Origin of the sequence: Pseudoalteromonas sp. NBT06-2 (assembly GCF_002276045.1) — a bacterium.
GTDB lineage: Bacteria > Pseudomonadota > Gammaproteobacteria > Enterobacterales > Alteromonadaceae > Pseudoalteromonas.
The window spans coordinates 1-43,227 of sequence record NZ_NQMR01000023.1; the positions used below are offsets into that span (position 1 = coordinate 1).

The following is a 43,227-nucleotide window of genomic DNA, read 5'->3' on the forward strand; positions in this document are numbered from 1 at the left end:
GCGCAAGTGTTTTTTTGAGAAAATCATCTTTTTTTGACTGTTCGCTCACTATATAAACAAAACATCCTAGAATAGGACGTTTCTATTGAGTAAAGCCTGTAAAAAAGGCTTTCTAGTATATTTAGGTTAGGACCTATTTAACGAAGATCTCCATTTCTTCTCCAATTTGCTTACGCATGTCCATTAAACGTATTGCAGTATCATGCTGCTTAATATCAGCTTCAGATTCTGGCACCCATTTTGGAATTTCAATTTTTTGACCTGTTTCATCAACAGCAACCATAATCACAATACAATGTGTTGTGATACGTCTATTTAATGATTTTGGATCACAAGCAGTTACTTCTAATGCAATATGCATTGAAGATGTACCGGTATAAATAACTTTGGCTTCCACTTCAACTAAACTACCTACATGTATAGGTGCAACAAATCGAATACCACCGGCATAAGCTGTAACACAATAGCGCCCACTCCAACCTGCAGAGCATGCATAAGCAGCTAGATCAATCCATTTCATTACTGCGCCACCATGCACTTTGCCCCCAAAATTAACATCTTGCGGCTCTGCTAAAAATCTTAATGTAATATCGCGTTGCGGTTTTTTCATGATGTACTCTCTATAATGCCTAATGAAATAAGTTATTTTTCAACTATATAAAGTATTATTTAATAATAGAACAAAGTTAGTCAAAGCATAAAGCTATAAATCTGATATTATATAAGGTCAAAACGGCCTAAAAGTACAGCTTTGTACTCAAGGTCTATTATATACAGGTCATAACAGATCAATTATAGGAAAAACACCTTGAGTCAAACCACCTTTACATCCGTTAAGTTACAACCAGCCCTTATAGAGAATCTAACTTCTCTGGGTTATAACAATATGACGCAAATTCAAGCCGAAAGTCTACCCCATGTTCTTGCGGGTAAAGATGTGATTGCACAAGGAAAAACTGGTTCTGGAAAAACTGCAGCTTTCGGTTTAGGCATATTAGAGAAATTACAAGTTAAACAATTTCGAATTCAATCATTGGTACTTTGTCCTACACGAGAATTAGCAGATCAAGTTGCCAAAGAAATTAGAAAACTAGCCCGTAGCATCCATAACATTAAAGTATTAACCATTTGTGGTGGTATGCCATTTGGTCCGCAAGTAGGTTCTTTAGAGCACGGTGCACATATTATTGTTGGAACTCCAGGCAGAATAGAAGATCACTTATATCGCGGTACGTTAAAGTTAGATAATGTGACCACTTTAGTTCTTGATGAAGCTGATCGTATGTTAGAGATGGGCTTTCAATCAGCTATTGATGCTATTACTGATGCTACCCCTGATAATAAACAAACATTATTATTCAGTGCGACTTTCCCTGATTCAATCAAAACCGTAGCAGAACATATCATGGTTGATCCTATAATGGTTAAAGTGGCGTCTTCTGATAACAATACAAACATTCGTCAATATTTTTATAAAGTTGAAAATAATAAGCAGCGTTTAGTTGCCCTTCGTTTATTACTTTTAAAACACCGTCCTGAAAGTTGTGTTGTATTTTGTAATACGAAACTTGAAACACAAAGAATATCTGATGAATTAAATAACTTTGGCTTAAGTGCACTAGCATTAAACGGTGACTTAGAGCAAAGAGACAGAGATCAAACCTTAGTTCGCTTTACTAATAAAAGTGTCTGTATTTTAGTTGCAACTGATGTTGCAGCTCGAGGTTTAGATGTTGACTCGCTTGATATGGTGATCAACTTTGAAGTTGTTCGTGATCCTGAAGTACATGTACATCGTATTGGACGTACAGGTCGAGCCGGTAAAAAAGGTGTTGCTCACTCTATTTTCATCGAAACAGAAACACATCGTTTCGAAAAAGTTTCTGAGTATATGAATCAAGAATTCGATATTTCTGTATTACCACCATTTAGCATATTAGAAAAACCTGGTTACAAACCTGAATGGGCCACATTACAAATTGATGGTGGTAAAAAGCAAAAAGTGCGTCCTGGAGATATCTTAGGTGCATTAACAGGTAAAAATGGTATTGCTGGTAAACAAGTTGGCAAAATCAATATGTTTGATAACTGGGCATATGTAGCAGTACATAAAGATGCTTCAAAGCCAGCCCTTGCAAAATTATCGGAAGGTAAATTAAAAGGTCGCTCATTTAGAGTAAGACGTATTAGATAACGACACTTATCGCCTTAAAAATTAGATATATATTAAATACACAGAATTTAGGAAATAAAAACATGGTACAAGAAAAGAAATTTGATTACACCGTAATTCAAGACGGTGAAAAATGGCATGCTGAGATCACTCGTCGTGTTTCTGCTAGAAAAACAAGCGTTTCTAAGCGTAAGAAAGGGTTTGAATCTCAAGAAGCTGCAGAGCAATGGAGTAAAGAACAGTTAGAATTATTCTTACAAAATCTACAAGAACGTAATAAGCGTAAAGCTGAAAAACGTGTAGTTAGAAATGAGGTTGAAGCAAAAGCTATTGAAAAAGAAGAAGAATATAAATCTAAACGTTTAGCTGCTCGTCTTGCTGCTGAAGAAGAAAGAGAAGAAGACGAATAAACTCGCTACACGATTTTATAAAGTCCATTTGGTGGACTTTATAAAATAAAAAAGCTTAATTTATCAGCTCAGAAATTACTTCCAATTACTTAATACATCATGCACTGATTTTTTAGGTGTTTTAACTAGTTTTTTCACTAATGAAAATTCAATATCAGTTAAACCATAATCATTTTTTATATCATCTAACATAGTAATCCAAAGCTTCGCTGTCATTTGGGAATCAAATAAAGCTCTGTGAAAACCACCATCTGCAGAAATATTTTTATATTTAATTAAATCCCCCAACTTATGCGTTGGTGCACTTTGATAAATTCGACGCGCTAATAACATAGAACAGCTAAATTCACCCGAGTAACTTCGTGAAATTTGATTTAGTTCGGCATCTAAAAATCGTTTATCAAAAGAAGCGTTGTGCGCGACTAAGTTTGAACCTTCAATAAAGTCTGCAAACTCATTCATTACTTGAGCACAAGTAGGCATACCATTTAACATCTGATTACTGATCCCAGTGTAATCTTCAATAAAACCACTGATACGAAAGCCGGGATCCATTAATTGACTAAAAGATTCTGTTACTTCTGAATTTTCAATGCGCACAGCACCTATTTCAATTGCACGATCACCCATATTTGGCGATAAGCCTGTTGTTTCAAAATCGAGAATTACTAAGGAGCTTGCTGAGTTGTTAAATGCCATGCTGAATTTCTGCTATAAAATTTTGCATATTTTACGCTTATTATATATTTCGAGCCATTATATTTCATTAATATTTTCTTACGTTTACCCTTTGTTAAGCACTTATAAAGCATGTAACTTAATATTGTAAAAATATAGACCCAAATTAATAAAGGAAGCTACAAATGAAATTTACCAATATATCTTTAGTACTTGCGCTCGTAATTTCAGGAAGCAGTACAGCCTATGCAGCGGATAAACACAAAAAAGATAATAAGAATAAAAAAAATAAAACACTCACCGAATTATTAAAAAATAAAGTAGTAGCTAAAGGTCTATTAACTTTTTACCAAGATAAAAAAACCGGTGAAAACTTAATGCTATTAAATAATAACCAATTAAATACTCCTATTTTATATTTTGCCCATACCGTTGACGGTGTAACAGATGCAGGTCATTTTAGAGGCGCTTACAGAGAAACAAAAATAATAGAATTTAGGCGTTACTTTAACCGCATTGACATTATAAGCAAAACAGCTAGACATAAATTTGATCCTAAAAATCCGATCAGTAAAACACAAAATGCCAATATCTCAGAAGCTGTGCTAGCAAGTATAAAAATCGAAAAAGAAGAAAAAGGCCAAATAGCCCTTAAAGTAAATAAGCTCTTTTTAAGCGAAGCATTACATAAAGTGTCACCTTGGGCGCGACTCAATGATAAAAACGCTAAAAAACGTTTTAATTTAGGAAAACTAAACGGTAAGAAATCACGCATAATTAGCAAGCGTAGCTACGATAATAACGTAGATGTTGTAGTTGATTATGTATTTAATAACAGCAACCCTAAAGTATACGGCTCAAAAGCAGTTACCGATCCCCGTTCAGTCTCAATTAAAATCCAACATTCGTTTGTCGAATTACCTAAAAATGACTTTAAGCCGCGCTTAGATGATGCACGTATAGGTTATTTCACTCAGCAATATGATCAAATGACATCAAGTGAGTGGGCACCATATCAAGATGTCATTAATCGCTGGGATTTAACTAAAAAAGACCCTTCTGCAGCATTATCTGAACCAATCAAACCGATTGTTTGGTGGATAGAAAATACAACACCCCATGAATGGCGCAAAACAATTGAGGAAGCCGTTTTAGATTGGAATATTTCATTTGAAAAAGCAGGCTTTAAAAAAGCGATTCAAGTAAAAGTCCAACCAGATGATGCTAAATGGGACGCAGGTGATATTAATTACAATGTATTACGCTGGACGTCTTCACCACGCCCATCATTTGGTGGTTACGGCCCATCATTAGCAAATCCATTTACTGGTGAAATATTGGGTGCCGACATAATGTTGGAATTCGTATTTATGAAAAACCGTTGGGTATACGACAAGTTATATAGCCAAGGCGCAGCAAGCTTAACTGATATAACAGCGCAAATTGAGGGTTTAAAATGTAGTGCAGGTCACGATTTACAACAGGGCATGATGTTAGGAAAAGTTTTAGCAAATGGTTCATCAATCCATGAAAAAGCATTATTAGATGAAGGCCTTCGCAATCTTATTCTACATGAAGTAGGTCATACATTAGGGCTTAGCCATAATATGAAAGCTTCTATCCTTTGGAATGAAAAAGAAGTCTATGATAAATCGTTAACTAAAGGTATTTTAACTGGATCAGTAATGGATTATACACCAGCAAATGTAGCACCTATTGGTGTAGCACAAGGTGATTACTTTCAAGTAAAACCTGGCTCATATGATAACTGGGCAATTGAATACGGTTATTCTACAGCATTAGATGATGAGATTGCTGAGAAACAAAGATTAAACAAAATTTTATCTCGCTCTGCTGAAAAAGGTTTAGCTTTTGGTAATGATGCTGACGATATGCGCCGACCAGGTCAACATATAGACCCACGTATCATGATAGGTGATATGTCTTCAGATCCAGTAGCCTATGCCACTGACCGTATGGCATTAATAAATCATACTTTTGGTAAACTAAAAAAACGCTCATTAACTGAAGGAGATTCATATCAACAACTACTGATCTCTGCTAATGTTTTATACGGACAATACAAAAAGCAAGCTGAGGTAATTTCGCGCCAAATTGGTGGTGTTTATGTTGAGCGTAATTTTGTTGATAGTAAAACTGCCTCACAACCTTATACACCAGTACCAAAGGCAACACAAAAAGCGGCGATGACTGCGCTGAGTAAATACGTGTTTGCATCAAATACATTAGTAGCGATACAACCGCTTTATACGCATTTACAACACCAACGCCGTGGCTTTAGTCACTACGCTAAAAATGAAGACCCTAAAGGTCATAAAATGGTGTTAAATATACAAAAATCCGTATTAAATCAGTTATTACATGCAAATGTTTTACAACGTATTTCTGATACTAGCTTATATGGTAATGAATATGACTTAACAAGCTTTATGGAAGATTTAACATCTTCAATATTTGTGGATGAAAAATCAGTTAACTCGATGAGCAAAAACCTACAAATTGAATATGTACAAAGATTAATTAAAATCGCTGGCATAAGTAAAAAATCAGCATACGATAATTTAGCTAAAGCATCAGCGCTGTATCAATTACAAACTATTTCTGGGCAAGATGCTCCTTGGGGTGCAGATGACTCAACAAAAGCACACAAAGCATATTTAGATTTGATCATCAAAAGAGCTCTAGAAGCTTAAACTTTTAAATCACGATAAAAATCAAATGCACTTAATAGCAAATATTAAGTGCATTTTTATTTTTCACTATTTGGTATATTCGGATATAAAAATTGAATCGCTTTATTAATTTTAGCTAACGATTCAGGGTTTTTATCTAAATATCCCTTTGATAAATAGATGCCAAAAGGCCTTACTTTTTGTACTACGCTTTTATATTTCAGATTTGAATGACCTAATTTTCCTATTGCTTCTAAAAAAACAGCTTCAGATAAAAATAGTGCATCTAAACGGCCTTTACTGAGCATTTTCAAAAGTGTTTGTGGTTCAAGAACTCCTGATACAGATCTAAATTCATTTTTATTAAGCCATTTATGGGTTCGGAATGGCCTATTTTAATTTCATATATGGCACGATCATAGTCTGTGGTTAATTTTAAGTTATATGTTATACCTGCTTGGTCCAATATTTGGGTTACGCGAGTAATGCCTATTCCTGTTAATTCACCATCTTTTTGATAAGTATAAGGAGGAAAGTTGGGCAAAATAAATCTAACTGACTCTACTGCAAAGAGCCAAGGACTAAAAAATAAAAAAATAACACTTCTTAAATTCATTAGCCCTATTTAATCAATTTATTTATAGCTAGTAAGTATAGCTAATATATTAACTATTCCTTAAAATTTCACCAAAATTATAAATTTATTGCTTTATAATCTGGAATTTCCAAAAATAACATAGTATCGGTTTTTTAATTTGTGTAATCACATTACCTAGTACAACACATAATAAACCTAAAGTCGAAAACACAGTCCATTGATAGTTTTCAAATATACTTGAAATAATTAAAGCAACTATTGGCGTGATCACTAATAAATATGAGGCATTATTGGCCCCGATTCTATCTACTAATAATAAATATACCGTAAAACCAATAACCGATGCTGGAATAGCTAAATAAGCAAGACTTGCTAAATAACGTGTACTTAAAGTGATTTCAAAACTTAACCCTTTAAATAAAATAATAAGTAATAAAGTAATACAGCCATATATCATGGCATAGCTAGTCGCTGTAAAAGGCTGAACTTTATTTTTGTTATTACGAATACTTATCATATTGCCAATAGAAAAACACCAAGTTCCTGCTAGTGCATAAAACAAACCAAGCAAAACCTCTTTAGATAAATTGGTTTGCATTAAATCTCCTGCAAATAATAAACTAATACCCGTTAAACCAATTACCGCACCGAACCAAAAGTTATTACTGGCTTTTATACCATAAAAAATTCGACCGTGAACTGCATTAAAAATAGGCGCGGTAGCCATAATAACAGCGGTTAAACCACTCGCAATATAAGTGGTAGAACTGTAAAAGAATAAAAAATTACAACAAAATAAACAAGCCCCCTGAACAGCGAAGTATTTTTGATCTGTTATTTTCACCGATTGCAGTTTATTAAATGCTTTTCCGATAATAAACATCACTATCGCAGCAAATAAAAAACGATATAAAATAGATACTTCCATAGGTGTGCTTCCTTGCTGCCATTTAATTGCAATCCAAGAAAATCCCCATACAAAAATCATTAATGCATATAAAAAAGCAGTCATGTTCATTCCCCAACACATAATAAAAAAAAGATTATGAATCCATATGCCAAGCTTTTCTGTCACTATATTTTGTAAACTAACACAATATTGCGGTTATTATTTCCTGAAACCTTGAGCCCTTAATAGTTAACCGTTAAAGTTAATGTATGAACGCTATTATTGAAAAAAGCATCAACAAAAAGCCTATCAGTTTTGAGCTATCAAAAAAAACCTGTGTAAGACAAAAGTCTTTAACGCATGGCTTAACGTGGGCACATTATCGTAATAAGGATGAGCACTTATCCTATGAAAATAAGAACCAACATACATTAAGTATGTACTTAACTGGTGGCTATAATACCTTTAGAACCGATATTAAAGCGAACAAAGGTGCGCCAGGTAAGTTTTGTTTAATGCCTAAAGGTGCTGATAGCCAATGGCAGGTGGGTGATACCCAAGAATTTATGCATCTATATTTTGATGATACTTATATTAAGAAACTGGCATTAAGCGTATTTGATATTGATCCGCGAAGCGTGCAATTACCTGAACTTACTTTTACACAAGACTTAGGCTTAGAAGCTTTATTTCGCCACAATATGGCAACTGCTAATTGGCATACAAATGATATGCACTTGGCTATGGAACAAGTCACAGACACCATCTTAATTTCCATGTTACAAAATATGGGAAATACAAAATTAAAAACACCATTAAAAGGCGGGTTATCTCCTAGAGTATACATTCTTGTATGTGATTACATTCATGCCAATTATCAAAGGCAAATCTACTTATCTGAATTAGCTAAATTAGCGCAATTAAGTGAATATCATTTTTGTAGAATGTTTAAAGAAAGTTTAGCGCAAACACCACAAGAATATTTAGTGAAGGTGAGAATCGAGCATGTTAAAAATGCACTATTACACTCAACACAAAACTTAGCTGACATAGCATTAAAAGTTGGCTTTTCAAATCAAAGTCATATGGGCCGATACTTTAAAAAGCTTATAGGCATTTCCCCTAGAGAGTTTAGAAAGCTAGCTTAACCAACTGATATTTAAAACTAAAATTGTTTACAAAAATATAAAGTTTCACGCCTTAAGATAGTATTAATTTTAATTCTCATCTGACACCATTAGTTGATCGACCCTGAAATAGGGCCTTAATTGAAAACATAATGTAAGGAAGCATTAAATTAAATGAATCATTTTATAAAGCTAACTTATTACTTTTACCAATTATTATTACAGACTGCGGTGATAACCCTTCTACCAAATATCCAGAGCAAACAATATTCCAACATATATACCCAAACCACTTCAAAATGCAGGGTTCAGTTGGAATTAGAAATGCTTTAGGCAAGGCATTGATTGAAGAACATGGTTATTCCCTTTTCAAAATCAATAACGCTGCATAAAGCATTTATAAACCAACCTTACAGGGACTTCTGAGCAAATCATGCTCGTTGTTCCATCTTTTTTTAAGGGAGTAACCATTAATGCAAAGATGCGCCTAGATCATGAATTGCTCAGCAGTCCTGAACCTCACATCTTGAAGTGGCTTGGGTATATATATCATAGCAACACAAGATAGTGTAAAGCTAAAAGTGAATATTATTCTAATGATGTGATTTATTTTTCCTCTGTGAATGAAAAGCAGTTTTTAACAATAAATAGCGATAATAAATTTTAATTAAATGTACAAAGGTCAACTTTAGTAAGTGGTGATCAATTTATAGTTATATTTGAGCGTTCAAACGGTAATATTTTAGAATCAATAGCTTCATTACCCGATTTTATTCAATTTATCTCTCCACTTGAAACACAATAAATTGACTATAGCTCTGAAGATTTGATCATTGAATGAGACTTAGCTTTTACCAAAGAAAATGCATTATACCTACAGGGAGAATGTTTAGTAGAAACTTATCTATCCGATTTTAAGGATATATCAGGCTCTAGCTTTGACATTGCACCAGGCCAAACAAGTTTAATAATTGATTCAAATAGCTTACAAATAAAAGCTTGGTATGAACAGGATACTTGTGCAATAACTGCGCACTTTTATAATAAAAATTCAGGCTTAACTGATAAAGACTTTGCTGGCGGTACTTATAAAATTAGCAGCCATTCAACTCGTACATTCATATTAAATAATTTAAAGGCAGGTAATTAATCATATTACCTTTATTATTTACTTCACTTTAAGCTTAGTCTAAGAGGAAAAAGCAAATTGGTATGCTGGTATTACTGCAGGTTTTAACCACTCAGATGGCGATAATATAGGTGATCCAGATACAAAATATGGTATAAGGTGGATATCTTTTAAATCAGTGGCTAGCCGTTGAATCAGAGTTAGTTTTACATGGAAATGAATCAAATTGATTCTATGATTCAGTTGAATTCTCTAATGAGTGCGAGACTTTAAAACAAGAATATAATTATGGTTTTATTGGACTGCGGGTCACTAAACCTGTTGGTAATGTATTTGCGTTTACTGCTCGTTTAAGTGGGGCTTTGGCCAATTATGACTCTAATTTAACCGGTAGCGAAAGTAAGTTTAATGTGAGTGGTTCACTAGGTATATTATGGAATATTGGCCAAACTAGCCAACTCACTTTAGAGCTACAGCAAGTAGATTATGCACTTGTTAATAAAGCCCATGAAAATATCATTAGCTCTAACCTTGCTTTCACTATGAAATTCTAATCAACTATTGTTATTAACTTGTCTAAGTCATATTGTTTATATTGAGAAGTCTCTTTTATTAAAGAGACTTTTTTATTTTTATACGCCTCTATACCCAAGCCACTTCAAGATGTGAGGTTCAGGACTGCTGAGCAATTCATGATCTAGGCGCATCTTTGCATTAATGGTTACTCCCTTAAAAAAAGATGGAACAACGAGCATGATTTGCTCAGAAGTCCCTGTAAGGTTGGTTTATAAATGCTTTATGCAGCGTTATTGATTTTGAAAAGGGAATACCATGTTCTTCAATCAATGCCTTGCCTAAAGCATTTCTAATTCCAACTGAATCCTGCATCTTGAAGTGGTTTGGGTATATATAATATTGCGTAGGCCAATTATGTGGCTGTATATTCTTATTTTTAACCCCTCAGATCTGTCACATCAAAAGTCGCTGTATGAGGTAAATTAACATTACTCCCCAGCACACTATCCCGGATATCAATATAACTATCACTAAAATCTGCACAAATACCAAATTTATTTATACCGTAATCCCAAAGTACACCAGTATAAACAGATACGGGATCTAAATAAGTTGTTTGAATTTGAATAGCTGAATTTTTCTCTTTCACTGCTTCACATAAACCTAACGCCACAAAAGCATCACAGCTATGACCTATAGCATGTATCGATGTAATTTTGCTTTATTCAATCAGCTTTAATCCTATTTGATAGCCAATTTTTTTGCTGAAACAGAGCAGATTAATATATTGTCAGAAAACTCAGACCAATCTAGACTAATATTTTGTTGAGCTACATCTGTATTATTTTTCTTAATTAACATTTGTAATACATCACTCCAACTATCAGAGTTATCTTTTACACCATGTGCTGAAATAGAGATAAACTCAGCTTGTGAATTTAAAGGAATATTGATGACCGATGATAAATCTCTGGGCCAAAAAGCATAAGCGATAAAGCCAAGAGAGCCCAATATAAATGGAATGCCAGGAATAATCACTAATAGCCAAACAGCCCATCGGACTAACTGTTTTTTTGAAATTTAATTTATATTTAAAGGCTTAATTTATATTCTAAAAGATATTATAATTAAAATATAAGATAACAAATTACATATTGGGCAGCTACCTAACAGCCTAATATTTCACGTCTTGTTGCACTAAGAATTTCTCGGTATTTTTACCTTGTATTAAGGCCAGCGTTGCTAGAATCTCCGCTGAAAACATTGTGGTGTAACATCAATAGGCCAGCCTGTTTTAACACCTTAAATATAGCTATAACGCTTATCATCTTTTAATAAAAACGTTTTGCAGATCCACTTGTTGCGAGTGCTCCTTGTGATAGGGAAATCAACATAATTTGATTGTTATTAAGATTAGGTTTTTATCCTACTTTAAATAATGAAAGGTTTAATGGCACAGAATCACCTAACCAATAAGCAAAATCCGTATGATCTTTCATATCATCACCGGTTTGTGCATGCACAAGTACACTAAGATTATTACGATTCTTATCAAGCCATGGGATAAACTCATTAAAATCTTTATCAGTAAAACTTATTTGGCAACTATGTTTTGGATGAGGCCCCACTGGTTTTAAATGAACTCTACCGACCTTTAAATCAAAATTCTTACCAGCTCTAGCACATAAGTCACTCGCAAACTTCAATGTATCAGTATCGAAATATACATGTGCGTGATAAAAATGATGACTGTTTACCGGATTTTTAAAATCAATCATTTATATTTCCCTTATTTATTTAGATTGTAATTATAATTGTGCTGTAGAAAACATAATTACCTCTTTAAGTTCTGAAAAACTTGCCCCATTTCGCGCCATCACAGCCAAACCAAATTGCAACGATATAACAAAACAAGCCATAACTGATGGTGAGCGTCCACTATTAACACTGCTTTTCATAGCTTCATTGCTAAAAGCCTCTATCAAAAATGATTTTGTGGCTGCGTTTATTTTCAATATGGCCTGTACGGCGTCTTTTGGAATACAAGTACCACCAATCTCACTTGTACTAATACAAACGAAACACCCACTAGGCAATTTAGGATCTGTCACCATTTCAGCAATAGATATTAAGTAATCTTGCACTCTATCAGTCAAAAGTTTATCTGCTGAAAAAAGGTACTTTCCATGAATCACACCATGTTTTTCCACATACTTTTCTAACGCACTTTTATACAGGTTTTCTTTATTACCAAATGCCGAATATAAGCTAGGTTTATTAATCCCCATAGCAGTAGTCAAATCCGATAAAGAAGTACCTGGATAACCATTTCTCCAAAAGACTTCCATTGCTTGCTCTAGAGCTATGTCTTTATCAAAAGAGCGGTGACGACCAGCTTTCATTTTTTTCTCTTTAAGTTTATTAAATATCTGCTTGTAATTATGTACCGATAAGTATAGATCTGTCAATAATCTACCGATTGGCACAGAATTAATTCACCTTCAAAATAAGACAAATAGGAATAAGAACATGTAAAATATATCAGGTGAAACAGCGGTATAGGCTATGCAACTGCGAAGAAATTTAAAGCACTAGGGGCTAATGTCATAATTACAGGAAAATCTGAAAAAAGAGTACAAGTTGCCGCAAATGAGTTAGGTGCTAAAGGAATTGTTGCTGATGTAATGAATTTATCGGCATTAGGTGATCTTGTAGGTCAAGTTAAGAATGAATTTGGTCAACTTGATATTTTATTTGTTAATGCGGGGGTATTTATGCCCGGACCAGTTGGCCAAATTACCGAGAAAGTATTCGATACTCAAATGGCCATCAATTTTAAAGGTGCTGTATTTACTATTGAAAAATTTCTATCCATATTAAGTAATGGTGCATCTATCATTAATTTATCTTCTATCAATGCTTATACTGACATGCCTAATACAGCTATATACGCTGCTTCAAAAGCAGCTTTAAATGCATACACTAGAACAGCCGCTACTGAGTTAACGCCTAGAGAAATTAGAATCAATTCAGTAAACCCAGGAGCAATTTCAACCCCTATTTTTGGTAAAATAGGCATGCAAGAAGAACAGATAAACGACTTTGCCAACGCTATACAAAATAGAATTCCTCTAAAACGCTTTGGGCAATCTGAAGATATAGCAAACCTTGTGACTTTTTTAGCATCTGATGATGCTTCATTTATCACAGGTAGTGAATACAATATTGATGGTGGTATGAATATAAACCTTCTTTTATCTTAAAACTTAACCTTATAAACCTGACTGCATAATAAATGCAGTCAAAAAATCGACTGAATAAAGAGAAGGTCATATGACTAAGCACATATTAAGAGTTGATAGCAGTATGCGAAAGTATGGCTCCTACAGTCGTAAGTTCGTTGATACTTTAGTTATGCAACTCAATAAAAAAGAACAGCACATAATAAAATCACGAGATCTCTGTGAAGGGATACCATTTATTGATGAACAGTGGATCGCTGCAAATGTCACCCCAATTAATGAACACACACCTGAAAAAAGTAAAGCATTATTGCAATCCGACTCTCTAATTAAAGAGTTACAATAATCTGATATTATCGTTATTGGGCTAGCTATTTATAACTTTTCAGTACCTGCAGCATTTAAAGCTTGGATTGACCAAGTGGTAAGATCCAACACAACTTTTCGTTATACTAAAAGTGGAGCTGAGGGTTTACTTAAAAATAAGAAAGCATATGTGATCATTACCTCTGGCGTTACTAAAAAGGATAGTGATATTGATTTTTTCTCTGAATATATACGCCATATTTTAGGCTTTATTGGTATTAAAGATCTCACTTTTATTGATAGTAGTGGAATTGGACATAACGAAACTAAGGTTTTATCCCTAGCCAATAAGGCTATTATGGCAATTTTGAATAGAACAAACCAAATAAAAAGCAACGAGTATAAGGGTTACTTGTTGCTTTGAGGGGAATTAATTCATATGTTTAACTGAGCAATTAAAATTAGTGGCTAAAAATATGCTCATTTAACTCAGCTAAAGCATCTAACCATTTACTAACAGTTTTTTCGTCATGGGGTGCAGGTGATACTCCTTTGACCAAGTCACCAGCAATTAAAGACTCAATCGCTATCGCAACAGTTAAAGAGACTAAACGCGCCATCGCTGAACCATTTTCATTGCCGGCTTCATCTACACCATAGCTACCATTAAATACTGTTTTATTTCCTTGAGGATCTTTAACTTCAAGCTCAACAGATAATACAACACGGTCTGATTCGCCTTCATCATATTGGTGATTAGTCCAAAGCCCATCACTGATAGCTTGCAAACGTTTCATGCCTGCATCGCCAGTTAAAGTATCAACTTCAGTGAACAAGCTATTCCATGCTTGTGCCCAGCCATTTAAACGTAAAGTTCCGCGAACAAACTCTTGCACATTCCAATCATTATCAAAACCATATTGCGTTTGAAATGGGATTGAGTCACGGTTTGGATAAGCCTGAAAAGTCTCTTTCGAACCATCAGCTAAAGTCACATCAAAATCTGATAATGCTAACCAAGGTTTTTCTATTTGTTTTACTTGGCCTTCACCTATCCATTGTGCTGGAGATTTAAGCGCTTTTAATACACCTAATGGTGACCAAGAGAATTTATATTTAAAGTCATTAGCTACTTTAGGAAAACCACCACAATATGAACGGAAGTAATGCTGGTTATTTTTATCAAAGTACTGTGATGCCTCATATTTAGCGACTAAAGTATGTGCGAATAAATGGTCTAAACCAGGATCTAAACCCACTTCATTTACAAAGCTTAATCCTGCTGACTTTGCTTTTTCATCTAACGCCTGCATTTCGGGTGATATATAACTACTTGAAACAAAATGTACTTTATTACCTAAACAAATCTCAGCCACTTGTACGTGCATAGTTGCGGGTAACATAGATATAACAACATCGCCCGCTTCTATTTCTTGCTCCAATGATGACCATTCTAGTTGTTTAACTGGAATATCAATCTTTAAGCTTGTTACTGCTTGCTGCGCTTTTTCTAAAGTACGATTCCATAACACTAATTTTTGTCCAGATAATGCAACTTTACGTATACCTGGTAGTGATGATAACCCTGCGCCTAACCAATGAACTGTGCTCATGTTATTCTCTTATATTTGATTAATTTTTTGATTAAATACGTGATTAGCTCTTTGCCAAACACCTTGTTCTAAATTATCTAGCTGTAACAAATGTGGTAGTAATTGCTGACAAAAATCTTCGCTACTTTCCACAGGAAGTAATGAAGGGAGGTGATCAATTGCAATTAAATCTAATGGGTTGTCGCCTTCAACTAAACGTAATGTAGGATCAGAAAATGTTGTGCATTTATCATAAATAGGCAGCGGATTATAATCGCCATAAGGATCACAACTTACATCACAAATAATTGATAACCTACGATCTGCTTGATGAAGCATTTCAGTTGTTAAAAATGGTGGCAATGCGGATTGAATATATACACAGTTAACCACAACATCACATTCTAAAAGTTGTGGAAAAGGCCCGCCAACTTTAGTTTCTTCAATGTCCCATTCTATTACTTGAGCGCCAACACTTTTAGCCATTTCAACAGCACCGCGACCGCTTCGGCCTTTTGCACCTATCACCAAAACTTTAGCTGATTTATCACTAAGCGCTAATAAAGATTTAATTTCATTCACTAATGCATCTTGATTTGGTGATGAAGCTAACTTTGGTAAAACCGGAATCAATTGCTGTGAGCGTCTTGCAAATGCCTTTAAGGCAACAGCTGCGCCAGCAAAACCAGCCCAATAACCAAATGCTGCTATTCGACGATTATTTTCATCAACCAAGTACTCAAGATCAAATAACTGACCTTGCCCTTGAGTAAAACGTTGTAATACTTCTTTCCAACCTTGCTGGTTTTTATATACGTGAGCAAAGTGAATATGTTTATGGTCTAATGGCCATTTTTCTTTCGTTAGTTCTTTTAAACCAAGGATAATAGTATCAAGTGGCGCTTCACGCCAACTATGTGCAGTCTGTATATCACACCCTATATCACGGTATAACTCACTTGAAATTGCACTTTGCTCAGACTCTTCAACTGTTATTTTAAAGCCCGCATCTAAAAGCTGTTTCGCTACATTTGGGGTAAGCGCGATGCGCTCTTCTAGTGGTTTTGTTTCAGCACGCAACCAAATATGTACTTTACTCATATGTAATGACCTCAGACGACTGCTTTTCAATATTTTTGATTGAATAAGTAAAATGAACTTGAATTATTAGTGCTATTTATAGTACAAATAGAATACATTATCAACGATATAAATTATACGATATAGTGAATTCTAAAATTTAATCGTCAAAATAGAGGGTATTTTGTGGAGAATTTAGCGTTATTTGATGCCAATTGTTCTGAGTCAACAATTCAGAATTTAGTAGCTAAGTATTACAATTTATTAGTAAAAGTTAAAAAGTTACCTGGGTATATAGATCTAAATTATCGATTAACTGCACAAAATGGCAAAAAATATATTTTAAAAATAGCCAATAGCGCAGAACTTTTCACTGAACTCGATATGCAAAATAAAGTGATGCAATTTATCGAGCAAAACCCCATTGAGCAGTATCAATTCCCTCAAGTGATTACTGATATTAAAAATCAAGATATTACTATTTTAATTGATACTAAAAATCAGCCTAGATATATGCGATTACTCAGTTTTGTTGAAGGTATTTTTTATTCAGAACATAAAAATATTAACTCTCTTCACCATCAACAACTCGGTAGCATGCTAGGGAAATTCAATAATCAGTTAGCTAATTTTGATCATGAAGCCAGTGAGCGTTATTTAGATTGGGATTTAAAAAATGCACAGCAGGTAATTGAAAGTAAAATACATGGGCTAAGTTGTGAGATACAAAAACAACAAGTTAAACGCATTCTATCTACTTTTATCCATCAATTTTCGCCTTTTACTGAAAAATTACCACTAGCTGTGATCCATAACGATATTAACGATTACAACTTATTATTATCAAATAATGATGATAATGCACATATACAGGGTGTGATTGACTTTGGCGATATGGTCAAAAGTTATCAAATAAATGAATTAGCCATTGCATGTGCTTATGCACTTTTAGATACAAAAAAACCATTATCGGTCATCAAAACTGTCACCTTAGCTTATCATCAACAAAGAGCACTTAACCCAAGCGAAGCTTGGGTTTTATTTCCACTGATTTGTGCACGTTTAGCCACCAGCGTATGTAATTCGGCTCAAGCAATTAAAGCTGAACCTGACAATGAATACTTACTTATTTCAGCTAAACCAGCATGGCGAGCAATAGAAAAGTTATTAAAATTGGATGCTAAAACCATAGGTTTTGAACTACAAAGGTTATGTCTGTTTGAATCTAAAAATAATCAACAACATCAAGAAATCTTAAAAAAAAGACACGATAGCCTATTTAAAACACTCAGTATTTCTTATAAAGATCCACTTATCATTGGGTGTGGACAAGGGCAATACTTATTAGATGAAAATAATGTCGCCTATTTAGATATGGTTAATAACGTTTGCCATGTTGGTCATTGCCACCCAAAAGTCGTTGAAGCAGGTCAAAAACAAATGGCAATGCTTAATACCAATACCCGCTATTTAAATAAAAACATTATTGAATATAGCGAAGCACTATTAAATAAAATGCCAGATGAACTATCTGTTGTAATGTTTGTAAATTCAGGCAGTGAAGCCAATGAATTAGCCATGCGTTTAATGCAATGTTACAACAAATCAAATGAACTCATTGTTGTTGATGGCGCATATCATGGTAATACCAACAAAGCGATCGAGATCAGCCCTTATAAATTTAATGGACCAGGCGGTGATGGCCCTGCAGACAACATTCATATTGTGCCTACGCCAGACCCTTATCGTGGTAAGTTTAAAGGTATGAGCGAAAAAACAGGCCAAGCTTATGCTGAGTCGGTTAGTGAAATCATTAGTCAGCTCACACTTCAAGGTAAACAAATTGGCGGATTTATTTGTGAATCTTTACAAGGTGTTGGTGGAAATTTAATTATGCCTGATGGCTATTTAAAATCTGTATATCGTTCAATTCGCGCTGCTGGTGGATTATGTATAGCAGATGAGGTTCAAGTTGGATTTGGTAGAGTAGGTACACATTGGTGGGCCTTTGAAACGCAAAATGTGGTACCAGATATTGTTACCCTAGGTAAGCCAATTGGCAATGGTCATCCATTAGCAGCAGTAGTCACTACCAAAAAAGTAGCTGATGCTTTTGTGACTGGTATGGAGTATTTCAATACATTTGGCGGAAACCCAGTGTCATGTGCTATAGGCAAAGCGGTGATCTGTACCATAGATGAAGAAAAGCTAAGAAAAAATGCGCTCATGACTGGTAACTATATGATGACACAACTTCGACAATTGCAAAATCAATTTCCTATCATAGGCGATGTGCGAGGTTTAGGTTTATTTATAGGTGCGGAGTTAATACGAGATAAAAATCTAACACCAGCAACAGAAGAAGCAAAAAAATTAATTGAGCAACTCAAAGCTCGTAACATTTTACTCAGCTTAGATGGCCCATTTAACAACGTATTAAAAATCAAACCACCTATCGTTTTTAATCAAAGCAATGTTGATTATTTCATAGCTCAACTAAAGGATTGTTTAGCATATTTGTAACACTACTTCCCAAACCACCGCTAAATTAAAAGCTAGTTTGGGAATAAAAATCCGCATATATAAGTACGGATTTCAAAGATAGTATTTACCAATAAAAACATAATAAGGAAATACCTATGCCTCAAACTAAAGTTCCTAGCTTGCTGGATTCTCTCACCCCTATCGTTGCACTTTTACTGATGCTTGCAACTTCTGTTTATTTATTTTCATCTGATAGCTCTTCTGGTGCCAATCAAATTGCATTGATTATGTCTGCTTGTATCGCTGTATTAGTCGCCGTAAAAAATGGCTATAAATGGAAACAGCTAGAAGCAGGTATCGTAAAAAGCGTCGCTTCAGTTACTGGTGCTTTACTTATTTTATTTGCCGTGGGTGCGCTTATTGGTACTTGGATATTAGCAGGTACAGTACCAACAATGATTTATTACGGTATTCAACTATTAAGCCCTGATTATTTTTATGCTGCAAGTTGCTTAATTTGTGCCGTAATAGCGATTTGTATTGGCAGCTCTTGGACAGTTTCGGGCACCTTAGGTATCGCCTTGATTGGTATCGCTGCGGCATTAGGGTTAAACATAGAAATCACTGCTGGTGCAATTATTAGCGGCGCATATTTTGGTGATAAAATGTCACCATTATCAGATACAACAAATTTAGCTCCTGCTGTAGTGGGTACAGATATATTTAAACACATTAAACATATGAGTTGGACAACTGTACCCAGTATATTAATCGCTTTAACGGGTTTTTTAATACTAGGATTCAATAGCAATGTTGCAAATTCTAATACGCAGTTAAATGGTATATTAATGGTATTAGATTCTGATTTTGATATCGGCTTACACCTATTATTGCCTTTAGTTGTTGTTTTGTTTTTAGCTTATAAAAAAAAACCTGCATTTCCCACTGTCATTCTAGGCTCTTTAGCAGGTGCTTTGTGTGCACTGGTTTTTCAATTTGAAGGCATCGTAAAGTTTGCTAACGATGATAATTTATTACCTCTTATTGCTGCATTAAAAAGTATTTGGATCACAATGTTTTCAGGATATAAAGCTAATACCAGTGATACCGTAGTCAATGCACTATTAAGCCGAGGTGGTATGAGTAGCATGCTCAATACCATTTGGCTTATTTTATGCGCGATGGCTTTTGGCGGAGTGATGGAAGTCAGCGGTATGCTAAAACGCATCGTGCAATCGCTATTAACATTAGTAAAAGGCAGTGCTAGTTTAATTATTACAACATTAATCACCTGTATCGGTGCAAATATTATTACTGCAGATCAGTACATCGCCATAGTATTACCCGGTCGTATGCTTAAGGTTGAATATGCAAAACATGGACTAGATCCCGTGAACTTAAGCCGTACCATAGAAGATTCAGCAACAATAACAAGCCCATTAGTACCTTGGAATACATGTGGTGCATATATGGCTGTTACTTTAGGCGTAGCAACTGTCGCTTATTTACCATATGCCTTTTTTAATCTGATTTGTCCTATTTTAAGTGCTATTTACGCGTATTTTAATATAAAAATAGAACGACTTGAGGAAGATTTAGTCGCAGCTTAAAGAGAGCAGCTCTAAACAACCCCAAAAAAGTTCAGGACATGACAAGCCCTATAAAAATAATTCCTATAAAAATAATTCCTATAAAAGGTAATTATTTTTATTATTTTGGCAATAAAGTGTTGACTCTGACCACAATACAATTGATAATCATTATCATTAATTGCAAAATCCTGGCTCTTGTAATCAATGCACTCTGTACAACTACTACTTGCTACATAAAATTATATCGGTGACGGTCGATAAATTGCTCCAAAAGCCCTAACGGGCTTTTTTATTGCCTAAAATAAAATTATTAAAGTTAATGCGCATCATTTTTTTCATAACAAAATAAAGTACAATATCTAAAAAATCACACAGGTTAAGCAATGAAAACACATTCAACTAAAGGAGAATTAAAAATAATACCTTTAGTATTAATCGCTATTGCTTTAGTGATAGCAGGCCATTTTTTAATGAAGCCTATTTTTTATAATACGCTTTGGGTTGAATATTCATTAGCGCTCTTACCTTTTCTTTTAATTTTATTAGTCGTCTGGGCCTTTAAAATCGCAATTAAAAATGAAAACAACAATGATGATCGGATTAACTAGTCATCTCTATGTCAGCAGAAGTAGGATAATAAAACAGTCGATAAAGCTTTTTTCATGTTAATTTAATCCACTTTAAGAACAATTAAAATGCACAGTGATATCTGGTATTCTCGGGCACAAGGGATATGCTTTGGTGGAGTATAGGAAGAATAAACGCCATTTCTCCTGAAACCTAAAGTATGCTATCAGTCTTTTGTTTTCATATTCTGCCGTTATTCCTCTTTTATGACTATGAGCTATCCCAATTTAGGGTGTTTGTGCGACTCATTCGACTGGCTTCTGGCAGTTTAAGGTAAAAAGACAAAAGTTCCCATGCTGTTATACAAACCAGCTGTTTTGATTTATTCACTTTTGATCATTCAAATAAGTTGAACTGAGGCGGTGCGCGACTTTCTGGCAAGTCTTTACTATCAGTTTTTGCTGGCATTATTGTCCAAATGGCTGAGTATTTTTTTCAATCACCACCGGATCGTCTATACACGCAATGACCTTAACCACGCCGCCACATTGATCACACATTTCAATATCTATCCCAAAAACACGCTTTAATCTTTGCGCCCAGGTCATTGAGTTACGCTTATTTTTATCGATTTTCTCTTCGACATTATTGTCCAGCATCGACTGCGGCACTGATTTGCTTTGTTTATTATTAGGTGTCACCTCCGCTCTTTGCTTACTGTTTGGTGCAAAAACACCATGAAACCTTGTTAGGTTCACCCTTGGTTTTGGTACCAAGGCCACTAAACGGGCGATAAAATCCAATGGCTCAAAGAGCACGCGAGTGAACCGTCAGGGTCAGGTCTTGCATTATGCAATGTTCGGGAAGGTTAACTATAGCTAGTTAACTTTTTTTACTTTTGGGCTTATTTATGAGCCGACCATTTACGACTTCAGTTTACAGGTGCTTTGTATCATGCCACATCGCGTGGGAATGAACGTAATCCCATTTATCGGGATGATGACGATTTTGCATTGTTTATGACGGTGTTAACATCGGTTTGCGAGCGATTTAATTGGGTTATTCATTCGTATTGTTTAATGACCAACCATTATCATTTATTAGTTGAAACACCAGATGCGAATCTTGCCAAAGGGATGCGGCAGCTTAATGGTGTTTATACTCAGCAGTTTAATCGCAAACACCAACGTGTTGGTCATTTATTTCAAGGCCGTTATAAAAGTATCTTGGTTGATAAAGACAGCTATTTGTTAGAGTTATGCCGTTATATTGTGCTTAATCCGGTGTGCGCAAAAGGCATGGTTGATTCGCCTGTAAAGTGGCCTTGGAGCAGTTATCAGGAAGCCATTGGTGTAAGAGCTTCACCCGAATGGTTGGCAACCGATGCGCTACTTTTATTATTTGCAAAGTCTAGAAAGGTTGCCATAAAGCGTTATATCGAATTTGTTGCGCAAGGATTAGACGTTGATATTTGGCAGAATTTAAAGAATCAGGTGTTTTTAGGTGGCAGCGAGTTTGTGCAACACCATCTAAAAACAGCTGATGAAGATGCTGACTTAATACTCAGCGAAGTGCCTAAAAAGCAAAAGCGCGCGAACACTTTACCACTCAGCCACTTTAAACAAACCTATCAAAAAGACCCAAAACAGTGCATGGCAAAAACTTACTTAGTGGGGCAGCACTCAATGAATAAAATAGCGCAAGAGTTTGGTGTACATTATTCAACTGTGAGTCGAGCTGTTGCACAATGCAAGACCTGACCCCGTTGGTGTTGGTGGTCGTTCGCCTTTTAGTGATTTTATATCCTGTTAAAAAACCTACAGTGGTTGATAATATTTACAAAGACATATTTTAAAATTAAGATTCTGGTCAACATGTCGATATATTGGGTATAACTATAATTGATATGAACAAAAAGATATAAAGGGATTTTTATGAATATTATCGGTAAAAACAACTTTCTAAATAATATGTCTCCTACAGTTAGGACTCAAGACACATCTATAAAACAAGAGTTTGATAAAAATCAAAACACTTCTAACATCAAGAGTAGCTCTCTAGGAACTTATCGTATAGATAGATTACTGGATAAAGTAACATTACATAGTCTTAAGACAGCAAGCGTTAAAAATTTATTTGTGGATGATATAGGAAATAATAATATTAGTAAGACAAACAGCACTCCAACAGGTGCATTAATGTCCATAATGAATAACCCAACGAGTGCCACTAGTAAAAGCAATAATATAATTCAAAATATATTTTCTGAAATCGGTAATTTGAATACCAATCAAAAGCGTTTATTTCTTTCAAATGCACAAAATACTAAAAATGAATTATTTCAACAAGTTTCAGATAATATAGATAAAAAAAAACCGAATAATAAATACATTTCAAATATACCAGACCTACAATTAAGTTTTTCTATTACCACTCAAGATGGAGATAAAATTTCCGTAGACATTAATAAAAATATGTATAAGTCACCTGAAGATGACAAAAACCTATTTGCATTTACCTATCAAGTTGAAGGGGAACTATCTATCAAAGAGCAAAAAGCATTAGATAATTTATATAAAGATATTGGTAAAGTGAGCGATAACTTGTTTACTTCAGTTGAAAATAGAAATATCTCGCAAACAATAAACCTGAAGGAATCTTTTGATAGCTCTATCCTCAGTGGCTTTAATATAAACTTCAGTGGCAAAAATGAAGAGCACAATCCATCTTCGTATAATAAACGTGATGAATTTACTTACAGTTATAAGATAAACCAAGAAACAAATATGCAAACATTGGAAGTTGGAATTGAATTTAAAAAGCAAAATTTGCATTTTGATTTAAATACTTCTCTTACTGGAAGCTATGATGAAGGGCGCCTCAATGCATATATTGACGAAGTAAAGCGAGATACTATTGAGTTTAAAAAAGAGACTATAAAAGACTCCGGAGATTTTATCCAAGAAAACTTAAATATCAATGATAAATTTATGTATGACAGTTTCAAGTCAATGTTTCAAACACAAACCCAGACTAATACTGAACTTGTAAAAGACGCAGACACCTTAAATGCTTTTTATAACAACAGTGTTAATACAGGCTATCACGGTTTACAAAGTAAAAGCGCGGATAGGAAGCAGAAAATATCAACGTTAGCGGATTTTAATTTTAACATTATTGCAAACCATACCAGCCAATTTTTCTTGGAGCAAAAAACTCAAATAACAGAAACTGACAATGGGAAAAACCTAAGCCAAAGCCGCTCATTTGAAGCAATTACTGGTGGACCAATTAGTGATGTTATAGGATTGTTTTATGCAACAAAAGAGTCGAGACATGAGCTATCAGTCAATATTAATAAACAAGGTGCAGTTACCAACCTTGAGCAAACTTCACTAAAAGAGAATGATAGTGTTTATTTGAGTTTTAAAAACACACCAAATAAGGGAAGTACTTATACGACTGCAAATACAAATGAACAGACAAGTAAAGTTAGTATCACAGATAATAAATTTAGAGAAAGTTATCAAAATAGTACAGGTGAAAGGTTTTATGTTGGTCAATGGAAAGAAGATGATAAAATGGGTATTAGAAATTTATTTAGTGTGTCTGTAAATTTTGGCGCGCAATTAAAACTTGACATTATTAGACAACTTTCAACTGAAAAAGACAGTAAGTTTTCAAATTCACATCAAGATATAAGTTTTTCTGCAAAAAAATATATAAACCTTGTTGCTGCAATAAATTAATTAACCGCAGATCTACATAAGAAACTATTTATCTAGCCGAGTTATTCTAATACTCGTGATGAGTTAATTAAATATGGAATTGAAATGGACAGCCTTTCTTATGGTGGCAACAATTTTCACAAGTTAATAAACAATGGTCTATGTAACATCCTGTTGTATTTAAACCATTAGCGATAAGGTAATATCTTCTTATTTATTAACTATTTAGTTAATATGCATAATCAATAAAAGAAAGGCACTTTAGGTGCCTTTTTTATGTCTTGTGAATTAGTGTAATAACCAAAGATACACTTTGTTACAGATGATGGATCTTGTTACGTCAAATTATCAGCTAATAAATATAATGACATGGCGTTTAAAAATTAAAGGAAATAAATACCATGAACATCAATTTAAATAAATTCTCTTTCGCAGCGCTAGCATTATTAGTCACAAGCTTTACAAGTAACTTGTTAGCAGCTGATATTTCTCACACTCTGAGAAAAACACAACAAGATAATACCACTGAAAACTATTTTGAACTGGGTTTAGGGTTAGCCACAGGTGCAGGCCCTACAGTTGAAGAAGATAAAGATAATGAATGGGCAGGCGGCTATCTAATTATAAATGGAAGTTATAATTGGCGCGGATTTTTTATAGAAAAGTTTGGTGAAAGTACAGACCCATTATTATTAGGTTATAACGCTTATACAAGTGATAACTGGTCGTTTGATGTTGTTTTAGCGCCAAAGGGTCGTGGTATTCAAGGTGGTGAGGATGATAGATTTAACGGTTTAGATGATCGCGATTCAGCTACAATGTTTGGTGGCCGTTTAACCGGATATATTCATGATAATATTATACAATTTTCAGTTAAACACAATATAGGTAGTAATCATAATGGCACAACGGCATCAGCTTTAATTGGTCGGAATTGGCAAGTTAGAAATTGGAATTTTCATTCAATGGCTGGTGTACAATTTTTTGATGCTAAATTAAATGATTATTACTTAGGTATCTCTGCTGAAGAAGCTGCAAGAACAGATTTTAACGAGTATACAGCTGGTTCAAACTTCAATCTAACAGCAGAGGTTGGCGTGACTTACCCTATAACAGAAGATTGGGTATTTCGCTCTACCGCACGTTTTGCACAATTTTTAGGAGACAAAACTGATAGTCCTATTTTTGTAGATAAACAAGATAATGCGATGTCACTTTCAACTAACATTAGCTACGTTTTTTAAGAGTACTTGATTATGAAAAAGGACATTTTTATCACTCAAAGAACCTTATAACTGCTATTTAATATCTGCGATAACTTGTTTGCTAATGCCATTCACATCAAGTGCATCGGAGCCTAATGCGAGTCTAGTTGTGACACCTAAAAACTGTGTTGCTTTGCAAGAATAGTTTAATCAAATAGTTTAATCAAATAGTTTAATCAGACATCCACTCTAATTAGCATAATTTTAAAACAGAATCATTCCTACCTATTAAAGGAAAATTAGGATTCATTCAATATCTGAATTCTAAAAATGAGGCATGTTTTACTCAGTGTCTGTATCAAATATCAGCTACTTTTAATTTTTACTGTGTTTTAGGCAAGTGTTTTTCTTTGCAGGTCGCATATTATGTGTTTGGTAGAAGTAAATTGGGTTTTAAGCCAGTAATCGCTCGCAATTACTCACACTTATTCTGCGTTTTATAGCTAAGTGTTCACAATAGCCAGTGAGTGAATTCGGTCGCCCTACTGCGCCTTTGAATACTTTGCTAAATTGCGTGGTGAGTGTGAGCCAGTTTTCGGGGGTAATGTTGAGTCGCTCTAAAATAGGAAGATGATGGTGTTCTATGAGCCCGCGTTTGTCCTCACGCATGCAGCGGCCTGTGAGTTCAACCAGTTCTAAGTAGCTTGTTAGCTCGAATGGTAAGCCTTTAGGCATGTGTTTTCTAGGGCTACCTGCAAAGCGTATTAGCGCTTTGGGTTGTTTGCCCTCTTTAGCTAAGTGGATGCGCTTTTGTATACTGGTATGGTTCGATTCTTCGGGAGTTGTTGCCATTTTTGCCCGTATGGGGTTTAAATCTACGTAGGCCATGCAAGCACCAAGTGCCGCTTCATCAAGTAAGGCCTGGGATTTAAAGCGCCCCTCCCAAAAACGCCCTGTGCATTTATCTTCTCTGTTGGCTTTACGGGCAATGTCTTCATTGAGTATGCGCATAAACCAGCTAATGTCAGCTAACCGTATTCGGTATTGTTCAGTGGTTTGGTTTAAAAATAGTTGCTGGGCTTTATCAAGCTTGTCACCTTGTAGGTATTTTTGTGTCAATAAGGTGCCTTTAAACAGTTTATGCCAGCGAATTATCACCGCTTTATCACTCAAACGTTGGGCTTTTTTATCATCCACAAATAGTACCACATGGGTGTGATTGCTCATCACTGCATAAGCACACACATCAATGCAAAATACTTTGCCAAGAGCAAGTAATTTATCTTCTACCCATTGCCTGCGGTGTTCATAGCTTTTACCAGTAAAAGTGTCTTCACCGCACAAATACGCACGACGAACACAACGAGAAATACAATGGTAGTATTTGGTATCCGTTAAACTCACTTGCCTTTTACGTGCAATTGCCATGGGTGTTTGCCTATCTTTTAAGCTGATTATTAAAACATAGGCCAAAGGATTGGATTGGTCAAATTAGAGTGGGTGTCTTTTTTATTTGTTATAAGCCGCACCCACACTGGTTAGAAATGTTGGGTTACCAACGGTTCCAACAAGCAGCTTAAAAACTCTGCTATTACGAAGCTATATTATGCCCATCGATGGGTAGGTTTTCGTATGCCTAATGTTCAGTAAAACATGCCTTTTTTGAACCATGCCAACCTTACCATGTTTTTTTAAACCCAAAGCAATAAATGCAGCCGAAGTTGTTTTGCCAACTCCTTTAGCACCCATAATCGAAATCACAGGTACACCTTGCGCTAGCAGCATATCACTTTTATGAGTGGACTCACTTTTTCTACTTTAGTTTCTATCCCCATATGCTTTAACCATATTTCATATTTTCATTAGTATAGTTAAAGATGGGAAAGCTATTGGTTATCGTCTCATATCTTTAAATAATGATAGCTCCCATGGACGCATAGCTAATAATAAACCTATATGTTCACGCTTTTCTAATGGTAAAGTAGCATCATCCTGATTTAATATTGCAGCCTCTTTAGTTAATTGATTTAATTTACGTTGAATAATATCGATAGACGACTGAGAGTAAGTTCCCCTTAGATAAAAGCGAAAACTATTAGGTGCCTCAAAAGTTGATGCTATAAACTTTGAAATAACATCTTTTTCCATAAATCGTTCTAATGGACCATTCTTAATCCATCTAAAATCTTGAGCTATTAGTAATTTATAATGATTATCAGGTAATAATTGAATCATCTTTAATTTATCTAACTTAGCCATTAAACGAATGCATTGCAGGGTTTCAATTTTGTAATGTTCGACTATTTCACTGAATGTCCATGCATCACGTACACATACCGCAACTAGAAATAGCTGTGCATCAGCTACTAACTCTTGTTCTTGCTCTATTGTTAATTGTGTGAGTTGTTGGTTTTGTTTTTGTGCAATTAAAAATAAGTCCGATAGGTTCATATTTATTAAGCCGCATATTTGCTCTAAGCGTTCTAATGTAAAACTATTAGACGAAAAAATACGTTTTATATTTGCTTCACTCATATCTAACTGATTAGCGATATCTTTATAGGTTATTTGTTGCTGTCTTAACAGTTGCTTTAAGGTATTGCTGATCTGAATAATTTGACTCATAAACTTTTAAACTTAAAAAGTATCGTAATAATATACTTAAAGTAACTCTATGTTATACATTTAACAAGTAAGTTTACATTACCCTCACCCTGTTCTATTGTTCATCTTGTCAACAACAAAACACACAATAAATACAAGGTGAACAAAAATGAAAAATCTAACAACTTTAAAAACAAGCGCTCTATTAATTTTATCACTAGCAAGCTCAAATGTTATGGCTGACAACTCAGCGCAACATACCAGTAAAGCGGTGAAACATTCCGCTTTAGCTGTCACTCATGGCGTAGCTTCAACAGCAACTGTCGCCAGTGCTGTTGTTGCAGTGCCTTTAATTGTTGCAGGTAGCGCCAGTTTAGCTGCAGGAACTAGCATCGCAGCAAGTAGTGCGAATAGCGGTCCATTAGTTATCACAGAAAAAACAATTACTGTAGACCCTGCTCCGAAAATGGTAATGAAAAAAGATAATAAAAAATAAATAGGATCTCACAAATGAAATCAACTAACGCATTTATTAAAATTATCAGTGCCATATTTTTTATATTAAACCCGATAGCTAGCTGGGCAGGAAGCAATAGTAATCAACAAGCTGTTTTGGACCCTATTGAAATCAAAAATTTTGCTAAAGATGTTGAAAAATATGCAGCATCACAAGGTGCCCGCGCTTTTATTATCGCTCGTGCGGGCAGGCCCGAAAAAGACCTACCTAAAGGCATAAAATTCACTCATATAGCTATTGCGATTTATTCATCTATTACCTTAACTGATGGTGAGCAAGTGAAAGGTTATGCAATTCATAACTTATATCAAAAAGAGGGAGAGTTAAACAAAAGTAGCTTAGTTGTAGATTATCCTGTTGATTTTTTTTGGGGAGTACAATCTTTAAAAGCTGGGCTCATAATTCCGACACCTCAGTTACAACAAAGATTAATAGAAGTTATTGCAACTGGCAAAAATAAGCAAATACACAATGAAGATTATTCAGTAATTGCTAATCCATTTAATGATCAATTTCAGAACTGCACTGAACATACATTAGATGTCATTAACGCTGCCATTTATCAAACAACAGACATAGATAGATTAAAAAACAATGCAAAAGCTTACTTTAAACCACAAAGAGTAAAGATCAGTCCATTTAAGTTAATGCTCGGCAAAATGTTTATGGATGATGTAACAACAAAAGATCATTCTAAAAAAATATATACAGCTACTTTTTCAACAATTGCACAGTATTTAAAAAATAACGAATTATTAGATACTGCGGTTGTTTTTAAGCAGAACAAAATAACACCTTTAATTTAAAGTACTTTAAATAATACATTAATGAGTGAAAGGAAATTACTATGACGACACAAACATAACAGTAGGATCAACAAAACCTTACATGCTCGCTTCAATCATAGCTTTAATAATTGGCATAAGTGCATTTTTTGTAGGATTATTTAATTCACAAATGGCACTTAATGAAAAAGGTTATTATTTAATAATTTTACTCTATGGTTTGTGTTCTATGGTTTCTTTACAAAAAAATTCGCGATACAACACAAAATAAAAGTGATGATAAAAACACATTAAGAGCTTGCTTAAAGGAATATGCTCCTTAGCTTTTTTAATTACTTAGGCAAAATTCAATTTTTACTTTGCAATATGCTAATGTAATTAAACAACAATTAAGAAATCATAGAGATATGACTAATATAAGCTCAAATATTTAGGGGGATCCCCCCCCCTTTTCAACATCTACCTTTGAAGACTAAACCTGTGCCACAAAATCTCTTAATTGCGATAAAGAAACCGCGCCGATTTTAATGTCTACTACCTTGCCTTGCTTCATTAATAGTAATGTGGGAATACCACGAATACCAAAACGAGCCATTAATTTTTGAGATTTATCAGCATCCACCTTAATTACCTTTAAGTCATTTCGTTCCTGCGAAATCGTATCAACAATAGGAGCAATCATTTTACAAGGTCCACACCAAGGCGCATAAAAATCAACTAATACAGCACCTTCGAACGACTCTACTTCATTTTCAAAATCACTTGCCTGTATTTCATTCACATTCAACATATATACCCAAGCCACTTCAAGATGTGAGGTTCAGGACTACTGAGCAATTCATGATCTAGGCGCATCTTTGCATTAATGGTTACTCCCTTAAAAAAAGATGGACCGGCAATATGCTCCTGCATTGCTCTAGTACCTACATCCATGCAGGCAACAACGAGCATGATTTGCTCAGAAGTCCCTGTAAGGTTGGTTTATAAATGCTTTATGCAGCGTTATTGATTTTGAAAAGGGAATAACCATGTTCTTCAATCAATGCCTTGCCTAAAGCATTTCTAATTCCACCTGAATCCTGCATCTTGAAGTGGTTTGGGTATATGCCTCCTTTTATTGATTTAACGACAGTCTAAATAAATTAAATCCATTTGATTAGAGGTTAAACATTAAAAACATTGTTCTATATTTAGAACAATGTTTAAATTTACACTCATAAATTAATTAAAGAGATACTCAATGAAAGCTAACTTAGATGATTTATATATGTTTGTTGTTTTGGTTGAATCTGGTTCATTTACCCTAGCAGCTAAAAAATTAAACATGCCAAAATCTAAATTAAGCCGCCATTTAGTTCAATTAGAAAAAAAACTCGCAACTCAGCTTCTGATCCGAACAACAAGAAGCCAAGAATTAACGCAAAGTGGTCAATTACTTTATCAAAAAAGTAAGCCGCATATTGAAGCATTATATAAAGTTGAAGAAGAAGTAGCGTCTTTTATCAGCGAACCCAAAGGTCAGCTTAATATTTTATTACCTCTTGAATTTTTCAATCGTATTATCAGTGAATTAATAACAGATTTTGCAAAGCAATACCCAAAAATAAGCTTAACTTGCTCTCATTATTCTGGTGACACGCCTGAAATCAATCACACCACAGATCTAACATTTGTATTGCACGAACTCCCTCTACCGACATCAAATTTGATAGGAAAAAATTTATTAAGCTTTCCACAATCATTATTTGCTTCAATAGATTACGATATTACAAAATTATCAAAACCAGAACACTTAGCAAATGAATCGTGTATTTTAGCTAATCCTCTTGAGCAATGGCTTTTTCGTGATAAAGATAAATTACAAACTGTTCCTATCGATGGACGAGTTGTACTTCCTAGCCCTGAAATGCGCTTAGAAGCAATGCACAGAGGTCTAGGTATCGTTAAATTACCAGACTATACTTGCCAAGGTAGCACTACAGTCAAAAAAATAAAACTAACCATAAATCCGGTAGCGCAGCAGCTAAGTGTTTTATATCAAAGCAGAAGTATTCCATTAAAAACACGTGCTTTTTTAGATTTTTTTCAAAACAATATAGGTAGGTTGTCCTAAACTAATGATCATTTATTTGCTCATAATTTCAAAGTATTGTTAACATAGGGCAAGCAACTTCTTATAAAGTCGGTATGATGAAAATATTCTCTTTAAGAAAAAAAGCCAAAAAAGCTTTAGGTAAAAAATTTACATTAAGAGATTTTCATGATGTCGTGCTAAAAAATGGTGCGGTGCCTTTAAATATTTTAGAAACGCTTGTTGAACAATAAAAGCCCAAAACTAAAAGCGGGGGGATAAATATCCTTATAGCACTTAAGAAAAGCGCATTGCTTATATCGATTTAAGTTACTTTTTAAAGCCCTGATTGAGATAAAAACATTGTGAGCGCTTTTAGTCCTTTACCTTTATTACCTATTTTCCATGCTAAGAAACAATCGGCGATATTCCTATCACCTAAATTTATTTCTATCAATTCTCCAGTTTTTAAATATTGCTCAACTCTATAGCGAGGTAAGTAACCTATACCAATACCAGCTAGTTGCGCTGATATTTTTTGCTCTATATTTTGCACATATAATGTTTGCTGACTCTCAATCAAACCCACTGTTCGGGTCACATTTATTTTAGCTGTATCGTGAGTAACAATACGTCTTATATTTTTAAGTTCAGCTTTAAATGCAGTCGTATTTTTCGCTAAATGCGCTTTAGGATGGGTACTTGCAATTACAGGGATCATATCAATTGACTGTAAAGGCACAGCTCTAAATCCTTTTTGCAATGGTACTGGACTAGGTACACCAACAGCTAAATTAACTTCATCATGCTCTAACGCATCCCAACCACCATTTAAAACACTTTCTCTGATATCAATTTCAATTGATGGATGCACTAATAAAAACTTTGACAAAACATTAAAAAAAAGTGCTTTATCTATCACTGATTCAATTGCAATATTAATTTTTGTTTCCCAGCCCGTTGCAACTTGTTTGGCTTTATCTGCTAACTGGTTTGTTGCTTGAAGAATCTGTCTGCCATCTACTAATATCACCTTACCAGCATGAGTCAAAACAGATCTTCGTCCTTGGCGCTCAAATAAAGTGATATTTAATTGTTCTTCTAATTTTTGAACTACATAAGATAATGCTGAAGTTGCTTTATTCAATTCTTCCGCTGCTTTTGCAAAGCTTTGACGCCGATCAATCGCATCTAAAACTGTTAAAGCCTCTATTGTGATTGGGTTCTTCATAAAAATACACATTTAATTGTTCAAATTATTTGAACATTCTAATCTAAAAATCACTGTGTTTTGAATTTTTATATTCAATAAACTGGTTATATCAAATCGACAGAGCACAATAGAGGAATTAATCATGAAACTTTCAACAATGAAACAACTTATACAAAATACAATATTTTCAAAATCAGGTTTAGATACAGTGGCATTACGCTTTGGTGCTGGTGCTATCTTTTTTGCCCATGGCGCACAAAAGCTATTTGGCTGGTTTGAAGGTTATGGATTGGAAGGCACTGGTGGTTGGATGGAATCTATCGGTATTACGCCAGAAATTTTAATGGCTACAATGGTCAGTTCAGCTGAATTTTTTGGTGGTCTATTTTTAATGCTAGGCTTGTTGGTACGCCCTACCTCTATTATATTAGCTATCACTATGTTAGTTGCTATTTTTAGCGTTCATATCAATAACGGTCTATTCATGAGTAATAACGGTTATGAGTTTGCTTTATCTCTATTAATTATCAGCATCAGTTTAGCCTTTAGAGGCGCAGGCAGCTTAAGTGTAGATAAATTAGTAACTAAAAAGTTAGGAGCATAGTCATGGGATTATTACAAAATGGTCAATGGGTTGATGCTTGGTATGAAACTAAAGCAAATAAAGGCGAATTTAAGCGCCAAGTCAGTAAGTTTAGAAATTGGGTCACACATGATGGCAGCGCGGGACCAACTGGTACATCGGGTTTTAAAGCTGAAAAAGACCGCTATCATTTATATGTTTCTTTAGCGTGCCCTTGGGCACATCGCACATTAATTTTCAGAGCATTAAAACAGCTTGAAGATTATATAGATGTCACTGTAGTTGATGTACTTATGGCAAAAAATGGCTGGGAAGTGAGTGATCCTTTATACGATTTTAATTATTTATATCAGTTATATTTAAAAGCTGATGCACAATATGAAGGTCGTGTAACTGTACCTGTTTTATGGGATAAACAAACAAAAAAAATTGTCAGTAATGAATCAGCAGATATCATCAGGATGTTTAATACAGCATTTAATCAGCTTACTAATAACCAAGATGATTATTACCCTAAAGCATTGCAAAATGATATCGACCAATTAAACGAACGTATTTATTCAGATATTAACAATGGTGTATATCGTAGTGGCTTTGCTACAACGCAAAATGCTTATAAACTCGCTTATCATACGCTTTTTGATGCTTTAGATTGGATTGAAAATATATTAACAAACAACCGATACTTAACTGGCGATACGATCACCGAAGCTGATTGGAGACTATTTACAACACTCATACGTTTTGATGCTGTATATCATGGCCATTTTAAGTGTAATAAACAAAAGCTAGCTGACTACCCAACTATCAGTGGTTATATCCGTGAGCTTTATCAAATTAAAGGCATTCAAAAGACAGTAGATATGGCTCATATAAAAGATCATTACTACAAAAGCCATACCAGCATTAACCCTACAGGTGTTGTACCTATCGGTCCTGAACTTAATTTTATGCAACCCCATGGGCGTGATGAAATAAATAAAGCTGGAGTTAAGTCATGAGAAAACTCAAACAAGTCATTAATGCTTTCGCTTCTCAGGATGGTGATGGAGTTATTATTCATAGAGTCGGTGGACAGCATACTCACCAGTTTTTAAACCCATTTTTAATGTTAGATGAAATCAACTCAGACAATGCCAGTGATTACATAGGTGGATTTCCAGCACACCCTCATAGAGGTTTTGAAACTATCACTTATATGAAAGTTGGTAAAATGCGTCATAAAGATAATATGGGTAATAACGGCATCATTGAAAGTGGAGATGTACAATGGATGACAGCTGGTAAAGGTGTTATTCATTCAGAAATGCCTGAACAAGAAAATGGCTTATTGCATGGTTTTCAAATTTGGTTAAATTTACCAGCTAACGAAAAGCTAAAAGCCGCAGCTTATAGGGACTTGCGTAATAAAGATATTCCTAAATTACATTTAACATCTGGCGGTAAAGTCAGTGCAGTTTCGGGCTCTGTGCTTGTTGATGCACAACAAATTACGGGCCCTTTACCTGAACTTTCAACTCAGCCAGTATTTTTAGATATAGAACTTAATGAAAACGAAGCTATATCACTTAAATTTAACTGCCATAATCCTGCATTAGTCTTTATTTATCAAGGTGATTCAACTCAACTGAAATATCGTCAGATGGGGCTTTATTCCACTGGTGAAACCTTGTCTATACAAGCAAAAAATAATGGATTAAAGGCTATCATTTTAAGCGGTACACCTATTCACGATCCGATAGTGCAATATGGTCCATTTGTTATGAATTCTAGAGAAGAAATTAACCAAGCTATATTTGATTATCAAAACAATCAATTTGTATGATATATCAAAGCAACATGCATGCAATTTATTAAGGTGCTATCGCCTCAGTATGGAGCCATTAATAAATTGCATTCTAGAAATCGTGTAAGTTACTTTATTGAACAAGTTAAATAACTATAATAACTATGGCTTAAGAAACTCCTGAGTTTTAACAACTTGCTCTCTTTGAGAAAAGGTAAGCATTTGCTCGGCAACTGCCCCTGAGTTTCCAGATTGATAAATTTCAGATAAAACATGTTTCATACCTGCCATCGCAGCTCGCTGTAAATCTGAAGGAATTATTATCAATTGATAACCAAGTTCTTTTAAACGTTCACTGGATACTAAAGGTGTTTTACCACTGTGAAACATATTAATCAATTTTGGACCAGGTACTTGCTGCGCTATTAACTCTATCTGCTCAAGGGTTTCTGGTGCTTCAACAAAAATCATATCGGCACCCGCTGCTACATATTGTTTAGCTCTTTTTAGCGCATCTTCAAACCCAGTAACGGCAATTGCATCAGTACGTGCAATTATCAACATGCTATCAGCATATTTTTTTGCAACTGCTATTTTTTGTTGCATTTCTTTAATACTTATCAGCAACTTACCATCTAAATGACCACAGCGCTTAGGGAACTGCTGATCTTCTAAATGCAATGCAGCTACTCCTGCATTATTAAATAATTCTACTGTGCGTTTAACATTGATTTCATTACCAAAGCCCGTGTCAGCATCGGCAATAACAGGTAAGTTAGTCGCTTCAACTATTTGCCTCACTCTGTCAGCTACCTCAGTTAAGGTAAGTAAACCAATATCTGGCACACCACAGCTTCGAGCAATAGCCCCACCACTTGCATAAATTGCACTAAAACCTGCTTGCTCTGCTAAACGGGTAGATAAACCATCAAATACACCCGGTGCTGTTACTATTTCTTGCTGTTTAATTAATTCAACTAATCTATTGTTTTTCATAAAATATACCTGTTTCAAAAATTCAACATTCCAAGTAGACCCATAAAGCTAAGTTACTTGATTACTTTATTGAATAAACAGCATATACTGACAACATATGTCTTTCTTACTAAAAAAGTGCTTTTTATGTCGATTAACGGACACGACTGGCTATTATTTAAACCTAGGCTGAGTATATTCAAAAAACTGCCTTATCCTGTTTTTATGAAAGCCAAAGACTTGCCACCTAGAGGAAAAGTGATTGGTCATAAACATGATTGGGACCAATTAATCTATGCTGCCTCAGGATTATTAGCAGTCAGTTGTATTAAAGGTGACCATCTTATTCCATCCGGTCAAGCAATTTGGATCCCAGCCAATCAACTTCATAGTATTGCTACAATCAATGGTGCAAAACTTCGTAGCGTACATTTACAAAAAGGCCTAATAGATCAATTAGCTAAAGATATTACAGTATTAAAAATTGATAGTTTAACCAGAGAGTTAATTAGCAAGGCAAGCTACTTTTCATTTTCTGAAACCATCAACTCTAGTTTTACCAAACAACAAAATCGCTTGCTGAATGTGCTTGTAGATGAAATATCTCAACTCGAAGAAGTGCCTTTATGCTTACCTTTATCAAACGACTCTTTATTGTTACCAATTCTTATCTGGCAGCAAAAAAAACCTGACAGTAATAAAACACTGGAAATGTGGTCAGATGAACTAGGAGCGAGTACCAAAACAATCTCAAGACGATTTAAATCAAAGCTCGGCATTAACTTCACTAAGTGGCGAGAGCAATTAAGGTTACATAAAGCAATTCAATGGTTAAGTGAAAACAGATCTGTTACTGATGTGTCTTTAAGTTTAGGGTATGAGTCATTACCTGCATTTATTCAAATGTTTAAACGACAAACGGGCACTACCCCTGGAAAATTTATCAATACTAAATAAAAAATTTGCCAGTTTGCTTTATTTCATCTCCTCTATTCAAAAAAATATTAAAAAACTTAATTTTTTCTAATAAATAAACTTACCCATCAAGCATAACATTATGATTTAAAAGATTTATGAATAAGAAATCATGAATACCCTCAAAACCTTTTTATCGAATTAAAATACATTTACTTTATGGGGTAGCTATTTCCGATAAGTTCCCTAAATAACAGTTAAAAAATAGCAAATTATTAATCGTAAAATCTGTATAGCCGGTTATTTCCGTGACGGTTATTAATACAATTATCAACTTTGAGACTGAAATAAAAAAAATAATACCTATTCTAGCTGGATTAACCACCTTGCATGGCATGCAAATATAGTGATCACTGAATATATACCCATGATACCTAAAAATGCGCGATTTCAGCGAGAATTAAACAGGATTTAAGTAAGGCATTAATTGAAGATAATAGTTGTTCCCTTATCAAAATTAATAACGCAGCATAAACCCTATTTAAATTCGCCGAGAGGGAACTTCTGAGCAAACTCACTTCATCGTTGCCTTGAATTGGACTCGCTCAGATAGCTCTGAAACATGCATATTGAAGTAACATGGGTATACTTACTACCTTTCTTATAAAAACTTGTCGTATTTTTATTAATCATTTGAAACAGCATCGTTTTTAATAGATATTAAAGTTACTATGAATTTATATCTGATAACTATGTTTAAAATAATAAAAATACCTACATTACTTTTTTTAGCTGCATCCTTAGTACCAAATATACATGCTAAAACGCCACTAGATGAAAACGAAAAAAATATCGTTAAATACGTTGAATTAGCCATACCACAAGCGCTTAAAGAAATAGAACAAGCGGTTAATATCAATAGTGGCTCAATGAATATTGAAGGTGTAAAACAAGTAGGCTTATTAGCTAAACAACAACTGTTAGAAATAGGCTTTGACGTTCAATGGCTTGATGGCAGCAGATTTAATCGCGCAGGTCATATTTTAGCGACTCATAACAGTAATAACCCTAACGCGCTTAAAGTTTTAATGATCGGTCATTTAGATACCGTATTTGCCAAAAATGATGATTTTCAAAAATTTAAAATGCTTAGTGATACCCAAGCCACAGGCCCAGGTATTGCAGATATGAAAGGCGGTAATACCATAATTATTTCAGCAATGCGTATCTTAAAAAAACTGAACTTACTAGGTAACATGAGTATAAAAATCCTACTAACAGGAGATGAAGAAAGTAGCGGTCGCCCTTTATCTTTATCTAAAAAAGCCATTGTAGATGGCGCAATTTGGGCTGATATTGCATTAGGTTTTGAAAATGGTGATAACAATATCAATACCGGTATGGCTGCACGTAGAGGCTATACCGGTTGGACTTTGCATGTATCCGGCAAACCAGCGCATTCATCTCAAATATTTAATGATGAAATAGGCTACGGTGCAATTTATGAAACAGCTCGAATTTTAGAAGCTTTTAGAGCCCAACTAGAACAAGAAAAAAACTTAACTTTTAATCCAGGCATAATAATTGGTGGTACCAATATAGATTACGATAAAGCAAAATATACTGGTTCTGCATTTGGTAAAAGTAATGTGATTGCACAAACCACTAAAGTAAGAGGTGATTTAAGAGCGCTTTCAAATAAACAGCTTAAAAAAGCCAAACAAATCATGCAAAATATCGTTAAAAATAACTTAAATCATACAAGTGCAGAACTTGTTTTTGAAGCTGGCTATCCACCTATGGCACTGACACAAGGCAATTTAGATTTATTGGCGCAATATAGCCAAGTTAGTCAAGATTTAGGTTATAACGCAGTAAAACCTGCTAACCCTCGCAAAGCTGGCGCAGCAGATATTTCATTTGCAGCAGAGTATGTTGATATGTCACTAGATGGCTTAGGTTTAATGGGATCAGGCGCACATACTAAAAATGAAACGGCCGATTTAACTACATTAAATAAAAATATAGCAAAAACAGCGATATTGATTTATCGCCTATCTAATCAAAAATAACAGCTTATTTGATATAAGTTATATACAAAAAAGCCATAAACATTAAAATGTTGATGGCTTTTTTATTGAATCCTAAATTTCCTATTTAATTATTTAAAGCGTAACCGCCTTTAAGGTGGCCTACATTTTTATAACCTAAACGTGCTAATGCTTGCGCTGCAACATGAGAGCGACTACCACTACGACATACTAATACTAACTGCTCTGATTTATCTTGATGCGCGCCAATAAAGTCAACCAAGCGTGTAAGCGGTACGTTTGTACCAAATTTTTGTGCATGGCCTAATGCATATTCATGTGGTTCTCTAATATCAATTAAAGTCATGCCATTTGATTGTGACATGGCATCAGATAATGTTTGTGAATTATAGTCGGTAACAGGTTTTTTATTACAAGACTCAACAAACGCACCACACATGATTTCACTACCTACTTCATCATTGATATTAGTATCTAATGCTATTTTTTTTGTTACAAAATCAGTAACTTCAATCTCTTTATTTATCACTTTAGTTAATAAGCAATTACGATCCATTTCTGCCGCTATCGTAGTCACAAACTCATTATGGTAATCATGACTAGCACACAACAAGCTCTCATTGCCTATTATACTGTGCAATAACTGAATACTTTCAAGCATGTGTTCTGAACTACTGGTTGAGAAGTTAGTGCGACCTAAGCTGCCCATTAAAATCATATCGCCACAAAATACATATTCTGTTTTAAGTTCATTATTTTTTTCAGAGCATAAAATTAAGCTAATGCTGTCATCTGTATGACCTGGTGTTGCTACTTTAACTAAATACTTTTCACCTACTTTGATCATCGGGTAACTCTGACCATTTAAAGTTTTAGTACCACACGCGATAGGCCAACCAAGTGAATCAGTATTTTGTGTTAAGTCTAAATTATTAACCAATTGACCTCGGTCCGATACATGATCCGCATGGCCATGAGTATCTATCGCTGCTGTTAAAGTTAAGTTTTGGCAATTTAATACTGTAGATAATCTTTCAGTAATTTCAGATAAAGGATCAATCACAACTGCAGATTTAGTTGCTTTGTCTACGTATAACCAAGTACAACTACCACCTACTTTAAATTGAACTAACCCCTCAAGATCTGCCTTAGTATTAACATCATTTGCATCAAAAGTTAAACAGCTTTGACCTAATGCTTGAGCTGATTGAACAATACGCTCACATGCAGTATCAATTTGTGTTTGCGTCATCGCAGGGCCAAATGACATACGAATTGCTGACTCACTTTGCCATGCAGGTAAACCCATCGCATCTAACACAAAACTACGGGTTACTTTAGAACTACAAGCTGATCCAGAACTGACACGAATATTTGCGGCATCAAATAAATCCATCATTTCTTTTGAGCTAAAACCTGGAATGGCAAAATTTAATGTTGTTGGCACACTGTTTTTAAAACTGTGGTTAAATACGACTTCAGGGAAAGACTGTTTAAGCGCAGTTGTTAGTTGCTCTCTAAAGCTATGTAACTGTTCAACATCAGTAAATGATTCATCATTGGTTGATAACAACATATCAAAAATTACATTTAGTGCAGCTAAGCCCGGTAAGTTCTCTGTACCTGAGCGTAACCCCCCTTCTTGACCACCACCAGCAATAAATGGTGTAAAAGGTGCATTTTCACGAATATAAACAAAACCTATACCTTTAGGACCGTATAACTTATGACCACTAAAAGGTGCGTAATCAATACTGGTATTTGCTAACTCTAAAGATGTTTTACCAAGCGCTTGAACACAATCAACCATCCAATATATGCCAGCATTATTATCACGGATTACTTGCTCTAAACGTGCTAAATCTTGATAAACACCCGTTTCATTATTAACCGCCATAGTACAAATCATCAAAGCGCTTGGTACTTCATTGGCGATGAATTCTAAATCGAGGTCACCTTCATTGTTTACCGGAATCGCTTTTACTTCAGCATTAATTTCAAGAATATTATTCCAATGCTTTAACGACTCAGGAACCGCTTTATGCTCGGTCGCACCATATAAAATTGTGTATTTCTTACCAGCTTGCATTTGTGACTTAGCACTATAAAGTCCAGATAAAATACCTGTTTGAATACCTTCAGTCGCACCACTGGTAAAAATTACCGAGCCATTACCCGAGCCTAAAACCTTTTTAGCCTTATCGCGTGCATTATCCATAATCTGCTTCGCTTGCAGACCAGAAATATGGCTACTACTTGGATTACCAAACATGGTTTCCATAGTTGTAAGCGCTGCAGCTGCTGCTTTTGGCAATACAGGCGTCGTTGCATTTGCATCGAGATAAATTTGGCTTAAAGAATTTTGGGCAGTCATATACAGGCTCTTTATATTGATTCAATCAAATATAACTAAATGATATAAGTAATTACATATAGATATATTAACAAGATAACATCACGATTCAAGCATTAATTTGCACTTAAAATAAGCATCATAAAAACAAGTCATATAAAACAGGTGCATAGCGGGATTGAATTAAAATAAAATTCAATGAATTTTGAGCGAACATGAGTGTTAATCTAAAAACAGCAAATAAAATAAATATAGCATAGAGAATATAGCCAATATAACAGAGATTAAAATATCCCGATCTCAAACTTTACATACATCAAATAACCTACAATTTTTATATGCTTTTCTATATTCCTTATTATTACAAACACATCATTTTCGATCGCTTCACAGGTTTGCTAGCGGCTTCCTTCCGAACTATCTTTCGCGATTTAGTTATTGTCATTCGCTAGTAGTTAAGTTTTAATAACAATCAATTATTAAACGATTATCTTTCTACTGAGGACTTCACCTCATAAGTTATTGACCATGTCGGGCGTACACTAAGCAAAGTAATCTGACATATTATAGTGTGCCTCCATTTCGCTACACCACACTTTAAAATACAGCTGTTAACAGCGTTATAACAATAAGGTGGTATCGGTGCTAACTTTAGCTAAAAAAAATGTCCCATTTATATTTCTTGCTATTATTTGCGCTTTCTGGACTTTTTTCTATCAAAGTTCGAATGCTCTGAATGAATATGGCGGAGAAAAGCCTGAATGGCTGTTATTAATTGACGGCTTAATTGTTTTACCTGTTTTATGTTTTTTGTGCGTTAAAGATAAGAAAGAACCAGCCATTAAAGCCGTAGCATATGGTTGCCTAATTATATTGCTTGGTAGCTTTATTATCCCTGAAAGCTCAAAAGTCGCATGGCCTTACCTAGAATCATTGCGTTACTTTGCTATTGCTGCATTCATCATTTTAGAAGTTACAACTATTTTTACAGTTCTATTTGCTATCAAGGCTTCGCTAACTAAAGAAAAAGATCCTGATATAGCTATTTCACAGCCAATTGAAAATATTGTAGGTAAAGGAGTTATAAGTGCATTGCTATCTTTTGAGGCTAGAGTTTGGACATATACCCAAACCACTTCAAGATGCAGGATTCAGTTGGAATTAGAAATGCTTTAGGCAAGGCATTGATTGAAGAACATGGTTATTCCCTTTTCAAAATCAATAACGCTGCATAAAGTATTTATAAACCAACCTTACAGGGACTTCTGAGCAAATCATGCTCGTTGTTGCCTGCATGGATGTAGGTACTAGAGCAATGCAGGAGCATATTGCCGGTCCATCTTTTTTTAAGGGAGTAACCATTAA

41 protein-coding genes and 4 pseudogenes are annotated in these 43,227 nt (G+C 34.7%); 25 read left to right on the forward strand and 20 right to left on the reverse strand.

Annotated elements, in window-relative coordinates:
- Window positions 1–133 precede the first annotated feature (133 nt).
- Entirely contained in the window at window positions 134–610 is a 477-nt protein-coding gene (locus tag CJF42_RS06850; protein ID WP_095365967.1) for an acyl-CoA thioesterase, read from the reverse strand.
- 198 nt (window positions 611–808) lie between these two features.
- Here CJF42_RS06850 and dbpA point away from each other — a divergent pair, with 198 nt between their 5' ends.
- Window positions 809–2,194 (forward strand): ATP-dependent RNA helicase DbpA, encoded by a 1,386-nt coding sequence (dbpA, locus tag CJF42_RS06855; protein WP_095365968.1) that lies wholly within the window; start codon window positions 809–811, stop codon window positions 2,192–2,194.
- Window positions 2,195–2,256: 62 nt separating this feature from the next.
- The gene (locus CJF42_RS06860; RefSeq protein ID WP_095365969.1) at window positions 2,257–2,583 is read left to right on the forward strand and encodes a DUF3622 domain-containing protein; all 327 of its coding nucleotides are present in this window, start codon (window positions 2,257–2,259) and stop codon (window positions 2,581–2,583) included.
- 75 nt (window positions 2,584–2,658) lie between these two features.
- Here CJF42_RS06860 and CJF42_RS06865 read toward each other — a convergent pair whose 3' ends face one another.
- Entirely contained in the window at window positions 2,659–3,282 is a 624-nt protein-coding gene (locus tag CJF42_RS06865) for a 3'-5' exonuclease (protein WP_095365970.1), read from the reverse strand.
- A 164-nt stretch (window positions 3,283–3,446) separates the two neighbouring features.
- Between CJF42_RS06865 and CJF42_RS06870 the strand changes: the two genes are divergently transcribed.
- Window positions 3,447–5,975 (forward strand): zinc-dependent metalloprotease, encoded by a 2,529-nt coding sequence (locus tag CJF42_RS06870; RefSeq protein ID WP_095365971.1) that lies wholly within the window; start codon window positions 3,447–3,449, stop codon window positions 5,973–5,975.
- A 56-nt stretch (window positions 5,976–6,031) separates the two neighbouring features.
- Here CJF42_RS06870 and CJF42_RS06875 read toward each other — a convergent pair whose 3' ends face one another.
- From CJF42_RS06875 to CJF42_RS06885, 3 genes are all read right to left on the reverse strand, one after another.
- Complete coding sequence (locus CJF42_RS06875) at window positions 6,032–6,262, reverse strand: transporter substrate-binding domain-containing protein (RefSeq protein WP_095365972.1); 231 nt, start codon at window positions 6,260–6,262, stop codon at window positions 6,032–6,034.
- A 2-nt stretch (window positions 6,263–6,264) separates the two neighbouring features.
- A complete protein-coding gene (locus CJF42_RS06880) occupies window positions 6,265–6,570 on the reverse strand; it encodes a transporter substrate-binding domain-containing protein (RefSeq protein WP_095365973.1) in 306 nt (101 codons plus the stop codon).
- An 85-nt stretch (window positions 6,571–6,655) separates the two neighbouring features.
- Complete coding sequence (locus CJF42_RS06885; RefSeq protein ID WP_095365974.1) at window positions 6,656–7,564, reverse strand: DMT family transporter; 909 nt, start codon at window positions 7,562–7,564, stop codon at window positions 6,656–6,658.
- A 146-nt stretch (window positions 7,565–7,710) separates the two neighbouring features.
- On the opposite strand from CJF42_RS06885, the gene CJF42_RS06890 reads away from it, so the two are divergent.
- From CJF42_RS06890 to CJF42_RS06900, 3 genes are all read left to right on the forward strand, one after another.
- Window positions 7,711–8,589 carry an AraC family transcriptional regulator gene (locus CJF42_RS06890; RefSeq protein ID WP_095365975.1) on the forward strand — a complete coding sequence of 293 codons (879 nt, stop codon included), beginning with the start codon at window positions 7,711–7,713 and terminating at the stop codon, window positions 8,587–8,589.
- Between the two features lie 412 nt (window positions 8,590–9,001).
- Window positions 9,002–9,136 (forward strand): hypothetical protein, encoded by a 135-nt coding sequence (locus CJF42_RS29035; protein ID WP_286203477.1) that lies wholly within the window; start codon window positions 9,002–9,004, stop codon window positions 9,134–9,136.
- Window positions 9,137–10,059: 923 nt separating this feature from the next.
- On the forward strand, window positions 10,060–10,251 hold the full coding sequence (locus tag CJF42_RS06900; RefSeq protein ID WP_095365976.1) for a hypothetical protein: 192 nt from the start codon (window positions 10,060–10,062) through the stop codon (window positions 10,249–10,251).
- A gap of 78 nt (window positions 10,252–10,329) precedes the next feature.
- Here CJF42_RS06900 and CJF42_RS29040 read toward each other — a convergent pair whose 3' ends face one another.
- From CJF42_RS29040 to CJF42_RS06920, 5 genes are all read right to left on the reverse strand, one after another.
- Window positions 10,330–10,452 carry a hypothetical protein gene (locus tag CJF42_RS29040; protein ID WP_286203478.1) on the reverse strand — a complete coding sequence of 41 codons (123 nt, stop codon included), beginning with the start codon at window positions 10,450–10,452 and terminating at the stop codon, window positions 10,330–10,332.
- Between the two features lie 197 nt (window positions 10,453–10,649).
- Window positions 10,650–10,886 carry a hypothetical protein gene (locus CJF42_RS06905; protein WP_095365977.1) on the reverse strand — a complete coding sequence of 79 codons (237 nt, stop codon included), beginning with the start codon at window positions 10,884–10,886 and terminating at the stop codon, window positions 10,650–10,652.
- Between the two features lie 68 nt (window positions 10,887–10,954).
- Window positions 10,955–11,251: a hypothetical protein gene (locus CJF42_RS06910; protein ID WP_095365978.1), complete on the reverse strand. Its 297-nt coding sequence runs from the start codon at window positions 11,249–11,251 to the stop codon at window positions 10,955–10,957.
- Window positions 11,252–11,634: 383 nt separating this feature from the next.
- Window positions 11,635–11,991, reverse strand: a complete 357-nt coding sequence (locus CJF42_RS06915; RefSeq protein WP_095365979.1) for a DOPA 4,5-dioxygenase family protein — start codon at window positions 11,989–11,991, stop codon at window positions 11,635–11,637.
- Window positions 11,992–12,021: 30 nt separating this feature from the next.
- The gene (locus CJF42_RS06920; RefSeq protein WP_095365980.1) at window positions 12,022–12,615 is read right to left on the reverse strand and encodes a TetR/AcrR family transcriptional regulator; all 594 of its coding nucleotides are present in this window, start codon (window positions 12,613–12,615) and stop codon (window positions 12,022–12,024) included.
- Between the two features lie 156 nt (window positions 12,616–12,771).
- On the opposite strand from CJF42_RS06920, the gene CJF42_RS06925 reads away from it, so the two are divergent.
- Entirely contained in the window at window positions 12,772–13,476 is a 705-nt protein-coding gene (locus CJF42_RS06925) for an SDR family oxidoreductase (protein WP_095365981.1), read from the forward strand.
- 70 nt (window positions 13,477–13,546) lie between these two features.
- Window positions 13,547–14,185, forward strand: a pseudogene (locus CJF42_RS06930) (FMN-dependent NADH-azoreductase).
- 37 nt (window positions 14,186–14,222) lie between these two features.
- Here CJF42_RS06930 and CJF42_RS06935 read toward each other — a convergent pair.
- Window positions 14,223–15,374 carry a saccharopine dehydrogenase family protein gene (locus tag CJF42_RS06935; protein ID WP_095365982.1) on the reverse strand — a complete coding sequence of 384 codons (1,152 nt, stop codon included), beginning with the start codon at window positions 15,372–15,374 and terminating at the stop codon, window positions 14,223–14,225.
- Window positions 15,375–15,383: 9 nt separating this feature from the next.
- Complete coding sequence (locus CJF42_RS06940) at window positions 15,384–16,454, reverse strand: saccharopine dehydrogenase (RefSeq protein ID WP_095365983.1); 1,071 nt, start codon at window positions 16,452–16,454, stop codon at window positions 15,384–15,386.
- 165 nt (window positions 16,455–16,619) lie between these two features.
- Between CJF42_RS06940 and CJF42_RS06945 the strand changes: the two genes are divergently transcribed.
- From CJF42_RS06945 to CJF42_RS06955, 3 genes are all read left to right on the forward strand, one after another.
- Window positions 16,620–18,956 carry an aminotransferase class III-fold pyridoxal phosphate-dependent enzyme gene (locus CJF42_RS06945; RefSeq protein WP_095365984.1) on the forward strand — a complete coding sequence of 779 codons (2,337 nt, stop codon included), beginning with the start codon at window positions 16,620–16,622 and terminating at the stop codon, window positions 18,954–18,956.
- Window positions 18,957–19,072: 116 nt separating this feature from the next.
- Window positions 19,073–20,527 (forward strand): Na+/H+ antiporter NhaC, encoded by a 1,455-nt coding sequence (gene nhaC / locus CJF42_RS06950; protein ID WP_095365985.1) that lies wholly within the window; start codon window positions 19,073–19,075, stop codon window positions 20,525–20,527.
- Between the two features lie 365 nt (window positions 20,528–20,892).
- On the forward strand, window positions 20,893–21,117 hold the full coding sequence (locus tag CJF42_RS06955; protein ID WP_095365986.1) for a hypothetical protein: 225 nt from the start codon (window positions 20,893–20,895) through the stop codon (window positions 21,115–21,117).
- Between the two features lie 355 nt (window positions 21,118–21,472).
- On the opposite strand, the pseudogene CJF42_RS06960 reads toward CJF42_RS06955, so the two are convergent.
- A pseudogene (locus CJF42_RS06960) lies at window positions 21,473–21,900 on the reverse strand (transposase); the annotation flags it as partial.
- Window positions 21,901–22,023: 123 nt separating this feature from the next.
- Here CJF42_RS06960 and CJF42_RS06965 point away from each other — a divergent pair.
- From CJF42_RS06965 to CJF42_RS06975, 3 genes are all read left to right on the forward strand, one after another.
- Window positions 22,024–22,836: a transposase gene (locus CJF42_RS06965; protein ID WP_095365987.1), complete on the forward strand. Its 813-nt coding sequence runs from the start codon at window positions 22,024–22,026 to the stop codon at window positions 22,834–22,836.
- A gap of 174 nt (window positions 22,837–23,010) precedes the next feature.
- Window positions 23,011–24,825 carry a hypothetical protein gene (locus CJF42_RS06970; RefSeq protein ID WP_095365988.1) on the forward strand — a complete coding sequence of 605 codons (1,815 nt, stop codon included), beginning with the start codon at window positions 23,011–23,013 and terminating at the stop codon, window positions 24,823–24,825.
- A gap of 380 nt (window positions 24,826–25,205) precedes the next feature.
- Window positions 25,206–26,048, forward strand: a complete 843-nt coding sequence (locus CJF42_RS06975) for a MipA/OmpV family protein (RefSeq protein ID WP_095365989.1) — start codon at window positions 25,206–25,208, stop codon at window positions 26,046–26,048.
- A gap of 414 nt (window positions 26,049–26,462) precedes the next feature.
- Here the strand turns inward: CJF42_RS06975 and CJF42_RS06980 are convergent, their stop codons facing one another.
- Both CJF42_RS06980 and CJF42_RS06990 read right to left on the reverse strand, forming a co-directional pair.
- A complete protein-coding gene (locus CJF42_RS06980) occupies window positions 26,463–27,437 on the reverse strand; it encodes a transposase (RefSeq protein WP_095365990.1) in 975 nt (324 codons plus the stop codon).
- A gap of 465 nt (window positions 27,438–27,902) precedes the next feature.
- On the reverse strand, window positions 27,903–28,634 hold the full coding sequence (locus CJF42_RS06990) for a helix-turn-helix domain-containing protein (RefSeq protein ID WP_095365992.1): 732 nt from the start codon (window positions 28,632–28,634) through the stop codon (window positions 27,903–27,905).
- Window positions 28,635–28,782: 148 nt separating this feature from the next.
- On the opposite strand from CJF42_RS06990, the gene CJF42_RS06995 reads away from it, so the two are divergent.
- The 3 genes and pseudogenes from CJF42_RS06995 to CJF42_RS07005 form a co-directional block, all read left to right on the forward strand.
- Window positions 28,783–29,109, forward strand: a complete 327-nt coding sequence (locus CJF42_RS06995; RefSeq protein ID WP_095365993.1) for a hypothetical protein — start codon at window positions 28,783–28,785, stop codon at window positions 29,107–29,109.
- A 14-nt stretch (window positions 29,110–29,123) separates the two neighbouring features.
- Window positions 29,124–29,936, forward strand: a complete 813-nt coding sequence (locus tag CJF42_RS07000; protein ID WP_095365994.1) for a DUF2145 domain-containing protein — start codon at window positions 29,124–29,126, stop codon at window positions 29,934–29,936.
- An 82-nt stretch (window positions 29,937–30,018) separates the two neighbouring features.
- Window positions 30,019–30,171: pseudogene (locus tag CJF42_RS07005) on the forward strand (YiaA/YiaB family inner membrane protein); the annotation flags it as partial.
- Window positions 30,172–30,387: 216 nt separating this feature from the next.
- Here the strand turns inward: CJF42_RS07005 and trxA are convergent.
- The gene (gene trxA, locus CJF42_RS07010) at window positions 30,388–30,705 is read right to left on the reverse strand and encodes a thioredoxin (RefSeq protein ID WP_095365995.1); all 318 of its coding nucleotides are present in this window, start codon (window positions 30,703–30,705) and stop codon (window positions 30,388–30,390) included.
- Entirely contained in the window at window positions 30,699–30,866 is a 168-nt protein-coding gene (locus CJF42_RS27300) for a hypothetical protein (RefSeq protein ID WP_170940511.1), read from the reverse strand. The genes trxA and CJF42_RS27300 overlap by 7 nt, the downstream gene beginning before the upstream one ends.
- A gap of 289 nt (window positions 30,867–31,155) precedes the next feature.
- Between CJF42_RS27300 and CJF42_RS07015 the strand changes: the two genes are divergently transcribed.
- Together CJF42_RS07015 and CJF42_RS07020 are read left to right on the forward strand one after the other, a co-directional pair.
- Window positions 31,156–32,028 (forward strand): LysR family transcriptional regulator, encoded by an 873-nt coding sequence (locus CJF42_RS07015; RefSeq protein ID WP_095365996.1) that lies wholly within the window; start codon window positions 31,156–31,158, stop codon window positions 32,026–32,028.
- Window positions 32,029–32,063: 35 nt separating this feature from the next.
- Window positions 32,064–32,240, forward strand: a pseudogene (locus CJF42_RS07020) (DUF885 family protein); the annotation flags it as partial.
- Between the two features lie 83 nt (window positions 32,241–32,323).
- Here CJF42_RS07020 and CJF42_RS07025 read toward each other — a convergent pair.
- Complete coding sequence (locus CJF42_RS07025; protein WP_095365997.1) at window positions 32,324–33,217, reverse strand: LysR substrate-binding domain-containing protein; 894 nt, start codon at window positions 33,215–33,217, stop codon at window positions 32,324–32,326.
- Between the two features lie 139 nt (window positions 33,218–33,356).
- Between CJF42_RS07025 and CJF42_RS07030 the strand changes: the two genes are divergently transcribed.
- From CJF42_RS07030 to CJF42_RS07040, 3 genes are read left to right on the forward strand one after another with little or no spacing between them, the layout of a single operon-like run.
- Window positions 33,357–33,803: a DoxX family protein gene (locus tag CJF42_RS07030; RefSeq protein ID WP_095366005.1), complete on the forward strand. Its 447-nt coding sequence runs from the start codon at window positions 33,357–33,359 to the stop codon at window positions 33,801–33,803.
- 2 nt (window positions 33,804–33,805) lie between these two features.
- Window positions 33,806–34,783 carry a glutathione S-transferase family protein gene (locus tag CJF42_RS07035; RefSeq protein WP_095365998.1) on the forward strand — a complete coding sequence of 326 codons (978 nt, stop codon included), beginning with the start codon at window positions 33,806–33,808 and terminating at the stop codon, window positions 34,781–34,783.
- Window positions 34,780–35,607, forward strand: coding sequence for a pirin family protein (locus tag CJF42_RS07040; RefSeq protein ID WP_095365999.1), 828 nt, complete (start codon window positions 34,780–34,782; stop codon window positions 35,605–35,607). The genes CJF42_RS07035 and CJF42_RS07040 overlap by 4 nt, the downstream gene beginning before the upstream one ends.
- Window positions 35,608–35,730: 123 nt before the next feature.
- On the opposite strand, the gene CJF42_RS07045 is transcribed toward CJF42_RS07040, so the two are convergent.
- Entirely contained in the window at window positions 35,731–36,564 is an 834-nt protein-coding gene (locus CJF42_RS07045; protein ID WP_095366000.1) for an isocitrate lyase/PEP mutase family protein, read from the reverse strand.
- Between the two features lie 126 nt (window positions 36,565–36,690).
- Here CJF42_RS07045 and CJF42_RS07050 point away from each other — a divergent pair, with 126 nt between their 5' ends.
- Both CJF42_RS07050 and CJF42_RS07055 read left to right on the forward strand, forming a co-directional pair.
- On the forward strand, window positions 36,691–37,500 hold the full coding sequence (locus CJF42_RS07050; protein WP_095366001.1) for an AraC family transcriptional regulator: 810 nt from the start codon (window positions 36,691–36,693) through the stop codon (window positions 37,498–37,500).
- 710 nt (window positions 37,501–38,210) lie between these two features.
- A complete protein-coding gene (locus tag CJF42_RS07055; RefSeq protein ID WP_095366002.1) occupies window positions 38,211–39,530 on the forward strand; it encodes a M20/M25/M40 family metallo-hydrolase in 1,320 nt (439 codons plus the stop codon).
- A gap of 85 nt (window positions 39,531–39,615) precedes the next feature.
- Here CJF42_RS07055 and CJF42_RS07060 read toward each other — a convergent pair whose 3' ends face one another.
- On the reverse strand, window positions 39,616–41,883 hold the full coding sequence (locus CJF42_RS07060) for an aminotransferase class V-fold PLP-dependent enzyme (protein WP_095366003.1): 2,268 nt from the start codon (window positions 41,881–41,883) through the stop codon (window positions 39,616–39,618).
- Window positions 41,884–42,504: 621 nt separating this feature from the next.
- Between CJF42_RS07060 and CJF42_RS07065 the strand changes: the two genes are divergently transcribed.
- Complete coding sequence (locus CJF42_RS07065; protein WP_212668783.1) at window positions 42,505–43,038, forward strand: hypothetical protein; 534 nt, start codon at window positions 42,505–42,507, stop codon at window positions 43,036–43,038.
- Window positions 43,039–43,227 lie beyond the last annotated feature (189 nt).

Excerpts from the sequence above, each read along its gene's own strand:
- CJF42_RS06850 (WP_095365967.1), bottom strand. The coding sequence starts at position 610 with ATGAAAAAACCGCAACGCGATATTACATTAAGATTTTTAGCAGAGCCG.
- CJF42_RS06860 (WP_095365969.1), top strand. The coding sequence starts at position 2,257 with ATGGTACAAGAAAAGAAATTTGATTACACCGTAATTCAAGACGGTGAA.
- CJF42_RS06865 (WP_095365970.1), bottom strand. The coding sequence starts at position 3,282 with ATGGCATTTAACAACTCAGCAAGCTCCTTAGTAATTCTCGATTTTGAA.
- CJF42_RS06870 (WP_095365971.1), top strand. The coding sequence starts at position 3,447 with ATGAAATTTACCAATATATCTTTAGTACTTGCGCTCGTAATTTCAGGA.
- CJF42_RS06875 (WP_095365972.1), bottom strand. The coding sequence starts at position 6,262 with ATGCTCAGTAAAGGCCGTTTAGATGCACTATTTTTATCTGAAGCTGTT.
- CJF42_RS06880 (WP_095365973.1), bottom strand. The coding sequence starts at position 6,570 with ATGAATTTAAGAAGTGTTATTTTTTTATTTTTTAGTCCTTGGCTCTTT.
- CJF42_RS06885 (WP_095365974.1), bottom strand. The coding sequence starts at position 7,564 with ATGACTGCTTTTTTATATGCATTAATGATTTTTGTATGGGGATTTTCT.
- CJF42_RS06890 (WP_095365975.1), top strand. The coding sequence starts at position 7,711 with ATGAACGCTATTATTGAAAAAAGCATCAACAAAAAGCCTATCAGTTTT.
- CJF42_RS29035 (WP_286203477.1), top strand. The coding sequence starts at position 9,002 with ATGCTCGTTGTTCCATCTTTTTTTAAGGGAGTAACCATTAATGCAAAG.
- CJF42_RS29040 (WP_286203478.1), bottom strand. The coding sequence starts at position 10,452 with ATGCTCGTTGTTCCATCTTTTTTTAAGGGAGTAACCATTAATGCAAAG.
- CJF42_RS06915 (WP_095365979.1), bottom strand. The coding sequence starts at position 11,991 with ATGATTGATTTTAAAAATCCGGTAAACAGTCATCATTTTTATCACGCA.
- CJF42_RS06920 (WP_095365980.1), bottom strand. The coding sequence starts at position 12,615 with ATGAAAGCTGGTCGTCACCGCTCTTTTGATAAAGACATAGCTCTAGAG.
- CJF42_RS06935 (WP_095365982.1), bottom strand. The coding sequence starts at position 15,374 with ATGAGCACAGTTCATTGGTTAGGCGCAGGGTTATCATCACTACCAGGT.
- CJF42_RS06940 (WP_095365983.1), bottom strand. The coding sequence starts at position 16,454 with ATGAGTAAAGTACATATTTGGTTGCGTGCTGAAACAAAACCACTAGAA.
- nhaC (WP_095365985.1), top strand. The coding sequence starts at position 19,073 with ATGCCTCAAACTAAAGTTCCTAGCTTGCTGGATTCTCTCACCCCTATC.
- CJF42_RS06955 (WP_095365986.1), top strand. The coding sequence starts at position 20,893 with ATGAAAACACATTCAACTAAAGGAGAATTAAAAATAATACCTTTAGTA.
- CJF42_RS06970 (WP_095365988.1), top strand. The coding sequence starts at position 23,011 with ATGAATATTATCGGTAAAAACAACTTTCTAAATAATATGTCTCCTACA.
- CJF42_RS06975 (WP_095365989.1), top strand. The coding sequence starts at position 25,206 with ATGAACATCAATTTAAATAAATTCTCTTTCGCAGCGCTAGCATTATTA.
- CJF42_RS06980 (WP_095365990.1), bottom strand. The coding sequence starts at position 27,437 with ATGGCAATTGCACGTAAAAGGCAAGTGAGTTTAACGGATACCAAATAC.
- CJF42_RS06990 (WP_095365992.1), bottom strand. The coding sequence starts at position 28,634 with ATGAGTCAAATTATTCAGATCAGCAATACCTTAAAGCAACTGTTAAGA.
- CJF42_RS06995 (WP_095365993.1), top strand. The coding sequence starts at position 28,783 with ATGAAAAATCTAACAACTTTAAAAACAAGCGCTCTATTAATTTTATCA.
- CJF42_RS07000 (WP_095365994.1), top strand. The coding sequence starts at position 29,124 with ATGAAATCAACTAACGCATTTATTAAAATTATCAGTGCCATATTTTTT.
- trxA (WP_095365995.1), bottom strand. The coding sequence starts at position 30,705 with ATGTTGAATGTGAATGAAATACAGGCAAGTGATTTTGAAAATGAAGTA.
- CJF42_RS27300 (WP_170940511.1), bottom strand. The coding sequence starts at position 30,866 with ATGCTCGTTGTTGCCTGCATGGATGTAGGTACTAGAGCAATGCAGGAG.
- CJF42_RS07015 (WP_095365996.1), top strand. The coding sequence starts at position 31,156 with ATGAAAGCTAACTTAGATGATTTATATATGTTTGTTGTTTTGGTTGAA.
- CJF42_RS07025 (WP_095365997.1), bottom strand. The coding sequence starts at position 33,217 with ATGAAGAACCCAATCACAATAGAGGCTTTAACAGTTTTAGATGCGATT.
- CJF42_RS07030 (WP_095366005.1), top strand. The coding sequence starts at position 33,357 with ATGAAACAACTTATACAAAATACAATATTTTCAAAATCAGGTTTAGAT.
- CJF42_RS07035 (WP_095365998.1), top strand. The coding sequence starts at position 33,806 with ATGGGATTATTACAAAATGGTCAATGGGTTGATGCTTGGTATGAAACT.
- CJF42_RS07040 (WP_095365999.1), top strand. The coding sequence starts at position 34,780 with ATGAGAAAACTCAAACAAGTCATTAATGCTTTCGCTTCTCAGGATGGT.
- CJF42_RS07045 (WP_095366000.1), bottom strand. The coding sequence starts at position 36,564 with ATGAAAAACAATAGATTAGTTGAATTAATTAAACAGCAAGAAATAGTA.
- CJF42_RS07050 (WP_095366001.1), top strand. The coding sequence starts at position 36,691 with ATGTCGATTAACGGACACGACTGGCTATTATTTAAACCTAGGCTGAGT.
- CJF42_RS07055 (WP_095366002.1), top strand. The coding sequence starts at position 38,211 with ATGTTTAAAATAATAAAAATACCTACATTACTTTTTTTAGCTGCATCC.
- CJF42_RS07060 (WP_095366003.1), bottom strand. The coding sequence starts at position 41,883 with ATGACTGCCCAAAATTCTTTAAGCCAAATTTATCTCGATGCAAATGCA.